This is a genomic window from Caulobacter sp. UNC279MFTsu5.1, assembly GCF_900114015.1.
GTDB lineage: Bacteria > Pseudomonadota > Alphaproteobacteria > Caulobacterales > Caulobacteraceae > Caulobacter.
This window is the reverse complement of the sequence record NZ_FORN01000050.1, coordinates 1-44,488: the sequence shown is the minus strand read 5'-3', so window position 1 is coordinate 44,488 and position 44,488 is coordinate 1. Positions and strand designations below refer to the sequence as shown.

At 68.2% G+C, this 44,488-nt stretch carries 51 protein-coding genes, 2 tRNA genes and 1 pseudogene; 16 read left to right on the top strand and 38 right to left on the bottom strand.

Annotation, left to right across the window (positions count from 1 at the left end; translation table 11 throughout):
* Positions 1 to 17: 17 nt before the first annotated feature.
* The 7 genes from BM066_RS21900 to BM066_RS21870 all read right to left on the bottom strand — a co-directional run bounded on the left by BM066_RS21900 (position 18) and on the right by BM066_RS21870 (position 7,333).
* Positions 18 to 92, bottom strand: a tRNA-Glu gene (locus tag BM066_RS21900).
* Positions 93 to 161: 69 nt separating this feature from the next.
* Entirely contained in the window at positions 162 to 1,976 is a 1,815-nt protein-coding gene (gene recJ / locus BM066_RS21895; protein ID WP_089930280.1) for a single-stranded-DNA-specific exonuclease RecJ, read from the bottom strand.
* Positions 1,977 to 2,152: 176 nt separating this feature from the next.
* The gene (locus BM066_RS21890) at positions 2,153 to 3,127 is read right to left on the bottom strand and encodes a class 1 fructose-bisphosphatase (protein WP_089930279.1); all 975 of its coding nucleotides are present in this window, start codon (positions 3,125 to 3,127) and stop codon (positions 2,153 to 2,155) included.
* 48 nt (positions 3,128 to 3,175) lie between these two features.
* On the bottom strand, positions 3,176 to 4,129 hold the full coding sequence (glpX, locus tag BM066_RS21885; RefSeq protein WP_089930278.1) for a class II fructose-bisphosphatase: 954 nt from the start codon (positions 4,127 to 4,129) through the stop codon (positions 3,176 to 3,178).
* A 53-nt stretch (positions 4,130 to 4,182) separates the two neighbouring features.
* Positions 4,183 to 5,472, bottom strand: coding sequence for a homoserine dehydrogenase (locus tag BM066_RS21880; RefSeq protein ID WP_089930277.1), 1,290 nt, complete (start codon positions 5,470 to 5,472; stop codon positions 4,183 to 4,185).
* Between the two features lie 60 nt (positions 5,473 to 5,532).
* On the bottom strand, positions 5,533 to 6,753 hold the full coding sequence (locus BM066_RS21875) for an LL-diaminopimelate aminotransferase (RefSeq protein ID WP_056760040.1): 1,221 nt from the start codon (positions 6,751 to 6,753) through the stop codon (positions 5,533 to 5,535).
* A 109-nt stretch (positions 6,754 to 6,862) separates the two neighbouring features.
* Complete coding sequence (locus BM066_RS21870; RefSeq protein WP_089930276.1) at positions 6,863 to 7,333, bottom strand: hypothetical protein; 471 nt, start codon at positions 7,331 to 7,333, stop codon at positions 6,863 to 6,865.
* A 95-nt stretch (positions 7,334 to 7,428) separates the two neighbouring features.
* On the opposite strand from BM066_RS21870, the gene BM066_RS21865 reads away from it, so the two are divergent.
* A complete protein-coding gene (locus BM066_RS21865) occupies positions 7,429 to 9,441 on the top strand; it encodes a class I poly(R)-hydroxyalkanoic acid synthase (RefSeq protein ID WP_177218524.1) in 2,013 nt (670 codons plus the stop codon).
* 10 nt (positions 9,442 to 9,451) lie between these two features.
* On the opposite strand, the gene BM066_RS21860 is transcribed toward BM066_RS21865, so the two are convergent.
* Entirely contained in the window at positions 9,452 to 9,808 is a 357-nt protein-coding gene (locus BM066_RS21860) for a putative quinol monooxygenase (protein WP_089930275.1), read from the bottom strand.
* A gap of 76 nt (positions 9,809 to 9,884) precedes the next feature.
* Here BM066_RS21860 and soxR point away from each other — a divergent pair, with 76 nt between their 5' ends.
* The 4 genes from soxR to BM066_RS21840 all read left to right on the top strand — a co-directional run bounded on the left by soxR (position 9,885) and on the right by BM066_RS21840 (position 11,724).
* On the top strand, positions 9,885 to 10,355 hold the full coding sequence (soxR, locus tag BM066_RS21855) for a redox-sensitive transcriptional activator SoxR (RefSeq protein WP_089930274.1): 471 nt from the start codon (positions 9,885 to 9,887) through the stop codon (positions 10,353 to 10,355).
* Between the two features lie 91 nt (positions 10,356 to 10,446).
* Positions 10,447 to 11,046 carry a DUF1287 domain-containing protein gene (locus BM066_RS21850; protein ID WP_255367682.1) on the top strand — a complete coding sequence of 200 codons (600 nt, stop codon included), beginning with the start codon at positions 10,447 to 10,449 and terminating at the stop codon, positions 11,044 to 11,046.
* Between the two features lie 43 nt (positions 11,047 to 11,089).
* On the top strand, positions 11,090 to 11,341 hold the full coding sequence (locus tag BM066_RS21845) for an AbrB/MazE/SpoVT family DNA-binding domain-containing protein (protein WP_255367681.1): 252 nt from the start codon (positions 11,090 to 11,092) through the stop codon (positions 11,339 to 11,341).
* Positions 11,338 to 11,724, top strand: a complete 387-nt coding sequence (locus BM066_RS21840; protein WP_089930272.1) for a type II toxin-antitoxin system VapC family toxin — start codon at positions 11,338 to 11,340, stop codon at positions 11,722 to 11,724. The genes BM066_RS21845 and BM066_RS21840 overlap by 4 nt, the downstream gene beginning before the upstream one ends.
* A 13-nt stretch (positions 11,725 to 11,737) precedes the next feature.
* Here BM066_RS21840 and argC read toward each other — a convergent pair whose 3' ends face one another.
* The 5 genes from argC to BM066_RS21815 form a co-directional block, all read right to left on the bottom strand.
* Positions 11,738 to 12,691, bottom strand: coding sequence for an N-acetyl-gamma-glutamyl-phosphate reductase (gene argC / locus BM066_RS21835; protein WP_089930271.1), 954 nt, complete (start codon positions 12,689 to 12,691; stop codon positions 11,738 to 11,740).
* A gap of 101 nt (positions 12,692 to 12,792) precedes the next feature.
* Positions 12,793 to 13,266, bottom strand: coding sequence for a 30S ribosomal protein S9 (gene rpsI, locus BM066_RS21830; protein WP_035079299.1), 474 nt, complete (start codon positions 13,264 to 13,266; stop codon positions 12,793 to 12,795).
* Between the two features lie 3 nt (positions 13,267 to 13,269).
* Positions 13,270 to 13,743 (bottom strand): 50S ribosomal protein L13, encoded by a 474-nt coding sequence (gene rplM / locus BM066_RS21825; RefSeq protein ID WP_028040416.1) that lies wholly within the window; start codon positions 13,741 to 13,743, stop codon positions 13,270 to 13,272.
* A 330-nt stretch (positions 13,744 to 14,073) separates the two neighbouring features.
* Complete coding sequence (locus tag BM066_RS21820) at positions 14,074 to 15,579, bottom strand: alkaline phosphatase (protein ID WP_089930281.1); 1,506 nt, start codon at positions 15,577 to 15,579, stop codon at positions 14,074 to 14,076.
* A 102-nt stretch (positions 15,580 to 15,681) separates the two neighbouring features.
* Positions 15,682 to 16,713, bottom strand: coding sequence for a COX15/CtaA family protein (locus tag BM066_RS21815; protein ID WP_089930270.1), 1,032 nt, complete (start codon positions 16,711 to 16,713; stop codon positions 15,682 to 15,684).
* Between the two features lie 138 nt (positions 16,714 to 16,851).
* Here BM066_RS21815 and BM066_RS21810 point away from each other — a divergent pair, with 138 nt between their 5' ends.
* Positions 16,852 to 17,115 (top strand): GlsB/YeaQ/YmgE family stress response membrane protein, encoded by a 264-nt coding sequence (locus tag BM066_RS21810; RefSeq protein ID WP_089930269.1) that lies wholly within the window; start codon positions 16,852 to 16,854, stop codon positions 17,113 to 17,115.
* Positions 17,112 to 17,333, top strand: coding sequence for a DUF2842 domain-containing protein (locus BM066_RS21805; protein ID WP_089930268.1), 222 nt, complete (start codon positions 17,112 to 17,114; stop codon positions 17,331 to 17,333). Before BM066_RS21810 ends, BM066_RS21805 begins: the two co-directional genes overlap by 4 nt.
* A 219-nt stretch (positions 17,334 to 17,552) precedes the next feature.
* Here BM066_RS21805 and BM066_RS21800 read toward each other — a convergent pair.
* The 7 genes from BM066_RS21800 to BM066_RS21770 all read right to left on the bottom strand — a co-directional run bounded on the left by BM066_RS21800 (position 17,553) and on the right by BM066_RS21770 (position 21,894).
* A tRNA-Pro gene (locus tag BM066_RS21800) sits at positions 17,553 to 17,629 on the bottom strand.
* 85 nt (positions 17,630 to 17,714) lie between these two features.
* Positions 17,715 to 18,140, bottom strand: a complete 426-nt coding sequence (locus BM066_RS21795; RefSeq protein WP_089930267.1) for a MerR family transcriptional regulator — start codon at positions 18,138 to 18,140, stop codon at positions 17,715 to 17,717.
* 15 nt (positions 18,141 to 18,155) lie between these two features.
* Positions 18,156 to 18,458 carry an integration host factor subunit alpha gene (locus tag BM066_RS21790; RefSeq protein WP_012287059.1) on the bottom strand — a complete coding sequence of 101 codons (303 nt, stop codon included), beginning with the start codon at positions 18,456 to 18,458 and terminating at the stop codon, positions 18,156 to 18,158.
* 189 nt (positions 18,459 to 18,647) lie between these two features.
* Positions 18,648 to 19,625 (bottom strand): beta-ketoacyl-ACP synthase III, encoded by a 978-nt coding sequence (locus BM066_RS21785; RefSeq protein WP_089930266.1) that lies wholly within the window; start codon positions 19,623 to 19,625, stop codon positions 18,648 to 18,650.
* A complete protein-coding gene (plsX, locus tag BM066_RS21780; RefSeq protein WP_089930265.1) occupies positions 19,622 to 20,713 on the bottom strand; it encodes a phosphate acyltransferase PlsX in 1,092 nt (363 codons plus the stop codon). Before plsX ends, BM066_RS21785 begins: the two co-directional genes overlap by 4 nt.
* 108 nt (positions 20,714 to 20,821) lie before the next feature.
* Complete coding sequence (locus BM066_RS21775) at positions 20,822 to 21,379, bottom strand: YceD family protein (RefSeq protein ID WP_089930264.1); 558 nt, start codon at positions 21,377 to 21,379, stop codon at positions 20,822 to 20,824.
* Entirely contained in the window at positions 21,364 to 21,894 is a 531-nt protein-coding gene (locus BM066_RS21770) for a ubiquinol-cytochrome C chaperone family protein (protein ID WP_089930263.1), read from the bottom strand. The genes BM066_RS21775 and BM066_RS21770 overlap by 16 nt, the downstream gene beginning before the upstream one ends.
* A 120-nt stretch (positions 21,895 to 22,014) precedes the next feature.
* Here BM066_RS21770 and BM066_RS21765 point away from each other — a divergent pair, with 120 nt between their 5' ends.
* Positions 22,015 to 22,500 (top strand): outer membrane protein assembly factor BamE, encoded by a 486-nt coding sequence (locus BM066_RS21765; protein ID WP_089930262.1) that lies wholly within the window; start codon positions 22,015 to 22,017, stop codon positions 22,498 to 22,500.
* 167 nt (positions 22,501 to 22,667) lie between these two features.
* On the top strand, positions 22,668 to 23,240 hold the full coding sequence (locus BM066_RS21760) for a response regulator (RefSeq protein ID WP_255367680.1): 573 nt from the start codon (positions 22,668 to 22,670) through the stop codon (positions 23,238 to 23,240).
* 107 nt (positions 23,241 to 23,347) lie between these two features.
* Here BM066_RS21760 and BM066_RS21755 read toward each other — a convergent pair whose 3' ends face one another.
* The 9 genes from BM066_RS21755 to glyA form a co-directional block, all read right to left on the bottom strand.
* Entirely contained in the window at positions 23,348 to 25,486 is a 2,139-nt protein-coding gene (locus BM066_RS21755) for a sodium-translocating pyrophosphatase (RefSeq protein ID WP_089930261.1), read from the bottom strand.
* Between the two features lie 242 nt (positions 25,487 to 25,728).
* The gene (locus tag BM066_RS21750; protein ID WP_089930260.1) at positions 25,729 to 26,259 is read right to left on the bottom strand and encodes a hypothetical protein; all 531 of its coding nucleotides are present in this window, start codon (positions 26,257 to 26,259) and stop codon (positions 25,729 to 25,731) included.
* Between the two features lie 64 nt (positions 26,260 to 26,323).
* Positions 26,324 to 27,553 carry an acyltransferase family protein gene (locus tag BM066_RS21745; RefSeq protein WP_089930259.1) on the bottom strand — a complete coding sequence of 410 codons (1,230 nt, stop codon included), beginning with the start codon at positions 27,551 to 27,553 and terminating at the stop codon, positions 26,324 to 26,326.
* 176 nt (positions 27,554 to 27,729) lie between these two features.
* Positions 27,730 to 28,002, bottom strand: coding sequence for a hypothetical protein (locus tag BM066_RS21740; protein ID WP_089930258.1), 273 nt, complete (start codon positions 28,000 to 28,002; stop codon positions 27,730 to 27,732).
* An 8-nt stretch (positions 28,003 to 28,010) separates the two neighbouring features.
* Positions 28,011 to 29,159, bottom strand: a complete 1,149-nt coding sequence (thiL, locus tag BM066_RS21735) for a thiamine-phosphate kinase (protein WP_089930257.1) — start codon at positions 29,157 to 29,159, stop codon at positions 28,011 to 28,013.
* The gene (gene nusB / locus BM066_RS21730) at positions 29,068 to 29,529 is read right to left on the bottom strand and encodes a transcription antitermination factor NusB (RefSeq protein WP_089930256.1); all 462 of its coding nucleotides are present in this window, start codon (positions 29,527 to 29,529) and stop codon (positions 29,068 to 29,070) included. The genes thiL and nusB overlap by 92 nt, the downstream gene beginning before the upstream one ends.
* The gene (locus tag BM066_RS21725; protein WP_089930255.1) at positions 29,526 to 29,990 is read right to left on the bottom strand and encodes a 6,7-dimethyl-8-ribityllumazine synthase; all 465 of its coding nucleotides are present in this window, start codon (positions 29,988 to 29,990) and stop codon (positions 29,526 to 29,528) included. Before BM066_RS21725 ends, nusB begins: the two co-directional genes overlap by 4 nt.
* A gap of 113 nt (positions 29,991 to 30,103) precedes the next feature.
* Positions 30,104 to 30,577, bottom strand: coding sequence for a transcriptional regulator NrdR (nrdR, locus tag BM066_RS21720; protein ID WP_028040434.1), 474 nt, complete (start codon positions 30,575 to 30,577; stop codon positions 30,104 to 30,106).
* Between the two features lie 31 nt (positions 30,578 to 30,608).
* Positions 30,609 to 31,913, bottom strand: coding sequence for a serine hydroxymethyltransferase (glyA, locus tag BM066_RS21715; protein WP_089930254.1), 1,305 nt, complete (start codon positions 31,911 to 31,913; stop codon positions 30,609 to 30,611).
* Positions 31,914 to 32,124: 211 nt separating this feature from the next.
* Between glyA and BM066_RS21710 the strand changes: the two genes are divergently transcribed.
* On the top strand, positions 32,125 to 32,565 hold the full coding sequence (locus BM066_RS21710; RefSeq protein ID WP_089930253.1) for a Ros/MucR family transcriptional regulator: 441 nt from the start codon (positions 32,125 to 32,127) through the stop codon (positions 32,563 to 32,565).
* 128 nt (positions 32,566 to 32,693) lie between these two features.
* On the opposite strand, the gene hemA is transcribed toward BM066_RS21710, so the two are convergent.
* The 7 genes from hemA to BM066_RS21675 form a co-directional block, all read right to left on the bottom strand.
* Positions 32,694 to 33,920: a 5-aminolevulinate synthase gene (gene hemA / locus BM066_RS21705; RefSeq protein ID WP_089930252.1), complete on the bottom strand. Its 1,227-nt coding sequence runs from the start codon at positions 33,918 to 33,920 to the stop codon at positions 32,694 to 32,696.
* A gap of 176 nt (positions 33,921 to 34,096) precedes the next feature.
* On the bottom strand, positions 34,097 to 34,993 hold the full coding sequence (gene mmsB / locus BM066_RS21700) for a 3-hydroxyisobutyrate dehydrogenase (RefSeq protein ID WP_089930251.1): 897 nt from the start codon (positions 34,991 to 34,993) through the stop codon (positions 34,097 to 34,099).
* A 174-nt stretch (positions 34,994 to 35,167) separates the two neighbouring features.
* Positions 35,168 to 35,974, bottom strand: coding sequence for a class I SAM-dependent methyltransferase (locus BM066_RS21695; RefSeq protein WP_089930250.1), 807 nt, complete (start codon positions 35,972 to 35,974; stop codon positions 35,168 to 35,170).
* 56 nt (positions 35,975 to 36,030) lie between these two features.
* On the bottom strand, positions 36,031 to 37,083 hold the full coding sequence (locus BM066_RS21690; protein WP_089930249.1) for an enoyl-CoA hydratase/isomerase family protein: 1,053 nt from the start codon (positions 37,081 to 37,083) through the stop codon (positions 36,031 to 36,033).
* The gene (locus BM066_RS21685) at positions 37,080 to 37,709 is read right to left on the bottom strand and encodes a histidine phosphatase family protein (protein ID WP_089930248.1); all 630 of its coding nucleotides are present in this window, start codon (positions 37,707 to 37,709) and stop codon (positions 37,080 to 37,082) included. Before BM066_RS21685 ends, BM066_RS21690 begins: the two co-directional genes overlap by 4 nt.
* A complete protein-coding gene (locus BM066_RS21680) occupies positions 37,706 to 38,335 on the bottom strand; it encodes a DUF6968 family protein (protein WP_089930247.1) in 630 nt (209 codons plus the stop codon). The genes BM066_RS21685 and BM066_RS21680 overlap by 4 nt, the downstream gene beginning before the upstream one ends.
* A complete protein-coding gene (locus BM066_RS21675; RefSeq protein ID WP_089930246.1) occupies positions 38,332 to 39,471 on the bottom strand; it encodes an isobutyryl-CoA dehydrogenase in 1,140 nt (379 codons plus the stop codon). Before BM066_RS21675 ends, BM066_RS21680 begins: the two co-directional genes overlap by 4 nt.
* 208 nt (positions 39,472 to 39,679) lie before the next feature.
* Here BM066_RS21675 and BM066_RS21670 point away from each other — a divergent pair, with 208 nt between their 5' ends.
* Positions 39,680 to 40,120: a DUF2147 domain-containing protein gene (locus BM066_RS21670; RefSeq protein ID WP_089930245.1), complete on the top strand. Its 441-nt coding sequence runs from the start codon at positions 39,680 to 39,682 to the stop codon at positions 40,118 to 40,120.
* Between the two features lie 6 nt (positions 40,121 to 40,126).
* Here BM066_RS21670 and BM066_RS21665 read toward each other — a convergent pair whose 3' ends face one another.
* Positions 40,127 to 41,152 (bottom strand): proline iminopeptidase-family hydrolase, encoded by a 1,026-nt coding sequence (locus BM066_RS21665; protein WP_089930244.1) that lies wholly within the window; start codon positions 41,150 to 41,152, stop codon positions 40,127 to 40,129.
* A gap of 117 nt (positions 41,153 to 41,269) precedes the next feature.
* On the opposite strand from BM066_RS21665, the gene hemB reads away from it, so the two are divergent.
* The 3 genes from hemB to BM066_RS21650 are packed head-to-tail and all read left to right on the top strand — an operon-like array spanning position 41,270 to position 43,058.
* Positions 41,270 to 42,271: a porphobilinogen synthase gene (gene hemB / locus BM066_RS21660; RefSeq protein ID WP_089930243.1), complete on the top strand. Its 1,002-nt coding sequence runs from the start codon at positions 41,270 to 41,272 to the stop codon at positions 42,269 to 42,271.
* Complete coding sequence (locus BM066_RS21655; protein WP_089930242.1) at positions 42,271 to 42,675, top strand: hypothetical protein; 405 nt, start codon at positions 42,271 to 42,273, stop codon at positions 42,673 to 42,675. The genes hemB and BM066_RS21655 overlap by 1 nt, the downstream gene beginning before the upstream one ends.
* Complete coding sequence (locus BM066_RS21650; RefSeq protein WP_089930241.1) at positions 42,672 to 43,058, top strand: NUDIX hydrolase; 387 nt, start codon at positions 42,672 to 42,674, stop codon at positions 43,056 to 43,058. Before BM066_RS21655 ends, BM066_RS21650 begins: the two co-directional genes overlap by 4 nt.
* Before the next feature lie 167 nt (positions 43,059 to 43,225).
* On the opposite strand, the gene BM066_RS21645 is transcribed toward BM066_RS21650, so the two are convergent.
* The gene (locus tag BM066_RS21645; RefSeq protein WP_089930240.1) at positions 43,226 to 43,621 is read right to left on the bottom strand and encodes a hypothetical protein; all 396 of its coding nucleotides are present in this window, start codon (positions 43,619 to 43,621) and stop codon (positions 43,226 to 43,228) included.
* A gap of 165 nt (positions 43,622 to 43,786) precedes the next feature.
* Between BM066_RS21645 and BM066_RS21640 the strand changes: the two genes are divergently transcribed.
* Together BM066_RS21640 and BM066_RS27390 are read left to right on the top strand one after the other, a co-directional pair.
* Complete coding sequence (locus BM066_RS21640) at positions 43,787 to 44,044, top strand: hypothetical protein (RefSeq protein ID WP_089930239.1); 258 nt, start codon at positions 43,787 to 43,789, stop codon at positions 44,042 to 44,044.
* A gap of 206 nt (positions 44,045 to 44,250) precedes the next feature.
* Positions 44,251 to 44,327: pseudogene (locus BM066_RS27390) on the top strand (hypothetical protein); the annotation flags it as partial.
* Positions 44,328 to 44,488 lie beyond the last annotated feature (161 nt).

Below are 44,488 nucleotides of genomic sequence, written 5' to 3'. Positions count from 1 at the left end.
CTAAGTAGGCTTCGCGGTGGTAGTCCCTAGGGGAGTCGAACCCCTCTCTCCAGAATGAAAATCTGGCGTCCTAACCGATAGACGAAGGGACCACGTGGCCGCGAAGAGCAGGCGATATACAAAGCTTCCCCCCAGGGCGCAAGCGACGAAGAGCAGTTTTTTCAAGTCATGCGCATGCGGGGGTCGGCGACGTCCTCGATCTCCAGCTGGACCCCTTCCCGGCCCATGTAATCGTCCGGTTTCAGACGGCCCGCGACGTGCAGGGCCCCGCCGCCGGACAGCAGGCGTTCGCCCAGCGGGGTCTCGGCCGAGCGCCAGGAGATCGCCTTGATTCGATCGCCCGACGGCCCGACCAGGTCGACGCGCACATGGCCGCCCTTCATGGCCATCATCCGCTCGGGGCGCACGCCGGCCAGGGCGAACATCGGCTCGGGGTTGCCGGGGCCGAACGGGGCCAGCTGCTGGAACTCGCTCCACAGGGCGCGGTTGGCGGCGCGCGGCTGGACCAGGGCGTCGATATCGACTCCCTCGACGCCCACGGCCTCCATCTCGCCCGCCAGGCGCTCCTCCAGGAAGGCGCGGAACTCGGGAATCGAATCGGGACGGATCGACAGGCCCGCGGCCATGGCGTGGCCGCCGCCGGCCATCAGCAGCCCCGCCTCGAAGGCCGCCTGGATCGCCGCGCCCAGGTTGACGCCCGGTTGCGAACGGCCCGAGCCCTTGCCGACATTAGCGGCGCGGTCGACGCCGATCACCACCACGGGCTTGCGGTAGCGTTCGCGCAGGCGGCCGGCGACGATGCCGATCACCCCGGGGTGCCACCCCTCCCCGGCCACCACGATCACCGGGGCGTCGGGATCGAAGTTGCTGCCGCGCTCCAGCAGGGCGGCGGCTTCCTCGACCACGGCGGCCTCGACCGCCTTGCGCTCGGTGTTGAGGCCGTCCAGCTCCTCGGCGAGGGCGCGGGCCTCCTCCGGATCGTCCGTGGACAGCAGGCGCGCCCCCAGGTCGGAGCGACCGATCCGGCCGCCGGCGTTGATGCGCGGCCCCAGGATGAAGCCGGCGTGGAAGACCGAGGCCGGGCCCGAGCCCTTGCCGACCTCGAACAGGGCCTTCAGGCCCGGATTGCCCCAGCTGGACATAGTTCGCAGGCCCAGGGTCGTCAGGGCGCGGTTGAAGCCGACCAGCTGGGTGACGTCGCAGACCTCGCCCATGGCCACCAGGTCCAGCCACTGGCGCAGGTCCGGCTGCGGCCGCTCGTCGGTGAACAGGCCGCGCTTGCGGGCCTCGCGATTGAGGGCGGCCAGCAGGACGAAGGTCACGCCGGCGGCGGCCAGCACCCCCTGCCCGCTCTGGCAGCCCGGGCGGTTGGGATTGACCACGGCGGCGGCGGCCGGCGGGTCCTCGCGCATCAGGTGGTGGTCGATCACCACAACTTCGAGACCGATGACCGCGGCGCTGGCGATGGCGTCATAGGCCGCCGCCCCGCAGTCCAGGGTGACCACCAGCTCGGCGCCGCCGTCGCGGATGGTCTTGAAGGCCGCCGGGCTGGGGCCGTAGCCCTCGGTCAGGCGGTCGGGAATGTAGATCGGCAGCTCGACGCCCATGTAGCGGAACCAGCGCACCAGCTGGGCGGCGCTGGTGGCGCCATCGACGTCGTAGTCGGCGAACACCATGGTCGGCCGGCCACGCTCCAGCGCGTCGATCAGGATCTCGGCGGCCCGGTCCATGTCGGTGAAGCTGGACGGGTCGGGGAACAGCGCCTTCAGGGTGGGGCGCAGATAGTGCTCGGCGTGGTCGACGCCGACGCCGCGCGAGGCCAGGGCCCGGGCCAGGGGCTCGGACAGGCCGTGGACCTGCTGGTGGCTGCGGGCGACCGCCGCGTCGCCCGGCCGCTCGCGCCAGGCCCGGCCGCTGATCGAGCGGGAGACGTCGAGGAAGCAGCCGGTGTCGACCGGAGCGTGACCGTCGGCCATGGATCAGCCCTGCCTAGCGGGAAAACGGCCGGAATTGCGGAGCTTGGCTGTCGTGGTCATCTCCCGAGCCTACGCCGTTTGGCGGATTCGCTCCACGGGCGGGGCGAGGATCGAAGATAGGGCTTGGATGCGTCAGAAACGGACGCGACGGGAACGAAACCTCGTCGGCGATCGCCTTAGCCCGCCGACAGCTCCGCCACCAGCGCCACTTCATTCGCCGAGCCCAGCACCACTGGCACGCGCTGGTGCAGCTTGGTGGGCTGCAGGTCGAGGATCGGCGTCACGCCGTCGGTCGACTGCCCCCCAGCCCGCTCGACGATCAGCGACATCGGGTTGGCCTCGTACAGCAGGCGCAGCTTGCCCGGCTTGTCGGGCTCACGGGCGTCCCACGGGTACAGGAAGATCCCGCCGCGCATCAGGATGCGGTGGACGTCGGCCACCATCGAGGCGACCCAGCGCATGTTGAAGTTCTTGCCCCGCGGCCCCGCCTTGCCCTGCAGGCAGCCGTCGATATAGCGCCGCACGGGCTCGGCCCAATGGCGTTGGTTGGACATGTTGATCGCGAACTCGGCGGTGTCCGGCGAAATGGCGATGGTCTGGTGGGTCAACAGCCAGGTCCCGTCGGCGTCGAGGGTGAAGGCGACCACGCCCTTCGACAAGGTCAGCACCAGCATGGTCTGGGGGCCGTAGACCGCATAGCCGGCGGCGACCTGGCGGCGGCCGGGCAGCAGGAAATCGGCCTGGCTGGGCGCGACGCCGGCCGGCGCGGGCAGGATCGAGAAGATCGTGCCGACCGAGACGTTGACGTCGATGTTGCTGGAGCCGTCCAGCGGATCGAAGGTGACCAGGAAGCCGCCGACGGCGCCGGTGGTCTCGATCACCTCCAGCTCCTCGGACGCCAGGCCGGCGACCAGGGCGCATCCGTTCAGCGCGTCGCGCAGGATGTCGTTGGTGATGATGTCGAGCTTCTTCTGCTCTTCGTCCTGGACGTTGACCTGGCCGGCCGCGCCCAGGCTGCCCGAGATCGCTCCCGACGCCACCACCCGGCTGATCCGGGCGCAGGCGCCGGCGATCACCTCGACGACGGCCTTCACCTCTTCGCCCGCGGGCTCGTCGGCCAGCCATCCGGCGAGGTCGGTCAACGTGATCATGCTAGCCTCGTAAGGGGAAAGGGATTCGCAGGCGACCTTACCGAAAGCCTAGGCCTTCCGCTTCATCCGCACTTCGCGCACCGTGCCGGTCGACGAGTTCATGACCAGCGTATGGGTGTGGACGAAGCCGTCCTTGTAGGTCACCCCGTCCAGCAGGTTGCCCCAGGTGACGCCGGTGGCCGCGAAGATCGCGTCGGCGCGGACGATCTCGTGCAGGTCGTACTTCTTGTCCAACTCGGTGATGCCCCACTTGGCGGCCCGGGCGCGTTCGTCGCCGTTGCGGAACAGCAGCCGGCCCTGGAACTGGCCGCCGACGCATTTCAAGGCCGCGCAGGCCAGCACGCCCTCGGGCGCGCCGCCTGAGCCGACATAGAGGTCGATGCCGGTCGATGGGTCGGTGGTGGCGATCACCCCGGCCACGTCGCCGTCGGTGATCAGGTTGACGCGGGCGCCCACCGAGCGGACGCTGGCGATGATCTCGGCGTGGCGCGGGCGGTCCAGCACGCAGACGGTGATCTGCTCGGGCGCGACGCCCTTGGCGGCGGCCACGGCCTTGATGTTGTCGGCGGGCGACTTGTCCAGGTCGATCACCCCGGCCGGCAGGCCCGGACCGCAGGCGATCTTGTCCATGTAGGTGTCGGGGGCGTTCAGCAGGCTGCCCTTGGGCGCCCAGGCCATCACCGCCAGGGCGTTGGGCATGGCCTTGGCCGTCAGGGTGGTGCCTTCCAGAGGGTCCAGGGCGATGTCGATGGCCGGGCCTTTGCCGGTGCCGACCTTCTCGCCGATATAGAGCATGGGCGCTTCATCGCGCTCGCCCTCGCCGATCACGATCTCGCCGTCGATGGTCAGCTCGTTCAGCGCGTTGCGCATGGCGTCGACCGCGGCCTGGTCGGCCGCCTTCTCGTCGCCCCGGCCCACCATCGTCCACGAGGCGATGGCGGCGGCTTCGGTCACGCGGACCGCGTCCAGGACCAGCGCGCGGTCCAGGGTCTTCGAACTCATCAACGTCTCCCAGCCTATGCGAGGCTTTCCGGTCCGACCGCTTGGCGCGGTTCTCAGATGCGCGCGACGCGCAAAAGGCGGGGACGCTCTAGCACGGCGTGCAGTTTTTCGATGCGACTAATCGCGTCCAGGAGGTTGGATTCGGGAGTCGCATGGGTGACGAGCACGATCGGCACGCCGCCCGCCCCTTCGACAGGCTTCTGCAGGAAGCTGTCGATCGAGACGGCGCATTCGGCCAGGGTCTCGGAGATGGCGGCGATGGCGCCCGGCTCGTCACGGACCATGATCCGCAGATAGGCCTTGCCCACCGAGCGGGCCGGATCGACGGCGACGAACGGCTTCAGCTGGCCCGCCGGGGCCTGGAACACCGGGCGCCGGGCGCCGGTCATCACGTCGGCGATGTCGGCGGCCACGGCGGCGGCGGTCGGGCCCGCGCCCGCGCCCGGCCCCTGGATGAAGATCCGGCCGATCCGCTTGCCTTCGATGAACAGGGCGTTCAGCGCCCCGCCGGCCTGGGCCAGCGGATGCTCCAGCGGAACCAGGGACGGATGCACCTTCACGGCCACCCCGTCGTCGCTCTTGGCGGCGCCGGCCACCAGCTTGATGCGATAGCCCAGGTCCTTGGCCAGCTTGATGTCCAGCAGCTCGACGTCGCTGATGCCCTCGATCTCGGCGGCGTCGAAGTCGGGCGCGCAGCCGAAGGCCAGCGCGGCCAGGATGCTGATCTTGTGGCCGGCGTCGAAGCCGCCGACGTCCATGGTCGGATCGGCCTCGGCATAGCCCAGGCCTTGCGCCTCGCGCAGCACGTCGGCGAAGTCGCGGCCGGTCTTCTCCATCTCGCTGAGGATGAAGTTGCAGGTGCCGTTGAGGATGCCGGCCACGCCGACCACCTCGTCGCCGACCATGGCCTCGCGCAGCATCTTCACCGCCGGCGTGCCGCCCATCACGGCGGCCTCGAACAGCAGCGGGGCCTCGTTGGCCTCGGCCAGGGCGGCCAGTTCCGCGCCGTGCTCGGCGATCAGGGCCTTGTTGGCGGTGACCACCGGCTTGCCCAGCTTCAGGGCCGCCTCGACGGCGGCCTTGGCCGGGCCGTCCGAGCCGCCGACCAGCTCGACGAACAAGTCCACGTCCGGTGACGAGGCCAGGGCGACCGGATCGTCGAACCAGGCCAGGCCCGAGATGTCGACCGTGCGCGGCCGCGACTTCGAACGGGCCGAAACCGCCGTCACCACGGCCCGGTCTCCGGCCGGGGCGAAGTCGGGCTGCTCGGCCAGGAACTGCAACAGCCCCCCGCCGACGGTGCCGAGGCCGGCGACGCCGACGCGCCAGGTCTTCTGGGTCATGTTCGCGTTCCTAGTTCCAAAAAGGCCAAGCAGCGCCCCTCCCCTCGTGGGGTTGGCGGCTCAGACCTGTTCCATCTTGTTGTGCGCCTTGGCCAGGATCGTGTCGGCGTTGGCGATGAACTTCTTGACGTTGCGGGCGGCCTGCTTGATCCGCTGCTCGTTCTCGACGAGGCCGATGCGGACATAGCCCTCGCCGTATTCGCCGAAGCCGATGCCGGGGGCGACGGCGACGCCGGCCTCCTCGATCAGCAGGCGCGAGAACAGCATCGAGCCGGCGGCCTCGAACTGTTCGGGGATCTTGGCCCAGGCGAACATCGAGGCCGGCGGGTTGGGAATGTCCCAGCCGGCGCGCTTCATCGACGACACCAGGGTGTCGCGGCGGCTCTTGTAGATGCCGCGGATCTCGTCGACGCAATCCTGCGGGCCGTTCAGGGCGGCGGCCGCGGCCACCTGCACCGGGGTGTAGGCGCCGTAGTCCAGATAGGACTTCACCCGGGCCAGGGCCGCGCAGATCCGGGCGTTGCCGACCACCATGCCCACGCGCCAGCCGGCCATGGCGTAGGTCTTCGACAGCGAATTGACTTCGACGGCGATGTCCTTGGCCCCGTCGACCTGCAGGATCGAGGGCGGCGGGTTGTTGTCGAAATAGATCTCGCCATAGGCCACGTCGCTGATCACCAACAGCTCGTGCTTCTTGGCCAGGGCGACGGCGTCCTTGTAGAAGTCCAGGTCCACCCACTGGGCGGTCGGGTTGGACGGATAGGACAGGATCAGCACGCTGGCCGGCGGCACCGAGTGCTTGGCCGCACGGCTGATGTTGGACAGGTACTGCTCGGGGCTCAGGGCCGGCACGTGGCGGATCACCCCGCCGGCCATGATGAAGCCGAAGGCGTGGATCGGATAGGCCGGGTTGGGGCAGATGATCACGTCGCCCGGGGCGGTCAGGGCCTGGGCCAGGTTGGCGAAGCCTTCCTTGGAGCCCAGGGTGGCGATCACCTCGGTGTCGGGGTTCAGCTTCACGCCGAACCGGCGGCCGTAATAGCCGGCCATGGCCTTGCGCAGGCCGGCGATGCCCTTCGACGCCGAATAGCGGCCAGCCTTGGGATCGCGCGCGGTCTCGATCAGCTTATCGACGATATGCTTGGGGGTCGGCATGTCGGGATTGCCCATGCCGAAGTCGATGATGTCTGTGCCCTCGGCGCGGAGGCGCGCCTTGATCTTGTTGACTTCTTCGAAGACGTAGGGCGGCAGGCGACGGATGCGGTGGAAATCGGAGGTCATGCAATGCTCAATGCGCCGCAGCGGCGCGCCGGGAGCGGATGTCGGGCATGGATAGACCCCGAGCGGGGCATAGCCAAGCCAGCTACGGGAATTTTATGCCTCCGTCGCCCTATTGGGGCTTGGACGGAGGCGCGGTAGCTCGCTCGCGCGCCGCCTTGGCGAAGGCTTCGGTCGCGGCGCGGTCGGCGTCGGTGGGGATGTCGCTCGGCGGCGCCTTGCCGATCTTGCGGGCCTTGGAGGCGTAGCCTTCGGTGTCGGACAGGGTCCAGGTGCTGGGCGCGGTGTCGCGCTTCAGCTTGTCGGCGGCGATCTTTTCGGCGCCCACGGCCTTCTTGAACTGGACGGGCGTGCGCACGTCGGTCGGGATCGCCGGGATGTCGATGAAGCGCGGCGCGACGGCGTCCTTGGAGTCCTTGGCCGCGGCGTTGGCGGCGGCGGCCACTGGCGAGCTGGGATCGGCCGGCGGCGGCGTGAACGGCGAGATCGGCAAGGCGCACGCGGTCAGCCCCAGCAGGCCCACGAGGGCCCCGCCGCGAAAGAGTCCGCCAAGCCGTGCGATTTTACCGGTTTCGTCGTTCATCTTGTCTCAGGTCTTATGCGATGATCGCGTCGAGCGAAAGGCCATCCGAACCGCCAAGGCGAGATGGCCCCGGACAAGACGGTGGAAGGAAGTCCATGGCCACGACCGAAACCTCGCCCAAGCCGCGCAAAAAGCCCGCCGCCAAGGCGGATGCCGCGCCGGCCGCGGCCAAGGGCAAGAGCAAGGCCGCCCCGAAGGTTTCGCCGGAAGTCGATCCCACGCCGAGCTCCCGCGCCAAGGCGGCCGAATCGGCGCCGCGTCCCGAACGCGCGGATCCGCCGCCCGCCTCCCCCGCCCTGCCCGACTTCGAGACCTTCCTGTCGCCCGACCAGCGCCAGATGCTGGAGACGCTGTCGGCCAACCTGGCTCGGGCCGCCGTCACCGCCCAGGGCGCGATCGCCGAGGCCGCCCTGCGCCAGGCCGACCGCCCCGCCGCCCTCAACCCCGACCCCTTCCATGTCGGCCCGGCTTTCAACGAGGTGATGACCAGCCTGGCCGCCCAGCCCGACCGTCTGCTGCGGGCCCAGGCCGACCTGTTCAGCCGCTACATGGACCTGTGGCAGTCGGCGGCCCGCAAGATGACCGGCGAGCCGACCCAGCCCGTGGTCGCCCCCGCCCATGGCGACAAGCGGTTCAGCGACCCCGACTGGGCGTCCAACCCGATGTTCGACATGATGAAGCAGAGCTACCTGCTGTCGTCGAACTGGCTGAACGAACTGGTCTCGCAGGCCGAGGGCGTCGATCCTGGCGCCAAGCGCCGCGTCGCGTTCTTCACCAAGATGCTGACCGACGCCTTCTCGCCATCGAACTTCCTGATCTCCAACCCCGCCGCCCTGCGCGAGGTGATGCAGAGCAAGGGCGAAAGCCTGGTGCGCGGCATGGAGAACTTCGCCGCCGACCTGGAGCGCGGCGGCGGCCAGCTGGCCATCAGCCAGACGGACCTGGCCAAGTTCAAGGTCGGCGAGAACGTCGCCACCGCCCCGGGCAAGGTGGTCTACCAGAACGACATCCTGCAGCTGCTGCAGTTTTCCCCGACCACCGAGACTGTGCACGAGATCCCGCTGCTGATCTTCCCGCCGTGGATCAACAAGTTCTACATCCTGGACCTGCGGCCCGAAAACTCGATGATCCGCTGGCTGACCGGCCAGGGCTTCACGGTGTTCGTCGCCTCGTGGGTCAATCCCGACAACCGCCAGGCCGCCAAGACCTTCGAGGACTACATGTTCGAGGGGATCTACGACGCCAGCCAGCAGGTGATGACCCAGACCGGCGTCGACCGGGTCAACACCGTCGGCTACTGCATCGGCGGCACCCTGCTGTCCTGCGCCCTGGCGCACATGGCCGCCCGCGGCGACAAGCGGATCAATTCGGCCACCTTCTTCGCCGCCCAGCAGGACTTCTCCGAGGCCGGCGACCTGCTGCTGTTCACCGACGAGGCCTGGATCAAGACGATCGAGGAGCAGATCGACCGCCAGGGCGGCTACCTGCCCAGCCAGTCGATGGCCGACACCTTCAACAGCCTGCGCGGCAACGACCTGATCTGGTCGTTCTTCATCAACAACTACCTGATGGGCAAGGAGCCGCGGCCGTTCGACCTGCTGTTCTGGAACGCCGACCAGACGCGCATGCCCAAGGCGCTGCACCTCTACTACCTGCGCAACTTCTACAAGGACAACGCCCTGACCCAGGGGCGCCTGAGCATAGGCGGCGAAACGCTGGACCTGTCGAAGGTCAAGACGCCGATCTACGTCCAGTCGTCGAAGGACGACCACATCGCCCCCTATCGCAGCGTCTATCGCGGCGCCCGGGCGTTCGGCGGGCCGGTGACCTTCACCATGGCCGGCTCGGGCCACATCGCCGGGGTGATCAACCATCCGGACGCCAACAAGTACCAGCACTGGACCAACGAGCACCTGCCCGGCTCGGTCGAGGGCTGGTGGGCCGGGGCGGTAGAGCATCCCGGTTCGTGGTGGCCGCACTGGGCGACCTGGCTGAAGGCCAGGTCGGGCAAGCTGATCCCGGCCCGCGACCCGGCCAAGGGACCGCTGGAGCCGATCGAGGACGCGCCCGGCAGCTATGTGCGGGTGCGGTCGCACGCGGCGGCCTGACCACGCTCGGCTAGATCAGACCCACCTCGTAGGCCAGCTCCACCGGCATCGCCTCGGCCCGGTCAATCAGCGGCTGCACACGTTCCAGGTGCTCGGTGAAGCGCGGATCCTTGCGGAAGCGCTCGGCGTCCTGGGCGGTGTCGAAGGACGAAATCAGCACCACCACGCCCTTGGCGGGCGACTGCAGCATCCGGCTGCCGCGCACGCCTTGGACCTGGCCGCGCACGCGCAGGAACTGGGCGTGCTGCAGGGCGACGAACTCGTCGAACTTGCCGGGCTTGGTCTGGATGATGCTGACGCTGAAGACCGGCGGGTCGGACAGGGCGGCGGCGACCGAGGCGCGGTCGGGGACGGTCAGGGTGGTCATGCGGGCTCCTGGAAAGGCGTTGCCGTGGAAGGAGCCTCCCGTGTAAAACCTCAACCAAAGTTGAGGTCAAGTGCGAATGTCCGAGCTCGATGATCCCGTCTTTCCCGTCGGCGCGCTAAGCGTCGGCGAGGTGGCCAGGCGCAGCGGCGTGGCGGTCTCGACTCTGCATTTCTATGAGACCAAGGGCCTGATCCGCAGCCTGAGGACCGAGGGCAACCAGCGGCGCTATCCGCGCGGGGTGCTGCGGCGCGTGGCGGTGATCAAGGTGGCCCAGCGCACCGGCATCCCGCTGGCCTCGATCCAGGCCGCCCTGGCCCGCCTGCCCGACGGCCGCGCGCCGACCGCCGAGGACTGGGCCGGACTGTCGCGCGCCTGGCGGGCCGAGCTGGACGAGCGCATCCGCAAGCTGAGCCAGCTGCGCGACCAACTGGACGACTGCATCGGCTGCGGCTGCCTGTCCCTGAAAGCCTGCCCGCTGCGCAACCCGCAGGACGCCCTCGGCGCCCAAGGGGCCGGGCCGCGACTGCTGGAGCCCGACGCGGGCTGACGCCGCGCCGACAACCGATGTTCGCCCAAAACTCGCCGGGTTTCTGGCCGAGCTTGCCAGCATGGGACTCAACCGCCGGACTGCATTAGGGATGCTGGTCGCGACGCCGATGGTCGGCGTGGGCGAAGCCTGGGCGCGCCCGGTTCCGGCCTCGAACGGCGAACGCCTGGCCCAGGCCGCGCGCAGCCAGGTCGGCGTCACCAGGGACTATGATCCCAGCTACCGCGCGATCCCCTATCCCAACGGCGACGTGCTGAGGTCGACCGGGGTTTGCGCCGACGTGCTGGTCCGCGCCGCGCGCGACGCCTGGCGGGTCGACCTGCAGCAGTTGGTCCACGAGGACATGACCCGCAATTTCGACGCCTATCCCTCGCGGCGCGCCTGGGGGCTGAAGGGGCCGGATTCCAACATCGACCATCGCCGGGTGCTGAACCTGGAGACCTACCTGACGCGCCAGCGCGCCCGGCTGGCCGTCGCGCCGGCCAGGACGGCCGGCGACCGCTTCGACGATCCGCAGCCGGGCGACGTCCTGACCTGGCGGGTTTGGGGCGGCCGTCCGCACATCGGCGTGGTCAGCGAAGGCCCCGAGCGCGTGCGCGTGGTCCACAACATCGGCGGTGGTGCGCGGGAAGAACCGCTGTGGATGTTCAAGCTCCACACGGCGGTGGGGCACTATCGCTGGCGGGCCTGAGGTAAGGCATATTTTGCCTTACATTTCAGGTCTGGAGATGGCCATGGCCGCCGAACTTTCCGTCACCGCCAAGGGTCAGATCACGCTCAAGCGCTCCGTGCTGGAGCATCTCGGCGTTCGCCCCGGCCAGAAGGTCGAGGTCGACTTGCTGCCGAATGGGCGGGTGGAGCTGCGCCCCGCCAACACCTCGCGCGACATCTCCGCGGTCTTCGGCGTTCTGAAGCGTGAAGGACAACGCGCGCTCACGCTGGAAGAGATGCAGAAGGCCATCATCGCCGGCGCGCGCGGGAAATGAGGGTCGCGCTCGACACCAGTATCGTGGTGCGCTTTCTGACCTTCGACGACGAACACCAAGCCCTCGCCGCTCGGCGGCTCGTCGAAGACGCCAGCGAGATCGTCATCCCCGCCATCGTGCTCTGCGAGACAGCCTGGCTCCTGGCCAGCGGCTATGGCTATTCCGCCCTGACGCTGGCCGACGCCTTGCGATTGCTGATCGACATGCAAGGCGTAAAGGTCGACAGGCCCGTCGTCGAGGCTGGCCTGAAGATGCTCCGAGCCGGAGGCGATTTCGCCGACGGCTGCATCCTGTTCGAGGCCGAGCGGACGAAATGCGAACGCCTGGCGACGTTCGACAAGGGCTTGGTCAAGCTGTCACAGGGCCGCGCATCGCGACCGTGAAGACACAGGAGCCCTAAAGCCCCGCACCTTCCTTCAGGCCCAGCATCAGGTTCAGGTTCTGGACCGCCGCGCCGGAGGCGCCCTTGCCCAGGTTGTCGAGCAGGGCCACCAGGCGGACCTGGCCGCTGCTTTCCGAGCCGAACACGAACAGCTTCAGGCGGTTGGTGCCGTTCAGGCCTTCCGGATCCAGCGTGGTCAGGCTCTTGGCCTCGTTCAGCGACGCCACCTCGACGAAGGCCTCGCGCGCATAGTGCGAGGCCAGGGCCTCATGGATCTCGGTCATCGAGACGCTGCCGTTCAGCATGCTCAGGTGCAGCGGCAGCTCGACCAGCATGCCCTGGGCGTAGCGACCGACGGCGGGGGTGAAGATCGGCCGGGTCAGCAGGCCGCCGTGGGCCTGGATCTCGGGCAGGTGCTTGTGGTTCAGGCCCGTGGCGTAGATCCGGTACGGGACCTTGGTGTAGGTCGGCGAGGTCTCGTCCTCGAACTCGGCGATCATCGCCTTGCCGCCGCCGGTGTAGCCCGACACGGCGTTGAACGAGATCGGCAGGTCGGCGGCGATGATGTCGTTGGAGACCAGCGGCCGGACCAGGGCGATGGCCCCCGTGGCGTAGCAGCCGGGGTTCGACACCCGCGTCGACCCGATGATCTTGCCGCGCTGCTCGCCGTCCAGCTCGGGAAAGCCATAGGTCCAGCCGGCCGCGGTGCGGTGGGCGGTCGAGGCGTCGATCACCTTGACCTTCGGGTCCTCGATCAGCGCCACGGCCTCCTTGGCGGCGTCGTCGGGCAGGCACAGGATCACCGCGTCGGCGCCGTTCAGCATCGCCTTGCGGGCCTGCGGGTCCTTGCGCTTGTCGGGATCGATCGAGACCAACTGCAGATCCTTGCGGCCGACCAGGCGCTCGCGGATCTGCAGGCCCGTGGTGCCGGCTTCGCCGTCAATGAAGACTTTGGGGGTCATGGACATCCCATTCGCACAAGCCCCGGGAGACCGGGAAGAAAAGAGCAAGAAAAAGGGCGCTCCGGTCGAAACCGAAGCGCCCCTTTCCAAACGCGTAACCGACGCGCTTAGCGCTTCGAGAACTGGAAGCTGCGGCGGGCCTTGGCCTTGCCGTACTTCTTACGCTCGACGACGCGGCTGTCGCGGGTCAGGAAGCCGTGCGGCTTCAGCAGGGTGCGCAGGCCGGGCTCGTAATAGGTCAGGGCCTTGGACAGGCCGTGACGCACGGCGCCGGCCTGGCCCGACAGGCCCGAGCCTTCCACGGTGACGACGACGTCGAACTGGCCCAGGCGGTCGGTGACCTCCAGGGGCTGGGCGATCATCATGCGCAGCACGGGGCGAGCGAAATAGACCTCTTGGTCGCGACCGTTGATCGTGATCGAGCCCTTGCCCGGCTTGATCCAGACGCGGGCGATCGCGTTCTTGCGCTTGCCGGTCGCGTAGGCGCGGCCCTGGGCGTCGATCTTGGGTTCGGCCGGAGCGGCCGCTTCGGGGTTGCTGGACAGGCTGGCCAGCGCGTCAAAGCCTTGAGCTTCGGACATGACTTAGGCGCTCCGGGTGTTCTTGGCGTTGCGCGAAGCGAAATCGATCACTTCGGGGCTCTGCGCTTGGTGCGGGTGCTCACCGTTGTTGTAGATGAGCAGGTGGGTCAGTTGCTTGCGCGCCAGGGGGCTTTCCTTGGGCAGCATGCGCTCGACGGCCTTTTCGAGGACGCGTTCCGGGAAGCGGCCTTCCAGCAGCTTGCGCGGGGTGGTCGACTTGACGCCGCCCGGGTGACCGGTGTGGCGGTAGTAGACCTTGTCGTCCAGCTTCTTGCCGGTGAACTTCACCTTGTCGGCGTTGATCACGACGACGAAGTCGCCGCAGTCGACGTGCGGGGTGTAGTCGGGACGGTGCTTGCCGCGAAGACGCATGGCGATGAACGTCGCCAGACGACCGACAACGGCGTCCTGGGCGTCGACCACGATCCACTTCTTCTCGACCTCGGCGGGCTTCAGGGAAGCCGTGGTCTTTTGCATGGGATTGATCCGTATTCCTTGTGCGTCGGGGGCCAAGGAAAGCGGTCCCGTCTGCGTGAGGGGCGGCAGGTACAGGACGGTTCGCGGCCTGTCAACAATGCGCGCGCAAGAAACTCCGCAAACCCTTACAGAACAAGGGATTTCGTGACGGGGTATTATAATACCTCATCGCATTCCTCACACCTTCGGTTGTCATCCCGGGCGAAGCGCAGCGAAGACCCGGGATCCAGGGGCCGTGCGCACCGCCCCTGGATCCCGGATAGCCTCTGCGAGGCTTCCGGGATGACAACTGTGGGGGAGCGACACGCCTCTCCCCCTTCCCTACCTCCCCTACTTCGCCGCCTCGTCGAAGCCGTAGGCGTGGCGCATGATCTGGTAGAGGTAGCTCTCCTCGACCACGCCGTGCACCAGGTACGACCCCGGCCCGTCGGCGAACACGCCCACGTCCTCGCCCGAGTGGGCCGAACTGGCCAGGAAGGCCGTGGCGTTCTGGTGATAGTCGATGTCGTCGGTGTCTTCCTTGGCGGGATCGGCGCGCAGGTTCGAGCCTTCGGGACCGCCGGGGCCGGTGGCGAAGCTGAGCACCGTGTAGGGCTTGCCGTCGCCGGCCACGACCGGCTCGCCCTCGTTGCCCGCCAGGCCCAGGATCGGGCTGTTGCGGGCGGCGTAGCCCGAGATCACCAGGCCGTGGCTGTGGTCGGCGGTGACGATGACCAGGGTGTCGTCCAGGTTCACCTTGTCCAGCACCGCCTGGATCGCCTTGGAGAACTCGACCGTCTCGGTCAGGGTCCGCTTGGCGTTGTTCAGGTGGCTGCCCATGTCGATCTTGCCGCCCTCGACCAGCAGGAAGTAGCCCTTGGGGTTCTTCGACAGCAGGTCGACGGCCTTGGTCGCCATGGCCGCCAGGGTCGGCACGCCCTGGCCCAGCACCGGACGCTCGACCTCGTAGGGCAGGTGTTCGTTGGCGAACAGGCCCAGCACCGGACCGGTCTTGGCCGGGTCCAGGGCCGCCAGCTCGGCGTCGGTGGTCACGTAGGCCGCGTTCGGGGTCTTCAGCCATTCGGCGGTCAGGTCGCGGCCGTCGGCGCGCTTGCCGTCCTTGGCCTCGGGCAGGAAGCGCGAGCGCCCGCCCCCGAACGCCACGTCCAGGCGCAGGCCGGCCGGGGCCTCGACCAGCTGGCGGGCGATGTCCTTGCAGCCGGCGGCCAGGGCGTCGCTGGGCATGTCGCCGTCGCCTTCCCAGTCGCGATAGGCGGTGTGGGCGTAGGTCCCGGCCGGGGTGGCGTGAGTGATGCGGGTGGTGGTCACGGCCCCGGCCGACAGGCCGTGGGCCTTGGCCAGCTCGGCGATAGTCTCGACCCGGGTCCCGGCCTCGCTGGCGCAGCTCTCCGGCTTGGCCGCCCCGCTCAGGCCGATGACCTTGTTGCGGGTCTTCACGCCGGTGGTGATGGCGGTGATGCCCGCGGCGCTGTCAGTGACCTGGGTGTCGTGGCTGTAGGTCTTGGACAGCGCCGTCCAGGGCAGCTTCTCGAACGACAGCGCATTGCTCTCGCCGTCGACGCCGCGCTGCTGGCCTTCGTAGATGCGGCTGGCCACGACCGTCGAGATGCCCATGCCGTCGCCCAGGAACAGGATGACGTTCTTGGCCTTGCCGGTGCGGGGATTGACCGTCAGGGCCTTGGCCAGGGCCGCCTGGCCGGCCTGGTAGTAGGCGTCGCCCGGCGCGGCGTTGGCCACGGGCGCGGCCGGCTTGGCCGGGGCGGGCTTGGGCGCGGCCTGGACCTGGGTCGACAGGGCGGCGAGAGCGGCGGCGAGGAACAGGGAGGCGCGGGTCACGGGAAGCTCCAGCAAGGACGTCGGACGTCCTGTGCTGGCGTTTCGTGACAGTTCTTTGAGCGGACAACCCAAAGGTCGCCCGGATGCCCGAATGCGAGCGGCTTACGGCCTTCTCACCCGCCAGGCGAAGGTCGTGGCCGTGGCCAGCAGGATCGCCGCCCCGGCCTGGTGCAGCACGCCCAGGACCAGCGGCACGGCCGCCATCAGGGTCCAGATTCCCAGGCTCGCCTGCAGGCAGACCACGCCGACCAGCACGAAGCCGGTCGCCTTGGCCTCTTCCGGCAGGCGACGCGAGCGGGCCGCGGCCACGCCGAGCACGATGGCGGCGACGAACACCGCATAGGCCATCAGCCGGTGATGCAGCTGCACCGCCCCCTGGCTGTGGGCGATCGTGCCCCAGAAGCCGTGGCCGGCGTATTCGGCCGGGATCAGCGCGCCGTTCATCAGCGGCCAGTCGTTATAGACCAGGCCCGCGTCGTTGCCGGCCACCAGGGCGCCCAGCAGGCTCTGGAAGAACACCGCGCCCAGGAAGCCCAGGGCCCAGCCGCGCCAGTCGGTGCGCTCCTCGATGCGCGGCGAGCCCGACCAGGCGTCCAGGGCGGTCCAGATCAGGAAGACGAACAGCCCCAGGGCCAGACCCAGATGGATCATCAGCCGCTCGGGGGCCACCGAGACCCGCTCGGACAGGCCGCTGGACACCATCCACCAGCCGACCAGCCCCTGCAGGCCGCCCAGGCCCAGCAGCACCACGCAGCGCCAGATCAGGCGGCGCGGGATCATCCGGCGGACCAGGAAGAACACGAACGGGATGGCGAACGCCGCCCCGACCAGCCGGCCCAGCAGCCGGTGCGCCCACTCCCACCAGAAGATGCCCTTATAGGCCTCCAGCGTCATGCCGGCGTTGACCAGCCGGTACTGCGGGATCTTCTTGTAGAGCTCGAAATTGGCCCGCCACGCCTCGTCCGACATCGGCGGCAGGGCGCCCATGATCGGCTTCCACTGGGTGATCGACAGGCCCGAGTCGGTCAGGCGCGTCGCGCCCCCAACCACCACCATGCCAAACACCAGGACGGCCACGACGAACAGCCAGACGGCCACGGGCCTTGAACGATCGGAACGCAGGAAGGACGTCATGACAGCCGGAAAGAACGCCAGTTAGGGGCCGAAATACGGCGAAGCCTTGCCGTACGCCTGACGCGCGCGGCCGTCCATGGCCTCATGACGCTTAAGGCCTCACATGCGATGATGCCTTGTGCTGGATCGGAGACTTGAATGAGCGGGGTTGGCGTTTTCGTGGCCGTGGTGATCGGCATCCTGGCCGGCTGGATCGCCGACCTGGTGCTGGCTCGCCGGCACGGGCTGTTCACCAAGCTCTTGATCGGCGTCGTCGGTTCGTTCATCGGGACCTTCATCGCCCAGCGGCTGGACCTGAGGTTCGACGGCTTCCTTGGCAGCCTGCTGGTCTCCAGCGTGGGCGCGATCTTCTTCCTGGCCGTCCTCGGCATCGTATCCAGCGTCTTCCGGAGACCCGCTTGAGCGCTCCTCTCATCCCCGCCCGCCTGCGTAAGCTTATCGGCGGGATCGGCATCATGGCGTTCCTGGCCTTCTGGATCTGGGCCTTCACGAGCCTCTACGACTACCTGCCCAGCAATCGCGCGGTGCACCTGATCTATTTCGTGATCGCCGGCATGGGCTGGGGTCTGCCGCTGATGCCGCTGATGTCGTGGATGGGCAAGGCGGACAAGCGGATGTGAGGCTCACGGACTTGCCCCCACCTGACCGCTTCGCGGTCTGTCCGCCCCCATAGGGGGCGGAGCCTTCGCGCTTGAGGCTCTTCCCCCTCTGGGGGAAGACGGTCGCGAAGCGATCCGTAGGGGGTAGGTGGTCGCTGCGCCCCGCTGGAGGCCAAACGAAAAAGGCCGCCCTTTCGGGCGGCCTTCATTCTTCCGGTCTCATTCCTCACGAGTGAGGAATGGTCGGAGCGACAGGATTTGAACCTGCGACCCCTTGACCCCCAGTCAAGTGCGCTACCAGGCTGCGCCACGCTCCGATCCGGAAGGAGCGCCCTTATAGGTGCGAGCCTTGCCGGGAGCAATGGGATTTCTCGGTCAATTCCCAGGGATTTGAAGCGGGCTTCAGGCGCCCCGCAAAAGCCCGTCCAGGCGGGCTTTGACGGCCCGCAGGTCGTCCAGCGCCGTCACCAGCCGATCGCGCGCCTCGTCGGCCAATTCGCTCCGCGGCGAATCGGCGGCGGCCGCGGCCAGGGCGTCCAGCGAGGCCGAGCCGTTGTCGCCCAGGCCCGCGGCGATCACATGGGTCAGGCCCTGCTCGCGGTGCAGCTTCTGCACGCCCTTGATGGTGTAGCCCTCGGCGTGCAGCAGGGCGCGCACGCCGCTCAGCACGGCGATGTCCTGCGGGCGGTAGAACCGCCGCCCGCCGGCCCGCTTCATCGGGCGGATGAACGAGAACTTGGTTTCCCAGAAGCGCAGGACGTGCTGCGGCACGCCCAGCTCTTCGGCGGCTTCGGAAATCGTGCGGAAGGCGTTGGGCCCCTTCGCCACCGCATCGAATCCTTCTTAGCCGCCGAGGGCGCGGTCGATTCGCGCCTTCATGACTTGCGAGGCCCGGAAACCGATCACCCGGCGGGGCTCGATCTCGGCGGGCTCGCCGGTCTTGGGATTGCGGCCCATGCGGGCCCGCTTGTCGCGCACCTGGAAGACGCCGAAGCCGGAAAGCTTGACCGTCTCGCCCTTCTCCAGCGCCTCGGCGACCAGATCCAGGGTGCGTTCGACCAAACCCGCGCAGTCCTGCCGGGTCAGACCGACTTCCTCATGGACCGCCTCGCAGAGATCGGCCCGGGTCAATGTCGCGCCTTTCATGACGCCCCCTTACGCTGGATTGACAAACCCCAGAGCGCACGCTTCGGACAGGGTCGAGCCCCGTGTTTCTGCAACGCGCTCTCATCAACTCAAGCCTGCATGCCGTGATTATCGCATGGAGTCAAAGGCTGAGCGCCAGGACTTGAGACGATAGCGCAAGCCGGCGGCCCAAAACGGCCAAGCTCGAGCCTAAAGTCGCAGAACACAGGCGCCCCAGGTCAGCCCGCCGCCCATCGCCTCGAGCAGCAGCAGCTGGCCCGGCTTGATGCGGCCGTCGGCGATTCCCTGGGCGAAGGCCAGGGGGATCGAGGCGGCCGAGGTGTTGGCGTGCAGGGCGACCGTCGAGATCACCTTGTCCTCGTCGATGCCGACCCGATGGGCGACGCCGGCCAGGATGCGCTGGTTGGCCTGGTGCGGGATGAACCAGTCGACCTCGGCGATCGACACGTGCGCCGCCTCGGCGGCGGCGTGGATCGCCTCGGAGATGTTGATCACCGCGTGCTTGAACACCTGGTTGCCCAGCATGCGCAGCTTGCCGACCGTGCCCGTGGTCGACGGGCCGCCGTCGACATAGAGCAGCTCCTGCTTGGTGCCGTCGGCCCGCAGGGCGAAGCCCAGCACGCCCTGGTCGGCGGTGGTCCCCTGCCCTTCGCGCGGCTCCAGCACCACCGCCCCGGCCCCGTCGCCGAACAGCACGCAGGTGCCGCGGTCGGTCCAGTCCATCAGGCGGGTCATGGCCTCGGCCCCGATCACCAGGGCGCACTTGGCGTGGCCGCGGGCCACGAAGCCGTCGGCGACGCTGAGCGCGTAGACGAAGCCCGAGCAGACGGCCTGGACGTCGAAGGCGATGCCGACCGGCGCGCCCAGCTTGCGCTGGACGATGGTGGCGACGGCCGGGAAGGTCAGGTCCGGCGTGGTGGTGGCCACGATGATCAGGTCGACCTCGGCCGCCGTCCGGCCGGCCCGCTCCAGCGCCTGCTGGGCGGCGCGGAAGGCCAGGTCCGAGACCGGCTGGTCGTCGGCCACCTTGTGGCGCTGGCGGATGCCGGTGCGCTCGACGATCCAGGCGTCGCTGGTGTCGACGATCTCGGCCAGCTGGTCGTTGGTGACGATGTTGTCCGGCAGATAGGCCCCGACGCCGGTGACGGCGCTACGAATTACGCTCACTCGGAAGCTCCCTGGCGTTCGGCGCCCGACACGCCTCCAGCCTTCTCTTCTTCGGCCCCGGACTTGAGGCCGGTCTCGGTCAGGCGTTTCAGGTTGCGGTCGATCTCGGCCGAGAAGTCGCTGCGGGCCAGGTCGACCGCCACGCGGATCGCCGAGGCGTAGCCGAGGGCGTCGGCCCCGCCGTGGCTCTTGACCACGATGCCGTTGAGGCCCAGCAGCGGGCCGCCGTTGACGCGGCCGGGGTCCAGCCGCCGGCGCATCTTCTTCAGCGCGCCCGAGGCGATCAGCGCCCCCAGCATGGCCAGCGGGCCCGACGTCAGGGTGGTGCGGACCTCGGCCCCGAAGAACCGGGCCAGGCCTTCGGCGGTCTTCAGGGCGACATTGCCGGTGAAGCCGTCGGTGACGACCACGTCGACCGTGCCCTTGGCGATGTCGGTGCCCTCGACGAAGCCGCGATAGTCGAAGTCCAGCTTGGTCGCCTTGAGGATGGCGTGCGCCTCGCGCACGTCCTCATGGCCCTTCTGGTCCTCGGAGCCGACATTGAGCAGGCCCACGGTCGGGCGCTCGGAGCCGTGCACGGCGTGATGGAAGGCCGCGCCCATGATCGCAAACTCGATCAGCTGCTTGGCGTCGCTCTCGACATTGGCGCCGACGTCCAGCACCGCCGAGACGCCCCGCATCGTCGGCCAGCTGGCCACGATCGCCGGGCGCTCCAGGTTGGCGCCCATGCGCAGGATCAGCTTGGAGATCGCCATCAGGGCGCCGGTGTTGCCGGCCGAGACGCAGGCGGCGGCCTCGCCGGCCCGGATCGCCTCGACGGCGTTCCACAGGCTGGTGCCCTTGCCCCGGCGCATGGCCTGGGCGGGCTTTTCCTCCATCGAGATGGCCTTGTCGGTGTGGCGCACCTCGCTGACGGCGCGCGCGCCGGGGGTCTTGGCCAGTTGGGCGTTCAGCTGAGCTTCGTCGCCGTGCAGCAGGAAACGGACGTCGGGAAGGCTTCTGGCGGCCAGCGCCACGGCGGGCACGATCACGGACGGGCCGTGATCCCCGCCCATGGCGTCGATCGAAATGACTACGGGGTGAGGCACGAGGCGCTATCGGCTCCTGGAGCGGCGCACCGCCCATTCAAGGGTATTCGCAAGGCGGCCGGACGATACAGCCGCGAGAATATCACGCAAGCGGAAGGAACCGGCCATTCAGCCCCCTTCCCCCCCGGCGTCGGGATCGGTCTTCAGCTTTTTCAGCGCGGCGAAGGGCGAAAGATCCACGGGTTCAGCCGGCGGTTGAAAGACCGCACCCGGCTTGCGTGGGAACGGGTCCAGCTCCAGGGCCAGGTGCTCGATCACATAGGCCGAGACGTCGATGGTCTCGCCCTCCAGCACGTCGGGCGGATCATCGCCCTCCGGGTCGATGCCCAGTTCGCCGCCGCTTTCCTCGTCCTGGGGCGCGTATTCGCTGTCGGCCGGCAAGACGTGGACGCTGAACCGCGATTCGACCGGCTCCTCGAACTCGTCCGCCGAGACGCTGCAGACCTGGGTGACGCGGGCGCGGATCAGGCCCGAGACCTCGGCGCCGTCCATCCATGGCCGCAGGAAGACCTCGGCGGTCAGGGATTCCAGCGACACCAGGCCCAGGGTCTTGGCGATCTCATGGCGCGCGGCTTCGTCCGGCGCGAAGCGCAGGTCGACGCCGCCGCGGCTCACGCGTCCCAGGGCGACGGTGCTGGGCCAGGGATCGATCACGCCTTCGGCCATTGGGCCTCTCCTTGCAGCAGGGTCTCCAGCGGCAGGGCCGCCAGCCGGTCGCGCGCGGCGACCACATAGTCGGTCAGGGCCGCCAGGTCGCCCTCGCCACGCTCCTCGAAGGCCGTGCGGGCCAAGGCGGCGCTCAGCACCGAGCGGTCGGGCAAGGCGTTCGCCGCCTCGTCGAACGCCTTCAGGCGGCCATAGGCGGCGCCGACCAGCTTCTTCATCTTCTTGCCCACGGCGGTGTCGGACACCCCGATCTCGCGGAAGGCGTCGTCCAGGCCGCGCGTATAGGCGTTGAAAGTCTCCTGCGAAACCTCGGCCGCCGACTCGCCCTGGCCCTTCAGCCGCTCCAGCAGCAGGGCCACGTGCAGGGTGAAAAGCTCGAACCGGCCCTCCATCGAGTCGTGCACGCCCATCTGGGCGTAGAACGCCGGCGAACGCGCCTGGGCCGCCGCCGAGGCATACAGTTTACCCCCCGCCGCCTTGGCGGGCCTGGGTTTGAGCAGCCGGTCCAGAAACATCACTTCGCCTCGATTTCGCCGCGACACGGAACTACTTAGCCGTTCGATCCACGCGGACCATTGAACTAAGCCCGCGCGGGCGATAGGTCAAAGTCAGCCTGCCTAGGTTCCGGAGCCTCAATGTTTCGTCCCGCCGTTCTCGCCGCCGCCGTCATCGGCCTCGCCGCCGTCGCCGGGGGCTGTACGCCGCTGACGAGCTATTCGGGCTTCCAGGCCATCGAGGCCAAGCCCGCCGACATGAAGGTCGGCGAGGACAGCAAGTCGACGGTCACCGAAAAGCTGGGCTCGCCCTCGGCCACCTCGACCTTCGACCAGAACGCCTGGTACTACATCTCGCAGACCACCGACCGCGTGGCGTTCTACAAGCCGCGGGTGATCAAGCGCGACGTGGTGGCGATCAAGTTCAATCCGGCGGACGAGAAGGTCGCCTCGGTCGACACCTATACGCTGAAGGACGGCAAGGTCATCGCCTACAACGGCCACGAGACTCCGACCCGCGGCCGCGAGATGACGATCCTCGAGCAGCTGCTGGGCAACGTCGGCCGCGGCGGCATGCTGCCGCAGGACGACGACAACCCCGGCAACCGTCCGCAGGACCGCCGCTAGGCGTCTTTCCAAAACAAGTTTCGCTGTACGGACCGTTAAGCATAAGCGGCTGAAAAACCGCAACAATTTTCCAATCCATCAACGGTTTCTAAACGACGATCCGGGCAATCTCCCAAAGCAGGATCGCGGCGGCCCATGGCCGCGCCGCAGCTTCTGGGGGATGAATCTTGAGCGCGCCCGATCTGCGCCCGTTGACGGTGCTCATCATCGACGACAGCGCGCCGATGCGCGAGATCATCGCCACGATCCTCAAGTCGCTGGGCGTCCGCAAGATCTTCGCGGCCTGCGACGGCGTCGAGGCGCTGAAGGTCGTCACCGAGCGCGAAGTCGACATCATCTTCACCGACCTGATGATGCAGCCCGTCGACGGCCTGGCCTTCATCCGCTGGGTGCGCACCTCGCCGGCCAGCAGCAATCCCTACACGCCGATCATCATGGTCACCGGCCACGCCACCCGCGCCAGCCTGGACGAGGCCCGCATGGCCGGCGTCACCGAGTTCCTGGCCAAGCCGCTGACCGCGCGCGGCGTGCTGCACCGGGTCAACGAGGTGATCAACAACCCCCGCGACTTCGTCCGGGCCGGCGCCTATTTCGGCCCCTGCCGCCGCCGCAAGATCGACCACGACTATGTCGGCCAGGAGCGGCGCGGCGCCGCGGCGGCGGACAGTCTTCCGGCCTTCACCGACGCCTATGGCCAGGCCGACCCCGAGCCAATCCTCGATCCGGAAGACGTGTACTGATCACCGCCCCGGCGCCAGCGCGGCGAATTCCGCTCGCTCCACCGCCCATGAAAACGCCCCGGAGGGGAACCTCCGGGGCGTCGTCGCGTCAGGATGCTCGAGTTCGATCAGACGCCGTGGGCCAGCACCGCCAGCAGCAGCAGGGCCACGATGTTGGTGATCTTGATCATCGGGTTCACGGCCGGACCCGAGGTGTCCTTGTAGGGGTCGCCGACCGTGTCGCCGGTGACGGCGGCCTTGTGGGTGTCGCCGCCCTTCTTGTGCAGCACGCCGTCCTTGTCGGTGAAGCCTTCCTCGATCACCTTCTTGGCGTTGTCCCAGGCGCCGCCGCCGCTGGTCATCGAGACGGCGACGAACAGGCCGGTGACGATCACGCCCATCAGCATGGCGCCGAGCGCGGCGAACGCGTCGACCTTGCCGGCGATGGCCTGGATCACGAAGAACAGCGCCACCGGCGAGACCACCGGCAACAGCGAGGGCACGATCATCTCGCGGATCGCCGCCTTGGTCAGGATGTCCACGGCCCGGCCGTATTCCGGCTTGGTCTCATAGGTCATGATGCCGGGGTTTTCGCGGAACTGGCGGCGCACCTCGGCCACGACCGACTCGGCCGCCCGCCCCACGGCGGTCATCGACATGCCGCCGAACAGGAAGGGCAGCAGCCCCCCGAACAGCAGGCCGACCACCACATAGGGGTTGGACAGGTCGAAGGTCACCGGACCCATGCCGTCGAAGAAGCTTCCCGCCTCGGCGTGGGCCGAGAAGAACTTCAGATCCTCGGTATAGGCGGCGAACAGCACCAGGGCGCCCAGGCCGGCCGAACCGATGGCGTAGCCCTTGGTGACGGCCTTGGTGGTGTTGCCCACGGCGTCCAGGGCGTCGGTCGTGACCCGGACCTCCGGCGGCAGGCCGGCCATCTCGGCGATGCCGCCGGCGTTGTCGGTGACCGGCCCGAAGGCGTCCAGGGCGACGATGAAGCCGGCCAGGGACAGCATGGTGGTGGTGGCGATGGCGATGCCGAACAGGCCCGCCAGGTTGTAGGTCACCAGGATGCCGACGATGATGGTCAGGGCCGGCAGGGCCGTGGATTCCAGAGACATGGCCAGGCCCTGGATCACGTTGGTGCCGTGACCGGAGACGCTGGCCTGGGCCACCGACTTCACCGGGCGGAAGTTGGTGCCGGTGTAGTATTCGGTGATCACCACGATGGCCGCGGTGACCGCCAGGCCCACCAGTCCGCAGTGGAACAGATCGCCCGCGCTGACGCTCTTGCCGCCGACCATGACCGCCTCGGGCACCAGTTGGAAGATCACCCAGCCGACCGCCGGGATCGACAGCATGCCCGTCACGATCAGGCCCTGGTAGAGGGCCCCCATGATGTTCTGCTTCTTGCCCAGGCGCACGGCGAACGAGCCGATGATCGAGGTGACGATGCAGACCGCGCAGATGGCCAGGGGCAGCAGCATCATCGACGACACGGCTTCCGTGCCGCGGAAGAAGATCGCCGCCAGCACCATGGTGGCGACCGTGGTCACCGCATAGGTCTCGAACAGGTCGGCGGCCATGCCTGCGCAGTCGCCGACATTGTCGCCCACGTTGTCGGCGATGGTCGCGGCGTTGCGCGGATCGTCCTCCGGGATGCCGGCCTCGACCTTGCCCACCAGATCGCCACCGACGTCGGCGCCCTTGGTGAAGATCCCCCCGCCCAGGCGGGCGAAGATCGAGATCAGGCTGGCGCCGAAGCCGAGCGAGACCAAGGAGTCGACCACCACGCGGTCGGTGCCGGCATGGCCGGTGGCCAGCAGCACGGCGAAATAACCCGCCACGCCGATCAGGGCGAAGCCCGCCACCAGCATGCCGGTCACGGCGCCGGAGGTGAAGGCCATCGACAGCCCCTTGGCCAGGCTTTCGGACGAGGCCTGGGCGGTGCGGACGTTGGCCCGCACCGAGATCAGCATGCCCGCGAAACCGGCCGCGCCCGACAGGGACGCGCCCAGGGCGAAGCCGACAGGCTGTTCCCAGGACTTGAAGAAGAACGCCAGCAGGGCGATGACCACCACGCCGACGATGGCGATCGTCGTATACTGGCGGTTCAGATAGGCCTGGGCCCCTTCCTGGATCGCCGCGGCGATCTCCTGCATCTTCGCATTGCCGGGCGAAGCCCGCATCAGAGACGCCGTCTGCACGGCGCCGTACAGCACCGCCAGCAGCCCGGCCCCTATGGCCACGTAAAGCCAAGAACTCATCGGTCAGTCGCCCTCTTCGCGTTTCAATCACGAGGGGTCGCCGCCTCGACAGGATCACGATCGAAGAGACCGCCCCCGGCCGCACGCGACGGGCGGGCCTATGGCCTCATGCCCCCTCGATGCTCCCTGATGGCGTCGTCGCGACGCCAAGGGCAGGACAGTGCCAAATGGCCGGCGGGTGTCAACCGCTTGCGGGAACAGCGTTCAGCCGGACTGGCGGGCCGTCGCCGTCGCGCGGCGCCCTACGGAACCAGATCGGAGTCCCCAGCCGGCGCGGGGCGCGGCGCCGGCTTGGCCTGCGTCCCCGGCTTGGCCGGCGGCGCGACGAAGTTGCGGGGCGTCTGCTTGACCACCGTCACCAGCGCCACCTTGCCCGGCCCGATCAGGCCGTTGACCTCGCGCAGGACCGAGGCCTTCAGCCGGGCCTCGTCGAGGGCGACATAGCTGTCGGGGCGTAGGAACGGCCTGTCGTGGGCCTCGCGGACGATGGCGTCGCGCAGCAGCGGCTCCTTGCCCTCGAAGATCGTGACCAGCACGCCGGGCTTCAGGGTGAGGGTCATCTGCACGAAGACGTAGTTGACCAGCTTGCCGCCGGCGATGATCGGCAGGGCCATCGACTGCAGCTTGATCACCGGATCGGCCGCTTCCTCGCCCTCCCCTTCCTTAGCCCCTTTCTTCTCCTTCTTGGCCGAACGCGCGAAGGCCGGGCTCGCCAGCAGGGCGAGCGAGGCGGCCAGGACGGCGCGGCGGGCGACGGGCGAAGGGCGGATCATGCCGTCCGGCTTAACCCTGAAGACTTGAGGTTTGGTTTCCTCGGTCTCCGCCGAGCCCGCTCCGTCAATCGCGGGACGGAACCAAGGTAAAGCGCCGCTTCAGTCGCAGAAATGGCGTTTCGTAGAACCGATAGAGCAACGACGCTAAGCAGACGGTCGCCACAAAAGCGATCAGCTGGCCGATATTATCCCGCCACCCGGCAATTCCGGCGCTTTCGGTGACCTGCGTCAGCCATGGCCGGAATTTATCGTAGACCAGCCAGAAGAAGAAAATATGGGTCAGATATAGTCCATAGGAGATCCGCCCGAGGTAGATCAGCGGTGCGGGCAGGAAGCGCCGTGGCGTGCCGAGCAGGCTGACCAGCATGAGCGCCGCGCCCCCCAGCACCAGGGGCCACCCCGCCAGGCTCTCCAGCACGGTCGATTGCGGATTGTCGGCCTTGATCCCGAAGACCGTGTAGGCGACCAGCCACAGACCGACGGCGCAGGCGAACAAGGCGATCCGGACGACGATGGGCCAATTGGGCCGCCAGCCTCGCAGCAGGAGCGCCAACAGCATGCCGCCCGCGAAGAATTGGAACTGGACGAAGCTGTTGGTCCACTGACCGCTGAACCAGGCGGTGGGGGTGAAGCCGCGCGCGTAATGGACGATGACGCCATAGGCGACGGCGAGGACGGCGAGGTTGACGCCGATCAGCGTCCGGCGGCCCAGCATGGCGAGAAACGGTATGGCGATATAGAACTGCTCTTCGACCGACAGGCTCCACATCGGATTGACCGGATATTCGATCCAGCCCTTGAACGTGATGTACCAGTTTCCCGAAAACAGCATGAACGACAGCCATTTGGCGGGCGAATTGGCGCCGGCTCCGGGCAAGACCTGGTTCAGAAACACCAGGCCGAAGAAAACCAGAAAATAGAGCGGCCAGATCCGCAGTATGCGCCTGACATAGAAGGCGCGGGCGTTGATCCCGCCGGTCAGCTCCCGCTCCCGCTCCAGCAGTTCCGTGATCAGGAACGCGCTCAGGAGGAAGAACACCGGAACACCATAGACCCCGGTCAGGGTAAGGGCGTGAAACCAGGGATGCGCCGCCGGATCGATCGGAGCCAGATCGTTGCGGTGCGTGATGAAGACGAACATGAACGCGATAAAGCGCAGCACGTCCAGTTCGGGCCGGTAATAGCGCGCCGACGCGATCGACGCCGGCTCGGCAGGTCCCTCGTCGTCGCTGACGACCTGCGGCGCCGCGGCTGCGCCTTCCCCCCCGCCAGGTCCGTTTTCCTGCAGCCGCACCCCCAGCCCTCCCAATGACCGTCAGATGTCCCCCATGTTCGCGGCGACGTGGTCACCGCGACGGCCATCCATTCCCACTAATAAAAACTATTTTAATAGCGGAGAAAAGTGGTCACCGAACCAGACGACATGGACGGCCAGCCGGCTCAACCGCTCGCCCTGATCTGCCGAAAATTTCAGGCAATCGTCGCCGTGCCGACCAGCCGTGAGCCTTCGCACAGGGAAAAGCTGGCTCCCGAATAAACCCTGTCGCCGTATACGTCGGCGAATATGAGCCTCAGGGAAACCAGGTGCTCGACGTCGAAATCATACTGGTCGACCGCTTCCCCTTCGCCGATGACGCAGGAAGTCTGGACATCACCGAAATTCAGTTGCGGACGACAGCCGGGCTTGGGCGGGGAATGGCGGCCGCCCTTGTCGGGCCCGAAGAAGACCACCTTCGCCAGCACGTCGAAAGCTACCCGTGCAGCCAGCCCAGCCGCTCGGGGGTGATGTCCTTGCCCTTGAACAGGGCGCAGATCCCCTCGCCTTCCACGAACTCGCCGATGTCGCGCACGGGAACGCCGGCGGCCATGGCCGCGGCCTGGAAAGCGGCCACGTCGGTGGGGTCGACGGCGCAGACGATCTCGTAGTCGTCGCCGCCCGAGGCCAGAGACATCCGCGCCTCGCCGGCTTCCGGCTGGGAGCCCAGCCAGTTGCGGGCTCCGGGCGACAGCGGCAGGCGGTCCAGGTCGACCTTGACCCGCAGGCCGCTGGCCTTGGCCACGTGGGCGGCGTCGGCCAGCAGGCCGTCGGAGACGTCGGCCGCGGCGCGGGCATAGGCCCGCAGGGCGTCGCGGATGGCCAGGCGCGGCGGCGGCAGGCGATAGCGGCGCACCAGACCGCCGTCGGGATCCTCGACCTCGCCCCAGTGGGCCAGCAGGCCCAGCCAGCCGTCGCCGATGGTGCCGCTGACCATCAGCCGGTCGCCGATCCGGGCGCCCTTGCGCAGCACCGCGTCGCCGCTGGGCACCCAGCCCAGGAAGGTGGCCGACACCACCATCGGGCCCGAGGTGGTGACCGTGTCGCCGCCCAGCAGGTTGATGTCGTAGAGCTCGCCGTCCTCGGTCAGGCCGCGGGCGAAGGTCTCGCGGTCGGTCAGGGTGGTGCCCGAGGGCCAGCCCACCGCCAGGAAATAGCCGTAGGGAACCGCACCCTTGGCCGCCAGGTCCGAGAGATTGGTGCGCAGCAGCCGCTTGGCCACCACGTCCAAGTCCTCGCCGGCCAGGAAGTGCACCCCGGCCACCATGGCGTCCTTGGTGATCACCAGGTCGTAGCCGGGACGCGAGGGCAGCACGGCCGCGTCGTCCAGCAGGCTGAGCGCCGCCGGGTCGCCGCGGGTCAAGGGCCGCAGCAACTGCTCGATCAGCCCGAATTCGTCGACCGGCGGCGCGGCGGCGGGCGCGGCGGCCTCGTCGAACCATGCGTCGTCGACCGCCGCCGCTTCCGGCGTCGGCGCGTCGAACCAGTCGTCGTCAGCTTCTGGCGTCACGCGCGATGGCGTCCAGGGCGCCGTTGATGAAACCGGATTCCGGCCCCTCGAAGAACGATTTGGCGATCTCGACATATTCGTCGATCACGACCTCCTTCGGCACGTCGGGGCGGTGCATCAGCTCATAGGCCCCCGAACGCAGGACCGCGCGGGCCGTGGCGTCCAGGCGCTCCAGCTTCCAGCCCGAGGCCAGGCGGCGGACGATGGCCTGGTCTACGGCGGCTTGGTGGGCGACGACGCCCTTGGCCAGCTCGGCGAAGAAGGCCTCGTCGGCCTGGGCCAGGCGATCGCCGTCCGGTCCGTCGACGTCGCGGTCAAAGCGGTGCTCGGAAAACTCGCGGACCACCGCGTCGACGCCGACGCCGGACACTTCCATCTGGTACAGGGCCTGGACGGCGGCCAGGCGGGCCACCGAGCGCGGCTGGATGCGGTCGCCCCGGCTCATCGGCCCAGCCCCAGCAGCTGGCGCTTCAGGCCGACGATCTCCAGGCATTGCTGGGCGGCCTTGCCGCCGCGGTCGCCTTCCGAGGCGCGGGCCCGGGTCCAGGCCTGGTCTTCCTCGTCGACATTGACCACGCCGTAGCCGATGGCCAGGCGCTTGCCGAACGACAGGTCGTTGAGCCCGCGGGCGGTCTCGTTGGCCATGACCTCGGAATGATAGGTCTCGCCCCGGATGATGACGCCCAGCGCCACGAAGCCGTCATACCGCACGCCGACGGGCCGATGACCGGCCTCCTCGGCCAGGGCGATGGCGGCGGGGATCTGCATCGCCTCGGACACGGTGATCACGTCGTACTCGGCGCCCTGGGCGTCGATCGCCTGCGCCGCACCTTGCAGCAACGCGTCGGAAAGCCCCGAATAGCGCCGGGCCTCCACGATCAGCAGGCGAATCTTGTCTTCCACCATAGTCCTTTGAGTTCTCCTCGACGGGGCAGGTCACTTCGCACCAAACGGCGCCGTCGCCAAATCGAATCGTAGCCTGGGCGCTTCCGGCGCCGAAGCCGAATCGTAGAATGCGCCTATAGCTCGTCCTCGGCGACGTCGCTCAGGCCTTCCTGGCCCAGAAACTTCGCGAAATCGCTGGTTTCCCGGAAATCGCGATAGACCGAGGCGTAGCGCACATAGGCGACGTCATCGAGCGACTTCAGCGCCTTCATGACCATTTCGCCCACCGCCGAGGACGGCAGCTCGGTCTCGCCCTGGCTTTCCAGCTGGCGGACGATGCCGTTGACCATGCGCTCGACCCGCTCGGGATCGACCGGCCGCTTGCGGGTGGCGATCGAGATCGAGCGCACCAGCTTCTCGCGGTCGAACGGCGAGCGCCGCCCCGACCGCTTGACGATGGTCAGCTCGCGCAGTTGCACCCGCTCGAAGGTGGTGAAGCGGCCGCCGCACTCCGGGCACAGCCGGCGACGGCGGATCGCCGCCCCGTCTTCCGACGGGCGGCTGTCCTTCACCTGGCTTTCCATATGGCCGCAAAACGGGCAGCGCATGATCTAGGCCCTCCCGCCTGATGCAGGCCTATTAGTTGTAGATCGGGAACCGAGCCGTCAAGGCCAGGACTTCCTCGCGCACCTTGGCCTCGACCTCGCCGTTCCCGTCGGCGCCGTTGGCGGCCAGGCCGTTGACGACCTCGCCGATCAGTTGGCCCACGCGGGTGAACTCGGCCGTCCCGAACCCACGGGTGGTGCCGGCCGGGGTGCCCAGGCGGATGCCCGAGGTCACCGTGAACGGCGCGGTGTCGAACGGCACGCCGTTCTTGTTGCAGGTCATGTGGGCGCGCTCGAGGCTGTGCTCGGCGTCGCGGCCGGTCACGCCCTTGGGCCGCAGGTCGACCAGCATCAGGTGGCTGTCGGTGCCGCCCGAGACGATGTTGACGCCTTGGGTCTGCAGCGCCTCGGCCAGGGCCTTGGCGTTGTCGACCACCTGTTGGGCGTAGACCTTGAACGACGGCTGCAGCGCCTCGCCGAAAGCCACGGCCTTGGCGGCGATCACGTGCTCCAGCGGGCCGCCCTGCAGGCCGGGGAACACCGCCGAGTTGACCTTCTTGATGATCGCCTCGTCATTGGTCAGCACCATGCCGCCGCGCGGACCGCGCAGGGTCTTGTGGGTGGTGGTGGTGACCACATGGGCGTGCGGGATCGGGCTGGGGAACACGCCGCCGGCCACCAGGCCCGCGAAGTGGGCCATGTCGACCATCAGATAGGCGCCGACCGCGTCGGCGATCTGGCGGAAGCGGGCGAAGTCGATGTGGCGGCTGTAGGCGCTGCCGCCGGCGATGATCAGCTTGGGCTTGTTGGCCTTGGCCACCTCTTCGACGGCGTCGTAGTCGATCAGCTGGTCCTGTTGGCGCACGGTGTAGGACACCGGCTTGAACCACTTGCCCGACTGATTGGCCGGGCTGCCGTGGGTCAGGTGGCCGCCGGCCGCCAGGTCCATGCCCAGGAAGGTGTCGCCCGGCTGCAGCAGCGACATGAACACCGACTGGTTGGCCTGCGAGCCCGAATGCGGCTGGACGTTGGCGAAGCCGGCGCCGAACAGGGCCTTGGCCCGCTCGATGGCGATGGTCTCGATCTCGTCGACATATTCGCAGCCGCCGTAGTAGCGCTTGCCCGGATAGCCCTCGGCGTACTTGTTGGTCAGGATCGAGCCCTGGGCCTCCAGCACGGCGCGCGAGACGATGTTCTCGGACGCGATCAGCTCGATCTGGTTCTGCTGGCGGTTCAGCTCCAGGCCGATGCGGTCGAAGATGTCGCGGTCGGCGGCGGCCAGGTCGGCGCCGAAGAAGGCGCTCTTGTCGGCGGTGATGTTGCTGGCCGGTGCGGTCATGGACGCTCTCCTGGGGCTGGGAGACTGGAAGGATGTCGACATATCGGACTCGGGCGGAGTTCGGTCGCGCTCTCTTTACCCCCCTTCGCGCCGCGATCAATCCGGGAACCTCATCCCAAGCCGAAGCGTTGCGAAGGAACCGGCGCCAGTGAAGCTGGCGGGCGGGCGTTTTGGCGACTTCCAAGCAGATCGAAGACAGGGCGGAAACAGTATGGCGACGGCGTACGGCGAGGCGGAAACTCATGGCGACGACGTCGATATTCTGGGCCTGAGTGCGGGAATCGTAGCCGCCTACGTGGCCCAGAACACGGTGGCCCGCACGGCGATCCCCGACCTGATCCGCTCCGTCCACGGCGCCTTGTCGGCCCTGGGCTCGTCCCAGGCCGAACAGCAGCCGGCCGAGCGCAACAAGCCGGCGGTGCCGGTCTCGCGCTCGGTCCAGCGCGACTACATCGTCTGCCTGGAAGACGGCAAGAAGCTGAAGATGCTCAAGCGCTACCTGCGCACCCACTACGACATGAGCCCCGAGGACTACCGCCGCAAATGGTCGCTGCCCGGCGACTATCCGATGGTCGCCCCGGCCTATGCCGAGCGCCGCTCCGACTTCGCCAAGTCGATCGGCCTGGGCAAGGGGAAGATGCGGGGGCGGTAGGCGACTGGTCACTTGCCCCCTACGGATCGCTTCGCGATCGTCTTCCCCCAGAGGGGGAAGAGCGCCCCGCCCCCTATGGGGGCGGACAGGCGGCGAAGCCGCCAGGTGGGGGCAGGTGTTTGCCGAACCTACGCCGCGTGGCCGCCCATGCGGGCGACGTTGCAGTGGGCCCACAGCTTTTCCATCGCCCCGACCAGCTTACGCATCATGTCGTCGGTGTGGAACGGCGTCGGCGTGAAGCGCAGGCGCTCGGTGCCGCGCGGCACGGTGGGGTAGTTGATCGGCTGCACATAAACGCCGTGGTCGGCCAGCAGCATGTCGCTGATCATCTTGCAGTGCACGGGATCGCCCACCAGCACCGGGACGATGTGGCTGTCGTTGTCCATCACCGGCAGGCCTGCGGCCTTGAACATCGCCTTCAGGGTCTTGGCGCGTTCCTGGTGGGCCTCGCGGACCTCCGGGTGCTGCTTGAGGTATTTCACGCTGGCCAGGGCCCCAGCGGTCAGGGCCGGCGGCAGCGAGGTGGTGAAGATAAAGCCTGCGGCGACCAGGCGGATGGCGTCCACCACCACGGCGTCGCCGGTGATGTAGCCGCCCATCACCCCGAAGGCCTTGCCCAGGGTGCCCTCGATGATGTCGATCTGGTCCATCAGGCCGTCGCGCTCGGCGACGCCGCCGCCGCGCGGGCCATACATGCCCACGGCATGGACCTCGTCGAGATAGGTCATGGCGCCGTATTTCTTGGCCAGGGCCACGGTGCCGGCCATGTCGGCGATGTCGCCGTCCATCGAATAGACGCTCTCGAAGGCGATCAGCTTGGGCGCGGCGGCCGGCGCGGCGGCCAGCAGTTGCTCGAGGTGCGCCAGATCGTTGTGGCGGAAGATGTGCCGCTGGCAGCCGCCGTTGCGGATGCCGGCGATCATCGAAGCGTGGTTCTGGGCGTCGGAGAAGATGATCAGGCCCGGCAGGATCTTCTGCAGCGCCGACAGGCTGGCCTCGTTCGAGACATAGCCCGAGGTGAACAGCAGCGCCGCTTCCTTGCCGTGCAGGTCGGCCAGCTCGGCCTCCAGCTCGACATGGTGATGATTGGTGCCCGAGATGTTGCGGGTGCCGCCCGAGCCCGAGCCGTGGTCGTCGATCGCCGCGTGCATGGCGTCCAGCACCACGGGGTTCTGGCCCTGGCCCAGATAGTCGTTCGAGCACCAGACCACGATCTCGCTCTCGCCGCCGTCCGGACGGGTCCAGGTGGCGCGCGGGAAGGCGCCGCGGTGACGCTTCACATCGGCGAACACCCGGTAGCGGCCTTCGTCGCGGATCTGGTCGACGACGCTGCGGAACGCGGCTTTGTAGTCCATGGTCTTCTCATCCGACGGACTTCGACGAGTCCGACCGGTCCCTTCTCAAGGCTCGGCTTTTCGCACCGAGCCGGCTCAGTGTCCACATAAGTGCGTTTACCTAGCCAATTGAATTACGCGATTGGACGCATAGACCGCGTCAATGAACACCCTTTGGCGCGGCGCCGCGAAGGCGCTCAGTTCAGGTCGCCCAGCTTGCCCCGCAGCATCTGCAGCACGGCCGAGAAGTCCTTGCCGCCGAAGCCGTTGGCGTCGAACAGGGCGTAGAGAGCCTCGGCCTGGGCGCCCATCGGGGTCGAGGCGCCGGCCTTGGCGGCGGCCTCCTGGGCCAGCTTCAGGTCCTTGAGCATCATCGCCGTGGCGAAGCCGCCCTCGTAGTGGCGGTCGGCCGGGGTCGAGGGACCCACGCCCGGGACCGGGCAATAGGTCGACACCGACCAGCACTGACCCGACGACTTGCTGGCGATCTCGAAGAACCGGTCGGCGGCCAGGCCCAGCTTCTCGGCCAGGGCGAAGGCCTCGCAGGTCCCCAGCATCGACACGCCCAGCAGCATGTTGTTGCAGATCTTGGCCGCCTGGCCGGCCCCATGGTCGCCGGCGTGGATGGTCACCCGGGCCATCGGGGCCAGGGCCGCCTCGACGGCCGCGAAGTCGGCCGTGTCGCAGCCGACCATGAAGGCCAGGCTCCCGGCCTCGGCGGCCATGATCCCGCCCGACACCGGGGCGTCAGCGAAGCGGAAGCCGGCCTCGGCCGCCTGCCCGGCCACCGCCCGGGCGCTGTCGACGTCGATCGTCGAGCAGTCGATCAACAGGGCCGTCTTCGGCGCATGGGCCAGCACCTGCTCGCCATAGACCGCGCGCACGTGCGGCCCGGCCGGCAGCATGGTGATCACCACCTCGGCGTCCGCCACCGCCTCGGCCGCCGAGCCCGCCGCGTGGCAGCCGGCCGCCGCCGCCTTCTCCAGCGCCGCCGCCGACAGGTCGAAGGCGCGGACCTGATGCCGGGCCTTGGCCTGGTTGGCGGCCATGCCGCCGCCCATGTTGCCCAGGCCGATGAAGGCGATGCGGGTCATGTGGTTTGCTCCCAAATGTGAACCGCGCCTCATGGGCGCGGTTCTTATGGTTCTAAATCACTGTCATCCCGGGCGAAGCGAAGCGTAGACCCGGGACCGCCGGAAGCGCTGAGTTCAGGCGTCGGTCCCGGATCTTCGCGCTACGCGCTCGTCCGGGATGACAACGCCAGGAACTTACCGCGCCCCGGCCGGCTTGCGGAACTTGTAGATGAACTGGTCGGTCTTGCCGCGGATCGACGGGTCGAAGACGCTGAGCTTGCGGGTGTCGGCCCGGTCGCGCAGCACCCGGCTTTCGCCCTCGAAGATGAAGCCGGCGGCGGTGACCTCGCGCTTGACCGCCTCGGCGTCGATGCGGTGCAGGGTCTCGGTGTCGCGCAGGCCCGAGCCGGGCTCGGCCGAATGGTCGACGACCAGGTAGACGCCGCCCGGCTTCAGGGCCCTGAAGATCTGGCGGTTGACCACCGACAGGTCGGCCGGTCCCATGAACTTGTCGTGCATGTCGTGGTAGTTCTGGGCGGTGAACACCAGGTCCAGCTTCTCCGGCGTGGCGAAGTTGGGCAGGGTGTTGAGGATCACCGACACGTTCTTGTAGGCCGGATCCCGGGCGATGGCCGTCACGGCCGGCTCGCGCTTGGCCAGCTTGGTCAGTTCGTCCGGCACATAGGCGTAGACGTGGCCGCGCGGCCCGACGGCTTTCGACAGGATGCGGGTGAAATAGCCGCCGCCGGGGATCAGGTCGGCGACCTTGGCGCCTGGCTTGACGCCGGCGAACGCCAGGGTCTGGCCCGGCAGGCGGTTCTCGTCGCGGACCATGTCGGCGGCGGGGCGGTTCGAATCGGACAGGGCCGCGGCGATGTTGGCGGGGATCGCGGCGGGCGCGTCGGCCGGCGGCGGCGGAGGCGGCGCCGCGGGGCCCATCGGAGTCGTGGCGCAGCCCGCCAGGGCGAGCACGGCGACGAGGCTGATTAGCGGCTTACGCATGGGTGTTCCTTCCGACGGCGTCTTCTCGTTAGGCGCAAGCTAGCGCAGCAATCTCGCTACGTCAGCGGCGACCATTCCTGATCCGCCGGCAGCGGCGCGAAAATCTCATCCAACATGGCGTCGGTGACCTCTTCAAGCGTGGCCGGATCCCATTTCGGCGCGTTGTCCTTGTCGACGATCACCGCGCGGACGCCCTCGATGAAATCGTGGCGACGGACCACGCGCGAGCCGATCCGGTATTCCATGGCCATGTTGTCGGCGAAGTCGGTCATCACCGCCCCCGCCTCCAGCTGGCGGAAGGCCACCTTCAGGGTCTGGGGCGACTTGGTCTTCATCGTCGCCAGCTGGGCCTTGCCCCAGTCGCTGCTGTCGGCCTCCAGGAACTCGAAGATCTGCTCGACGCTGTCGCCGACGAACAGGCGGTTCAGGTCCTGCTCGAAGCTGACCAGCGGAGCCTTGCCGGCGTCGGCGCGGTATTTCCTCAGCGTCTCCTCGATGCGGCGCGGGTCGGCGACGATGGCCTTCTTCAGCCCCTCGACGGCGCCGAACTCGACGAAGTGGGTGGCGATCCCCAGCCGCAGGCAGTCCGCGCCCTTGATCCGCGCCCCGGTCAGGGCCAGCCACAGCCCCGCCTTGCCCGGCAGGCGCGGCAGGTACCAGCCGCCGCCGACGTCGGGGAACAGGCCGATGCCGGTCTCGGGCATGGCGAAGGTCGTACGCTCGGTGGCGATCCGGTAGTGGGCAGGCATCGAGATTCCGACGCCGCCGCCCATCACCACCCCGTCCAGAAGGGCGACCACCGGGGTGTCGTAGGTGAACAGCAGGTGGTTCAACTGGTACTCGGTGTGGAAGAAGGCCCGCGCCTCGACCGCGTCGCCCGCCCCGCTGCGGGCCAGCATGCGGATGTCGCCGCCGGCGCAGAATCCCCGCTCGCCGGCATGGTCGATGACGACCATGTAGATCTCCGGATCGTCTCGCCAATCCAGCAGGGCGGCGATCATGGTCTCGCACATGGTCTGGGTCAGGGCGTGCAGCGCCTGGGGCCGGTTCAGGGTCAGCCGACCGACGTTTTTCTGAACGCGAACAAGGACTTCGGGCTGGTCGTTCATACGGCTTCCTTGGCGGTGTCCTTGACGCGTTCGGGATCTTCGACCGGTTCGCAGTCGAAGCGGTCGATCTGGCCGGCGTGCAGTCGGTAGACGGCGTCCTGGGGCACGTCCAGCTCCAGGGTCTCGACCTGCGACAGGCCCGCATAGGCGCCGCGCAGCAGCCGGCCGGCGATGCCATGGCTGACCACGATCAGCCGGCGCTCGGGCTCGGCGGCCTGTTCGGTCAGCCAGCCGAAAACCCGCGCCATCACCTGGTCGTAGGTCTCGCCGCCTGGCGCGGCGAAGAACCAGGTCCGGTCGGTGAACAGTTCGGGATGGTCACGCTGAACGTCGGCTCGCAGGCGTCCTTCCCATTCGCCGACCGTCAGTTCCATCAGCCGGTCGTCGAACTCGACGGGCAGACCCAGCTTCGCGCCGATGATCCCGGCCGTGTCCCGCGTCCGCCGCAGCGGACTGGCGACGATGCGCCAGGGGCGGTCGGCGTCGCGCCGGACCAGGTCATGCAGCAGGTCGCCCATCGCCCCGGCCTGGACCCGCCCCAGCGGTGTGAGGTCGGACTCGCACTGGCCCTGCAGGCGATGCGCGCGGTTCCACTCGGTCTGGCCGTGGCGGCAGAGATAGATCATTTGGCTTCTTCGACCAGTGCTCTGAGCTTGCCGACGACGACCAGATCCGTCGCGGCGTCGCTTTCGAAGGCTTCACTGCCGTCGATATAGCTTCTGAGCTCGCCAAGGAACGCCGCTATCCGCTCAGCTGGCTCCCGCTCTTGCAGCCTGCCGATCAGCTCACGCAGGTACGGGTCATATTTTTCCCGAACCGACGAGCGGACGAACGGGTCCCAGCCGGCGGACAGGGTCGCGTAAACCGGGGCCCAAAGCGGGTGGCTGCGCGTGCGGGCGTCGAACCGCGCTTTCCGCTCGGCGAGATCTTCGTCGAGATGGTCTCTGTAGGGCAAGCCCAGATCGTCATGCTCTTCGAACCAGTGGATTGGCCTGTCGTCCGCGAGGATCCGGGAGTGCACGGTCTCCAGCGCCAAGACCAGAGCCTGGGCGGAATCGACGCCGCCCGAATAGGCCTTCTGGACGCGCCCGCCTGGCCAAACCAGCTTCACCTGGCAGTCCCAGCCGCCTTGCGGATGCGGCGTGGGGACGAACCAACGGCAGAGCAATGGCTGGGGCTGGCCGTCGACGACGACCTGATAGGTCCGCTCGCAAACCACGCCCTCGGCCAAAGGAACCTCGGGCTCGCTCACTGGCGGAACATCTCGCGCGCGATGATCACCCGCATGATCTCGTTTGTGCCCTCCAGGATCTGGTGCACCCGCAGGTCGCGGACGATGCGCTCCAGGGGATAGTCCTGTAGGTAGCCGTAGCCGCCGTGCAGCTGCAGGGCGTCGTTGGCGACCTGGAAGCCGGCGTCGGTGGCGAACCGCTTGGCCATGGCGCACAGCTTGGTGGCCTGCGGGTCGCGGTTGTCCAGGGCGTGGGCGGCGCGGCGCACCATCAGGCGGGCGGCCTCCAGCTCGGTGGCCATGTCGGCCAGCTTGAACTGCAGGGCCTGGAAGTCCTTGAGCGGCTTGCCGAACTGCTTGCGGGTCTCGAGATAGGCCTTGGCGGTGTCGAGGGCGAACTGGGCCCCGCCCAGCGAGCACGAGGCGATGTTCAGCCGCCCGCCGTCCAAGCCCATCATGGCGAAGCGGAACCCCTCGCCCTCCTGGCCGATGCGGTTGGCGGCCGGCACGCGGCAGTCGTCGAAGTTCACCTGCGCGGTCGGCTGGGCGTTCCAGCCCATCTTGCGCTCCTTGGCGCCGAACGAGAGGCCCGGCGTCCCCTTCTCGACCACGAAGGCCGAAACGCCCTTGGCGCCGTCGACGCCCGTGCGGGCCATGACCACATAGACGTCCGACACCCCGCCGCCCGAGATGAAGGCCTTGCCGCCGTTCAGCACATAGTGGTCGCCGTCCAGCCGCGCGGTGGTGCGCAGGGCCGCGGCGTCCGAGCCCGAGCCCGGCTCGGTCAGGCAGTAGCTGGCGATCAGCTCCATGGTCGTCAGGCGCGGCAGGTAGCGCCGGCGCAGCTCGTCGGAGCCGAACCGGTCGATCATCCACGAAGCCATGTTGTGGATGGTCAGATAGGCCGCCGTCGGCACGTCGCCGTAGCTCAGCGCCTCGAAGATGATCGAGGCGTCGAGGCGCGAAAGGCCGCTGCCGCCGACGTCGTCCTGGACATAGATTCCCGCGAAACCCAGGGACGCAGCCTCGCGCAGCACGTCGACCGGGAAGTGCTTCTTCTCGTCCCACTCGGCGGAATGCGGGGCAAGGCGTTCCGCCGCAAAGCCCGAAGCCATGTCCCAGATAGCGCGTTGATCGTCGTTGAGCGCGAAATCCATGCGCGATATCCTCCCAAGCGGGGCAGAGTGATCCCCTCGCCTTCTTGGCCGCTGACGTGCCGCGCGCCGACGACTGTGTCAATCATATCTCACTTGGTGACTTTGAATGCCGCAGCGCGCAAAAAGCGAAAGCCAAGTGTCGCACCGCCCTTGATCCGACCGTCCTCCAGTATCAAATCGCGGCCACTGGAGGCGTCGTCTTTCTGTCATGCGTAAGTTCACTGCCGTTTTCGCCGCCCTCGCGGCGCTCGCCAGCGTGTCGTCGGTTCAGGCCGCCGACCTGGGCGTCTGGACCGGCCCGAAGGACAATGTCCGGGTGGCGATCAAGAGCTGCGGGACCAGCACCTGCGGCACCGTGGTCTATGCCAGCCCCAAGGCCGAGGCCGATGCGCGCAAGAGCGGCCTGACCACCCTGGTCGGCCAGCAGCTGCTGCGCGACTTCGAGCCGACCCGCAACGGAAACATGCGCGGCAAAGTCTTCGTGCCGACTCTGAAGGTCACCCTAGTCGGCACGGCCGAATTCATCGACGCCCGCACCATGAAGGCCAAGGGCTGCGTCCTGGGTGGGCTGATCTGCAAGGCCCAGGTCTGGCGGCGCATCGACGGCGTGCAGCAGGTCCGCGTCGACAACGTCAACTACGCTCCGTAATCCGGGCTAATTCAGCCCCTTCAGGAATGCGGTGAGCCCGGCGAAATAGTTCGCCTGGTCGTCGTACATCGCCATGTGGCTGCCATTGGCCATGTAGAGATAGCGGCCCTTGGGCAGCTCCTTCGACATCTTCTCCATATAGGCCGGGTCCATGGTGTCGTACCTGGCGCCGATCACCAGGGTCGGCACGCTGATGCGCTTGAGGTCGGCGAAGCGGTCCCAATGGGCCAGCAGCCCGCTGGCGCCCAGCTCGCTGGGCCCCTGGATCAGGGTGTAGAGTTCGCCGTTCAGCTGCGAGAACGCGTAGGTCACCGGCTCGGGCCACTGGTCGGCCGGCCGACGCAGGATGTGCTTTTCGTAGTGCATCGGCATCAGCGTGCCCATGTAGTCAGGGTCCGAGGTCTTGCCCGCCGCTTCCAGCGCCTTGACCTTGGCCAGCTGCGCCGGGTCCATCTGCGGCATCAGCACCTTGCTGGCGTAGTCGTTGTAGGCCGGGATCGAGGCCATCATGTTCGAGATCACCACGCACTTCAGGTTGGCCTGGTGTTTCAGCGCGTACTCGATCGCCAGCACGCCGCCCCAGCTGTGGCCCAAGACGCAGAAGTTGCTGGAGTCCAGGTTCAGCGCCCTGCGCACCTGCTCCACCTCGTCGACGAAGCGGTCGATGGTCCACAGCTTGGTGTCCGTCGGCTTGTCCGAGCGCCCCGAGCCCAGCTGGTCGTAATAGATGTATTCGATGCCCTGGGCCGGGAAGTAGCTGTCGAAGGCCTCGAAATAGTCGTGGGTCGCGCCGGGGCCGCCGTGCAGCAGCAGCACCTTGAGCTTGGGATTGGAGCCGACCCGCTTGGTCCAGACGCGGAACTTGCCCGACGGCGTGTCGATGTCGACCATCCGGATCCCGCCGGACCAGGCGTCCGGGGCCTTGGGGTCATAGTAGCCGGTCGGCGGGGCCTGCCGCGCCAAGGCCCCTGTCGCGAAGAAGGACGTCGCCAGCAGCGCCAGCGCCGCGACCGCCATCACAAACCGCTTCATCCCATCGTCCCTCGATCAGCTTGGACGCGAGCATTGGCCAGCCCCGCGCGTTCGACAAGCGCCCTTAAGCAACCAACCGCCTTGCCTCGCGCCGCCCGCCGCGCGAAACCCTAGGCCATGACCACGCCGCCCCTCGCCCCCTACCCCGCCACCCGCCTGCGCCGCCTGCGCCAGGCCGACTGGACCCGCCGCCTGGTCCGCGAGACCACGCTGGAGCCTTCCGACCTGATCTGGTCGATGGTGGTGCACGAGGGCGAAGGAACGGTTCCGGTCGCCTCGATGCCGGGCGTCGAGCGCCTGAGCGTCAAGGACGCCGCCAGGGCCGCCGTGCGGGCCCGCGACCTGGGCATCCCGGCCATCGCCATCTTCCCGCACATCGACGGGGCCCGGAAGGACGCGGTCGGTTCGATCGCCGCCGACCCGGACGGCGTCATCCCCCGCGCCGTCAAGGCCATGAAGGACGCCGCCCCCGAGGTCGGGATCCTGTGCGACGTGGCGCTCGACCCGTTCACCGACCACGGCCACGACGGGGTGGTCGAGGGAGGCAAGATCCTCAACGACCCGACCATCGAGCGCCTGATCGAACAGGGGCTGATGCAGGCGGAAGCCGGCGCCGACATCCTGGCCCCGTCCGACATGATGGACGGCCGTGTCGGCAAGCTGCGGGCGGCCCTGGAGGGCGCCAACTTCCAGGACACCATGATCATGTCCTACGCCGCCAAGTACGCCTCGGCCTTCTACGGCCCTTACCGCGACGCCATCGGCTCGGCCAAGCTTTCCGCGGGCCAGGGCGATAAGAAGACCTACCAGATGGACCCGGCCAACAGCGAGGAGGCGATCCGCGAGGTCGCGCTCGACATCGCCGAGGGCGCCGACATGGTCATGGTCAAGCCGGGCCTGCCCTATCTGGACATCCTGCGCCGCCTGGTCGACGAGTTCCGCATGCCCACCTACGCCTTCCAGGTGTCGGGCGAGTACGCGATGATCAAGGCCGCCGGCCAGAACGGCTGGATCGACGAGGAGCGGGCGATCCTGGAAAGCCTGACCGCCTTCAAGCGGGCCGGCGCGGCCGGGATCATCACCTATTTCGCGCCCTGGGCGGCGGAGAAGCTGGGCTGATGCGGTTCGGCGAGCTCAAGTCGATCGCGCACAACTTCGCGGACTCGATCTCGAGCGGCGTCGGCCTACCGATCGGCATCTACGGCTACGATATCTTCGAAGAAGCCCAGGCCTCCGCGGACGGCTATATCGAGATCGACTTCATCGCCAGCCGGGTTTACGGCGGGGCCACCTCGCGTGTCCTCACCGAGGCGCTCCGCCAGTATAAACATTGGCTGCCCACGTTGGTCGCCAAGCACGGCGCCGAGCTATCTTATTTCACACAGCTGACGGTCCGCTTTGCCGTGGACAGGGTCTACGGCCCCCACTTCACCGTGAGTGTATCCGATGCCAGGGGACGGTCGGATAGGACCACCTACCAGGGCGTTGGCGGAAAGAAGCTGACGAAGCCCTTTACGCAATGACCCGAACCATCGACATCGTCACCGCCGTGATCCGCGACGAGGCCGGCCGCATGCTGGTGGTCCGCAAGCGCGGCACGGCGATCTTCATGAAGCCCGGCGGCAAGCGCGAGCCCGGCGAGGACGACCTGACCACCCTGGCGCGTGAACTGGACGAAGAGATCGGCTGCCGGCTGGTCGACGCAACCTTGCTGGGCGCCTTCGAGGCCCCGGCCGCCAACGAGCCCGGCTTCACCGTGCGGGCGGCGGCCTATCTGGTGACGGTCGAGGGCCAGGTCGCCGCCCGCGCCGAGATCGAGGACCTGGCCTGGATCGACCCGGCCGCGCCGGGCGACATCGTGCTGGCCCCGCTGATGCGGACGGTGATTTCCGCCCTGCCCTCCTAACGGTTGTCATCCCGGACAAGGGCGGCGAAGCCGGCCGCGGATCCGGGACCGCCGGAAGCGCTGAGTTCAGGCGTCGGTCCCGGATCTTCGCGCTGCGCGCTTGTCCGGGATGACAATTCAAACGGAGCTTCGATCCTCCGCCTCCTCGAGCCCGCGGTGAGCGGATCCTAGATCCGCTCGAAGGCCTCGCGCAGGAGCGGCGCCCGCCGCCCTTCCGGCCTGATCATCAGGAACTTGCCCGACCAGGCCGCGGGAATGGACCACCGCCCGCCGATCTCGGTGGCGTCGGCGTTCAGCGCACCGTCATAGGCCACGGCGTGGGTCCAGCCGTTCGTGCCGTCATAGGTCTTGGTGAACGCCACCGCCTGGCCGGCCCGCTTGCCCAGCAGCGTGGCGAACACCTCGCACCAGTCGCCCCATTCGTCCTGGGCCGTCTCGTGGATCGAGCCGCTGAGCCAGGCACCGCTCTCGATCAGGGTGGCGGTGAAGCTGACCGGCGCGCGCGCCCCGGGATAGGCGTAGAGCCCCTGCCAGATGCCCGTCAGATTGCCGTTCGTCGCCATGGTCGCGCCCCGCCCTCGCGCCGACATAGGGGCCGGCCCCGATCCTCCCGTCAAGGTCGAGACCCTCGCGCGAAACCCGGAACGGGCTTAGGGTGTTCTTGAGTGTTCGGCCCAGGGCCGCGTACGACGGCCCGGGTCCGACCTCGATAATAGCGGAGGTGACGCATGGACGCCGATTTCAACGACGCCGGAAGACCCGAACTGCTCGCCCACGAGCAGACCTATCACGGATTCAGCATCCTCCTGCGATGGTGCATGCTGGGCCTGGCCACCGCCATCTCGACCCTGACCCTGTGGTTCGCCACCCCGGCCGGCTTCCTGGGCGGGCTGGTTATCGGGATCGTGGTGTTCGCGGTCGGCTACGCCATCCTGGTGCGCCGCGAGGAGAAGCAGCCGCTGAGCCTGTGGGTCGAGGGGCGGTAGACGGCGGGGACGCGCACTCACGGCCGTGCATCCCCAAAGTCGCCCGCCGCCGGGGACACGCCCTCGCGGCGTGTCCCCCGGTTTCGCACGGAGCCAGGCGGTCGGGGACGCGCCGCAAGGGCATCTCCCCGTCATTGCGGCGGCCAAGCCGCTGGAATCCCTGACCTAAAACTTTAATCCCCGCACCCTCTCGGACCGGCCGTATCCTGGTCTCACCTCGTCGCAGGGAAAGGGCGCATGGCCAGCGACCGATGCGGCGGCGGGGGGCGATCGAGCGGGGTCCTTTGCGGCTTTGGCTGGGAAGCGACTGAAACAGAGGGCGAGGGACGTAAGCTCGCCCATCGGGGTCTTCTCGCTGGAAGGTCCCGCCCGTCTTGGGGTTCGCTCCGGTCCTGGTTCGGCTCACTCCCGCCTCTGAAATCAAGCGGTGCACAGATCCAGCAG

Coding starts and splice junctions, on each gene's coding strand:
- recJ (WP_089930280.1), bottom strand. CDS start 1,976: ATGGCCGACGGTCACGCTCCGGTCGACACCGGCTGCTTCCTCGACGTC.
- BM066_RS21890 (WP_089930279.1), bottom strand. CDS start 3,127: ATGATCACGTTGACCGACCTCGCCGGATGGCTGGCCGACGAGCCCGCG.
- glpX (WP_089930278.1), bottom strand. CDS start 4,129: ATGAGTTCGAAGACCCTGGACCGCGCGCTGGTCCTGGACGCGGTCCGC.
- BM066_RS21880 (WP_089930277.1), bottom strand. CDS start 5,472: ATGACCCAGAAGACCTGGCGCGTCGGCGTCGCCGGCCTCGGCACCGTC.
- BM066_RS21875 (WP_056760040.1), bottom strand. CDS start 6,753: ATGACCTCCGATTTCCACCGCATCCGTCGCCTGCCGCCCTACGTCTTC.
- BM066_RS21870 (WP_089930276.1), bottom strand. CDS start 7,333: ATGAACGACGAAACCGGTAAAATCGCACGGCTTGGCGGACTCTTTCGC.
- BM066_RS21865 (WP_177218524.1), top strand. CDS start 7,429: ATGGCCACGACCGAAACCTCGCCCAAGCCGCGCAAAAAGCCCGCCGCC.
- BM066_RS21860 (WP_089930275.1), bottom strand. CDS start 9,808: ATGACCACCCTGACCGTCCCCGACCGCGCCTCGGTCGCCGCCGCCCTG.
- soxR (WP_089930274.1), top strand. CDS start 9,885: ATGTCCGAGCTCGATGATCCCGTCTTTCCCGTCGGCGCGCTAAGCGTC.
- BM066_RS21850 (WP_255367682.1), top strand. CDS start 10,447: ATGCTGGTCGCGACGCCGATGGTCGGCGTGGGCGAAGCCTGGGCGCGC.
- BM066_RS21845 (WP_255367681.1), top strand. CDS start 11,090: ATGGCCGCCGAACTTTCCGTCACCGCCAAGGGTCAGATCACGCTCAAG.
- BM066_RS21840 (WP_089930272.1), top strand. CDS start 11,338: ATGAGGGTCGCGCTCGACACCAGTATCGTGGTGCGCTTTCTGACCTTC.
- argC (WP_089930271.1), bottom strand. CDS start 12,691: ATGTCCATGACCCCCAAAGTCTTCATTGACGGCGAAGCCGGCACCACG.
- rpsI (WP_035079299.1), bottom strand. CDS start 13,266: ATGTCCGAAGCTCAAGGCTTTGACGCGCTGGCCAGCCTGTCCAGCAAC.
- rplM (WP_028040416.1), bottom strand. CDS start 13,743: ATGCAAAAGACCACGGCTTCCCTGAAGCCCGCCGAGGTCGAGAAGAAG.
- BM066_RS21815 (WP_089930270.1), bottom strand. CDS start 16,713: ATGACGTCCTTCCTGCGTTCCGATCGTTCAAGGCCCGTGGCCGTCTGG.
- BM066_RS21810 (WP_089930269.1), top strand. CDS start 16,852: ATGAGCGGGGTTGGCGTTTTCGTGGCCGTGGTGATCGGCATCCTGGCC.
- BM066_RS21790 (WP_012287059.1), bottom strand. CDS start 18,458: ATGAAAGGCGCGACATTGACCCGGGCCGATCTCTGCGAGGCGGTCCAT.
- BM066_RS21775 (WP_089930264.1), bottom strand. CDS start 21,379: ATGGCCGAAGGCGTGATCGATCCCTGGCCCAGCACCGTCGCCCTGGGA.
- BM066_RS21770 (WP_089930263.1), bottom strand. CDS start 21,894: ATGTTTCTGGACCGGCTGCTCAAACCCAGGCCCGCCAAGGCGGCGGGG.
- BM066_RS21765 (WP_089930262.1), top strand. CDS start 22,015: ATGTTTCGTCCCGCCGTTCTCGCCGCCGCCGTCATCGGCCTCGCCGCC.
- BM066_RS21755 (WP_089930261.1), bottom strand. CDS start 25,486: ATGAGTTCTTGGCTTTACGTGGCCATAGGGGCCGGGCTGCTGGCGGTG.
- BM066_RS21750 (WP_089930260.1), bottom strand. CDS start 26,259: ATGATCCGCCCTTCGCCCGTCGCCCGCCGCGCCGTCCTGGCCGCCTCG.
- thiL (WP_089930257.1), bottom strand. CDS start 29,159: ATGTCGAGATCGCCAAATCGTTCTTCGAGGGGCCGGAATCCGGTTTCA.
- nusB (WP_089930256.1), bottom strand. CDS start 29,529: ATGAGCCGGGGCGACCGCATCCAGCCGCGCTCGGTGGCCCGCCTGGCC.
- BM066_RS21725 (WP_089930255.1), bottom strand. CDS start 29,990: ATGGTGGAAGACAAGATTCGCCTGCTGATCGTGGAGGCCCGGCGCTAT.
- nrdR (WP_028040434.1), bottom strand. CDS start 30,577: ATGCGCTGCCCGTTTTGCGGCCATATGGAAAGCCAGGTGAAGGACAGC.
- glyA (WP_089930254.1), bottom strand. CDS start 31,913: ATGACCGCACCGGCCAGCAACATCACCGCCGACAAGAGCGCCTTCTTC.
- BM066_RS21710 (WP_089930253.1), top strand. CDS start 32,125: ATGGCGACGGCGTACGGCGAGGCGGAAACTCATGGCGACGACGTCGAT.
- hemA (WP_089930252.1), bottom strand. CDS start 33,920: ATGGACTACAAAGCCGCGTTCCGCAGCGTCGTCGACCAGATCCGCGAC.
- mmsB (WP_089930251.1), bottom strand. CDS start 34,993: ATGACCCGCATCGCCTTCATCGGCCTGGGCAACATGGGCGGCGGCATG.
- BM066_RS21695 (WP_089930250.1), bottom strand. CDS start 35,974: ATGCGTAAGCCGCTAATCAGCCTCGTCGCCGTGCTCGCCCTGGCGGGC.
- BM066_RS21690 (WP_089930249.1), bottom strand. CDS start 37,083: ATGAACGACCAGCCCGAAGTCCTTGTTCGCGTTCAGAAAAACGTCGGT.
- BM066_RS21685 (WP_089930248.1), bottom strand. CDS start 37,709: ATGATCTATCTCTGCCGCCACGGCCAGACCGAGTGGAACCGCGCGCAT.
- BM066_RS21675 (WP_089930246.1), bottom strand. CDS start 39,471: ATGGATTTCGCGCTCAACGACGATCAACGCGCTATCTGGGACATGGCT.
- BM066_RS21670 (WP_089930245.1), top strand. CDS start 39,680: ATGCGTAAGTTCACTGCCGTTTTCGCCGCCCTCGCGGCGCTCGCCAGC.
- BM066_RS21665 (WP_089930244.1), bottom strand. CDS start 41,152: ATGAAGCGGTTTGTGATGGCGGTCGCGGCGCTGGCGCTGCTGGCGACG.
- hemB (WP_089930243.1), top strand. CDS start 41,270: ATGACCACGCCGCCCCTCGCCCCCTACCCCGCCACCCGCCTGCGCCGC.
- BM066_RS21655 (WP_089930242.1), top strand. CDS start 42,271: ATGCGGTTCGGCGAGCTCAAGTCGATCGCGCACAACTTCGCGGACTCG.
- BM066_RS21650 (WP_089930241.1), top strand. CDS start 42,672: ATGACCCGAACCATCGACATCGTCACCGCCGTGATCCGCGACGAGGCC.
- BM066_RS21645 (WP_089930240.1), bottom strand. CDS start 43,621: ATGGCGACGAACGGCAATCTGACGGGCATCTGGCAGGGGCTCTACGCC.
- BM066_RS21640 (WP_089930239.1), top strand. CDS start 43,787: ATGGACGCCGATTTCAACGACGCCGGAAGACCCGAACTGCTCGCCCAC.